We start from the raw sequence: 56,212 nt of genomic DNA on the forward strand, positions 1-56,212 counted from the left end.
GGGTCGCCGGGCTCGACGTCCGCAAGGGCATCGTCGTCGACGACGAGCTCCGTACGTCCGACCCGCACATCCGGGCCGTCGGGGACTGCGTCCAGCACGACGGCACGGTGTACGGACTCGCCACCCCGGCGCTCGAACAGGCCGACGTGCTCGCCGAGTTGCTGGCGAGCGAGGCGGGCGTCACCGGCAACCGCGAGGCCCGTTACACCGGCACCCGTTCGCTGACCCGGCTCACGCTGGCCGGGCAGAGCGCCTTCGACCTCGCCGCGTTCGGCGAGACGGAGCCGCTTCCGGGGGACGACGTAGTCCAGCTCACCGACGCCACCCGTGGCACCTACCGCAAGGTCGTCGTCCGCGACGACCGCCTGGTCGGCGGAGTCCTCGTCGGCGAACTCGGCACCGTCGGCGCGCTCGCCCGCGCCTGGGAGGGAGCAGAGCCGCTCCCGTCCGACGGCGGCCCCCTGCTCCACCTGCTCACCAATGATGGAGGCTCCTGATGTCCACGACCCCCACGATCGTGCTCGTCGGCCACGGCATGGTCGGCCAGCGCTTCCTCGAAGCGCTCGCCGAGCGCGGCCTGACCGCCACGCACCGCGTGGTCGTGCTGTGCGAGGAGCCGCGTCCCGCGTACGACCGCGTAGCACTCACCTCGTACTTCTCGGGCAAGACGCCCGAGGACCTCTCCATGACCGACATGGAGTTCATCAAGGACCACGGCATCGAGCTGTACGTCGGTGACCCGGCGGAGACGATCGACCGCGAGGCGCGCCGGGTGACCTCCCGCTCGGGCCTGGTCGTCGACTACGACGTCCTGGTGCTCGCCACCGGCTCCTACCCCTTCGTCCCGCCCGTCCCCCACAAGGACGCCGAGGGCTGCTTCGTCTACCGCACGATCGACGACCTGCTCGCCATCGAGGAGTACGCCAAGACCCGCTCCACCGGCGCGGTGGTCGGCGGCGGGCTGCTCGGACTCGAGGCGGCCGGCGCCCTGAAGGGTCTCGGACTCACCTCCCACATCGTGGAGTTCGCGCCCCGACTGATGCCCGTCCAGGTCGACGAGGGCGGCGGCGCGGCCCTCCTGCGCACCATCGAGGAGATGGGCCTGTCCGTCCACACGGGCGTGGGCACGCAGGAGATCGTGGTCGACGAGTCCGGCGCGGTCACCGGCATGAAGCTGTCCGACGGTTCCGAACTCGCCACCGACCTGGTGGTGTTCTCCGCCGGTGTCCGCCCCCGCGACCAGCTGGCCCGCGACTGCGGTCTGACGGTCGGAGAGCGCGGCGGCATCACCGTCGACGCACAGTGCCGCACCGTCTCCGACCCGCACGTCTTCGCGATCGGCGAGTGCGCGCTGGCCTCCGACGGCCGGGTGTACGGCCTGGTCGCCCCCGGTTACGAGCAGGCGGAGACGGCGGCCGCGACGATCGCCGAGGACGAGGCGGAGTTCACCGGCGCCGACCTCTCCACCAAGCTGAAGCTGCTCGGCGTGGACGTGGCGTCCTTCGGCGACGCGCACGGCACGACCGACGACTGCCTGGACGTCGTCTACTCCGACTCCCGCGCGGGCCTGTACAAGAAGCTGGTCATCGGCCGCGACGGCACGCTGCTCGGCGGCATCCTGGTCGGCGACGCGGACGCGTACGGCACGCTGAAGGCCTTCACCGGCTCGATCCCGCCGGTGTCGCCCGAGTCGCTGGTCCTGCCGGCCGGCGCCGGGGAGTCCGTCCAGCTCGGCCCGTCCGCGCTGCCGGACGAGGCGATCATCTGCTCCTGCCACAACGTGTCCAAGGGCGCGATCCGCGGCGCGGTCACCGACCACCAGTGCACGACCGTGCCCGAGGTGAAGAAGTGCACCAAGGCCGGTACCGGCTGCGGCAGTTGCGTCAAGGTCCTCGGCCAGCTGGTCACCGCCGAGCTGGAGGCGAGCGGCGTCGAGGTCGACAAGGGCCTGTGCGCCTGCTTCGGGCAGACCCGCGAGGAGCTGTACGAGATCGTCCTCGCCCTGCGCATCAACACCTACCAAGACCTCCTCGACCGCTACGGCCGCGACGGTGCCCGGGGCGGCGACGGCTGCGACATCTGCAAGCCGGCGGTCGGCTCGATCATCGCCTCCCTCGCCCCGACCATCGGCGCGAGCGGCTACGTCCTGGACGGTGAGCAGGCGGCGCTGCAGGAGACCAACGACCACTTCCTGGCCAACCTCCAGAAGAACGGCTCGTACTCGGTCGTCCCCCGCATCCCCGGCGGTGAGATCACCCCCGAGGGCCTCATCGTGATCGGTGAGATCGCCCGCGACTTCGGTCTCTACACGAAGATCACCGGCGGCCAGCGGATCGACATGTTCGGCGCCCGCGTCGAGCAGCTCCCGCTCATCTGGACCCGGTTGGTGGACGCCGGCTTCGAGTCCGGCCACGCCTACGGCAAGTCCCTGCGCACGGTGAAGTCCTGTGTCGGCCAGACCTGGTGCCGCTACGGCGTCCAGGACTCGGTCCGCATGGCGATCGACCTGGAGCTGCGCTACCGGGGCCTCAGGTCCCCGCACAAGCTGAAGTCGGCGGTGTCGGGCTGCGCCCGCGAGTGCGCCGAGGCCCAGTCGAAGGACTTCGGCGTCATCGCCACCTCCAACGGCTGGAACCTGTACGTCGGCGGCAACGGCGGCGCCACCCCGCGCCACGCGGACCTGCTCGCCCAGGACCTGACGGACGCCGAACTGATCAAACTGATCGACCGGTTCCTGATGTTCTACATCCGCACCGCCGACCGTCTGGAGCGCACCTCCACCTGGCTGGAGCGGATCCCCGGCGGCCTGGACCACGTCCGGGACGTCGTGGTGGAGGACTCCCTCGGCATCTGCGAGGAGCTGGAGTCCCTGATGACGGCCCACGTCGCGCACTACGCCGACGAGTGGGCGACCACCATCAACGACCCCGAGAAGCTCTCCCGGTTCGTGTCCTTCGTGAACGCACCCGACACCCCCGACCCGGTCGTCGGCTTCGTCCCCGAGCGCGACCAGATCAAGCCCGACCTGCCGTTGCTGTCCATCGGCATGCGGCCCACCGGAAACGCGGCAGACGTCCTGGAAGGAAGCGCCCAGCGATGACACTGGCACCCGAGACGACCGACCTGAAGGTCCAGCTCCTGCTCGCCGAGGAGTGGTTCACGGTCTGCGACCTGAGCCTGCTGCTGCCGGGCCGCGGCGTGGCGGCACTGCTGCCCGACGGCCGCCAGGTGGCCGTGTTCCGCGACCGCGCCGGCTCCCTGTACGCCGTCGACAACCGCGACCCGTTCAGCGGCGCGGCAGTCCTCTCCCGCGGCCTGCTCGGCGCCCAGCAGGGCCGGCCGTTCGTCGCCTCTCCGCTGCTGAAGCAGCGCTTCGACCTGGAGTCGGGGCAGTGCCTGGACGACGAGTCGGTGCGGATCGCCACCTACGAGGTCCGCGCCTCGTAAGAAGTGTTCTCGATCGACCGTTCCAACCGAATCCAGGCTCGGTCCGTGCCCAGGACCAAGGAGTTCGATCCCGAGGCCGCGCTCCAGACAGCTCTTGAGCTGTTCTGGCGGCGCGGCTTCGTGGCGACGTCGACGGCGGACCTGGTCGAGCACCTGGGCATCGGACGCGCCAGCATATACGCGACCTTCGGCAACAAGCACGAGCTGTACCTGAAGGCACTCCAGCGCTACCAGGAGCAGCTGCCGGACCTGCTGCGGGAACTGTCCCAGCCGGGCCCCGTGCTGCCCGCGGTGACGGGCCGCAGCCGTCCTCCACCTGGCCTCGGACGCCGCCGCCTCGACGGCGGGCACCGACCTGGTGGTGGACGGCGGCGCGACGGCCTGATCGCGCGCCCTCACCCCCGCAGCCGGTCGTAGGTGACGCCGGTCAGCTTCTCCGACGCGGCCCAAAGCCGTTGCCCGGCCGTGTCGTCGCGCGTCCAGGGCGCCCGCCAGGAGGATCCCGGCGTCCCGCGCCACATCACGAAGGCCGGGCCGGTGAAGGAGTCGGGGCGTACGCCGGGCGCGGTCGCGGCGTGCAGGGTGGGCAGGGCGCCCGCCTCGGCGGACTGGGCGAAGAAGCGGTTGCCGATCCTCATGAACCGCTCGGTGGCCCGGCGACCGGACATGCGGGGTCCCGCGGTCTGGAGGTTGGTGGCGGCGTACCCGGGGTGGGCCGCCGCCGCGACGACGTCGGAGCCGTGGGCGGCCAGTCTGCGCGCCAGTTCGTGCGTGAAGAGCAGGTTGGCGGACTTGGAGCGCGCATAGGCGGTCCAACGCCGGTACCCGCGCTCGCTGTTGAGGTCGGTGATGTCGATGTTGGCCAGCGCGTGCGCCGTGCTGGAGACGGTCACGACGCGCGCACCGGGCGTGGCGAGCAGCGTGGGCAGCAGCAGCCCGGTGAGCGCGAAGTGCCCGAGGTGGTTGACGCCGAACTGCGTCTCGAACCCGTCCACGGTCGTGCCGTACGGCAGCGCCATCACGCCCGCGTTGTTCACGAGCAGGTCGAGCCGGTCGTAGGGAAGGTCGGCCGCGAACTGCCGTACGGAGGCGAGGTCCCCGAGGTCGAGGCGTCTGAACTCCACATGGGCGCCGGGCACTTCGGTGGCCATCCGGTCGCCGGCCTCGACAGCGCGGGCCTCGCTCCGGCAGGCCAGCACGACCCGGGCGCCCCGCCGCGCCAGTTCTCGCGCGGTGACGTAACCGATGCCGCTGTTGGCCCCGGTGACGACGGCGGTTCGGCCGTCCTGATCGGGGATGTCCTTCTCTCTCCAGCCGACCATGGCCGACCTCCCTCAGCCGACGGGTGGGGGTTCAGCCTACGAGCGGAGGGCGCTCGGCGTAATCGTCCGGGAGGGGCCGTGTGTCGAGGTAGAACCACTCGGCGCCGGGGCCGGGGACGGAGGGCGGCGTCGAGGGGGCGGTGGCCGGTCCGGTCCCCGGCGTGACGGGCGCCGTCCGGGACGTGGACTCCTCGACCGGAGGTGTCACCGGCTTCGCCGGCCCCGGCATCAGCAGCTCCACCCGCAGGCCGTTCCCCCGCTGCTGGGCGGTGAACTCCTCCACCTGGTTGCGGCAGGCGTGGTCCAGGTGGGTCACGCCGGTCAGGTCGAGGCGGATACGGGGCCTGCCCGACGCCGCCGCGGCCTCCAGCGCCTCGATGACCTGCGGCAGCCGCAGGAAGGTCGCGTTGCCGGCCATGACGACCTTGGCGGTGTCGTCGTCGACATGCTGCCGGATCACGGTCTTGGACATCCGGAGCGCGGCCAGCACGATGCCGGCGGCGAGGCCCACGATCACGCCTTCGAGCAGCGCCGTCGCGAAGATGACCAGCGTGGTCAGGGTCATCACCGCGAACTCGCCCCGGTCCTGGCGCCACATCTTCGGGAACTCCTCCGGCGCGAACAGCTTCCACCCGCTGTACACCAGCACCCCGGCCAGCACCGAGATCGGGATGAGCGCGAGGACCTGCGGCAGCAGCAGCGCGAACGCCAGCAGCCACAGGCCGTGCAGGGTGCGGGAGAGGCGGGTCTTCGCGCCCGCCTGGACGTTCGCCGAACTGCGCGCCACCACGGCCGTGACGGGCAGGGCCCCGAGGATGCCCGCCACCGTGTTCCCGGCGCCCTGGGCGATGAGTTCGGTGTTGTAGCGGGTGCGCGGGCCGCTGTGCATACGGTCCACCGCGGCCGCCGTGAACAGGCTCTCGGCGGAGGCGATCACCGTGAAGGTGAGGATGGACGTGATGATCGCCACGTCCGCGAGCCCGGCGAATTGTTCTCCGCCGGGCACCTGCACGGCGGCGAGCAGATTGCCGACCTGCAGGGTCTTCACCTCCACCCCGGGCAGCGCGGCGACCCCGATACCGATGCCCACGGCGACCAGCGCGGCCGGCACCTTCCTGACCGGGCCCGGGACCTTCTTCCACACGAAGCTCAGGACCACGGTGAGGGCGCCGAGCAGCGTGGCGATCATCGCCTGCCGGTCGGTGAGGATGTCGGCGAACAGCCCCGGGATCCCGGCCAGGTTCTCGATCGGGGTACCGGGCGCGTTGTGGTCGGCCATCGGATAGGCCTGGCTGAACATCAGCGGCAGTCCGATGCCCGCCAGCATGCCCTGGACGACGGCCAGGGAGATCGCCTGGAACATCCGGCCGAGCCGCACGACGCCGAGGACGATCTGCAGGATCCCGGAGCCCAGCACGATCACGCCGAGCATCGCCACGCCGTGTTCGGCGACGGTCTCCGCGACCAGCGCGGCCAGGCCTGCGGCGGGTCCGCTGACCTGCAGCGTGCTCCCCCGCACCGCACCGACCACCAGCCCGCCGATCACCCCGGAGATGATCCCGAGCTCGGCCGGCACCCCGGAGGCCACGGCGACGCCGATGCAGAGGGGAAGGGCGACGAGGAAGACGACGAGGGAGGCGGTGATCTCGGTGCCCAGGTCGGACTTGTCCCGGCTCCGGGAGGCCTGGGTGCCGCCCCCTGAGTCGTCGTACCCGGAGCCGTCACCCCCGGCCCCGTCGCGGGAGCCGGACGCCGGGCGGGTCCGGAAGACCGCGCCCCGTCCCTTCGCATGTGCCCCGCTCATCCGGTGTGCACCCGGAAGCGGCCGTCGTCGTCGAGCTCGGACACGCGCCCAGTGTCGATCTCGTAGTACCAGCCGTGCAGCCGCAGCCGGCCCGCGTCCAGCCGCTGCCGCACCACGGGGTGGCTGCGCAGCGCGGCCAGCTGGTTGACGACGTTGCGCTGGGCCACGTCGGACAGCGACGGGTCGTCGGGGCCGTCGAGCATCGGCGCCAGTTCGGGGCGGGCCACCTGCAGCCACGCGTCCACACCCGGCAGCGCGGTCAGGTCGTCGCCGGACTTCAGCGCGCCCATCGCGCCGCAGTGTGAGTGACCGCACACGACGACATGCTGAACCCCGAGGACCTCCAGCGCGTACTCGATGGTGGCCGCCTCGCCGCCGGCCCCGGGCCGCCCGTAGGACGGCACGATATTGCCCGCGTTCCGCAGTTCGAATATCTCTCCGGGCCGGGCACCCGTAATGAGCGCGGGTATGACCCGGGAATCCGAGCAGGTAATGAAGAGTGCCTCGGGATATTGCCCCTCGGCCAGTTTCCGGTATTCGCCACGATCGAATTCGACCCGCTGTGTGAACGTGCGGGCGCGATCCAGTAGAGCCTTCAACGACGCCTCCTCGATGGGAAGTTCGGGCAGGTCACCTCACCGTAGAAGGGCACGACCCAGAGGAAGGTTAAGTAAGGGCCAGAGCCCGGACAGGAATGGAACATTTCTTGTCGGCGTTCGCGCCGGAGCTGTCATCTTGTAGCGTGTCGGCTCCAGGGAGAGAATTTCCGATCAGGGCTGCCTGGATTCATGCCGGATCACGGAGAGACAGGACGCATGGGCATACGAGTACTGCTCATCGAGGACGACGAGACGATCGCCGAACCGCTCACCGAGGGTCTCGGACACTTCGGGCTGACGGTCGACCACGTCGCCACCGGCACGGACGGTCTGAGAGGACCGTACGGCGATGTGGTCCTGCTCGACCTCGGGCTGCCGGACATGGACGGCATCGACGTCTGCCGGGGCATCCGCCAGGTCTCCGACGTCCCGATCGTCATCCTCAGCGCCCGCGGGGAGGAGGCGGACCGCGTCCTGGGGCTTGAGCTGGGCGCCGACGACTACCTGGCGAAACCGTTCAGCATCCGTGAACTGGTGGCCCGGGTGCGGGCGGTGACCCGCCGGACCCAGCGGAGCCGGCTGACGCCTGCGGGGGTGGAGCAGGTGCCCGCGGCGGTGCCGTCGTACGAGCGGGCACCGGCGTACGACCACACGCCCACACCCGCGCCGACGCCCGCGCCCTCGGCGTCGCCCTCGCAGCCGCCCTCGCCCTCGTTCGAACCCGCGCCGCCGCCGTCGTACGACCAACCGCTAGTCGTCGACCGCCGGACCCGGCAGGTCTGGGTCGGCGAGGCCCGGGTCGCCCTCACCCCCAAGGAGTTCGAACTTCTCGCGCTGCTCACCGAGGATCCCGGGGCGGTGTACTCCCGGCAGCAGATCCTGGACCGGGTCTGGGACCCGCACTACGAGGGCCCGACCAAGACGCTGGATGTCCATGTCGCGTCGCTGCGGCGGAAGTTGGGACATCCGGCGTGGATCCGGACGCTGCGCGGGGTCGGCTTCCGGCTGGCGGTGCAGGGCGAGCCGAACGAGCAGCAGGTGGGCTCGCCATGACCCGCCGTCTCCTGCTCAGCTATCTCACGCTGGCCGCGCTGGTCCTGCTCGCCCTGGAGATCCCGCTCGGCTTCGTCTACTCGCGGGGCGAGCGGGAGCGGGTGGTCAACGCGGCGAAGGACGAGGCCGAGTCGGTGTCCGCGTACGCCGCGCTGTCCCTCGCCGCCGGCCGCGCCGAGCTCGACCTGCCCGGCCGGGTGGCGCACTGCGCCGAGCGCATCGGCGGGCAGGTGGTGGTCGTGGACGACACGGGCGCCCCGCTCGCCACCTCGCATCCGCTGACCGCGGCCACGTCCCGCACGCTGGCGTCCCGCCCGGGCGTGGAGGCCGCCCTGCGGGGCACCTCCACGGTGGACGTCCGCACCTCCACCATCGGCGGGGTGGAGTACCTGTCGGTGGCCGCGCCGGTGGGTCAGGGCGTACGGCCGGAGGGTGCCGTATGGCTGACGCTGCCGACCCGGACGGTCCACGAACGCGTGCACCACGTCTGGCTGTTGCTCGCCGTGGGCGGCCTCGGTGTACTCACCGCCGTCACCTTCGTCGGCTTCGGCATCGCCCGCTGGACCGGCCGGCCCATCCGCGAACTGGAGCGTGCTACCTACGAGTTGGCGGAGGGCGGCCGCGCCGAGCCCGTGACGGTCACCAAGGGCCCGCCCGAAGTCCGCAGCCTGGCAGCCGCGTTCAACCGCACGGCGGCCCGGCTCGCCCACCTCCTCGACTCGCAGCACGCGTTCGCGGGCGAGGCCTCACACCAGCTCAAGACTCCGCTGGCCGCTCTGCGTCTGCGCCTGGAGAACCTGGAACCGAACGTCACCGCCCGTGGCCGGGGCAGCCTCACCGCCGCCGTGACGGAGACGGACCGGCTGTCCCGCATGGTCGAGGGGCTGCTCGCGATGGCGCGGCTGGAGGAGCACGCGGCCACGCCCCAGCGGGTCGACGTGGGCGCGGTCTGCGCCGAACGCCACCGCACCTGGGCGCCGCTGTTCGACCGGCAGAACGTCTCCCTGGTCCTGTTCGCCGGCAGCGTGGGCCCGGTACTCGCCGTGCCCGGAGCCATCGAGCAGATCCTGGACAACCTCCTCTCCAACGCCCTGCGGGCCTCCCCGGCCGCGACCACCGTCACCATCGAACTGCGTCTGCACGTCCCCGCCCGCCGGGCCCTGCGCGACGCCCGCCCCCACTGGGTCGACCTCCACATCACCGACGAGGGCCCCGGCATGACGGCGGAGCAGCGAGCCCGCGCCTTCGACCGGTTCTGGCGCGCGCCGGGCGCCCCCAAGGGCGGCACCGGCCTCGGCCTCTCCCTCGTCCAACGGCTCGCGCACGCGAGCGGCGGCGAGGCGAGCGTGCGCGCGGCGGCGACCGGCGGGCTGGACGCGGTGGTCCGGCTGCCGTCGGCGGAACCCCCGGGGGGCCACGCGCCGGGAGGTGCGGCCCACCGGGGGCGGGAGGTGCTGGCGCTGCATGTCGCCGGTCACCTGCACGGTCATCTGCACCGCGCGCCCGCTTCACAGGCTGTCCATAGCGATTCCACCCCGCGCGCCTAGGGTCCGTCACCGCGCGACCCCGCCGCCGGCCGGTGGCGGGCCGGTCACGACACACCTTGGAGCAAGCGTGGAACGTCGTACCTTCCTGCGTGCGGCCGCGATCGGCGGCTCCTGCGCCGCCTTCGGCGGAACCCTGTGGCGCGGCGCCGCCTACGCGGCCCCCGCCCAGCCCGGAACGGGCCCCTACGGCGCCCTCGGCTCCGCCGACGCCAACGGCGTCAGACTGCCGAGCGGCTTCACCAGCCGGGTGATCGCCCGTTCCGGCCAGACGGTCGGCGGGACCTCGTACACCTGGCACAACGCCCCCGACGGCGGGGCCTGTTACGCCGACGGCACGGGCTGGATCTACGTCTCCAACTCGGAGATCAACCCGTCGGGCGGCGCGAGCGCGGTGCGGTTCTCGTCGACGGGCGCGATCACCTCGGCGTACCGCGTCCTGTCCGGCACCCGGCAGAACTGCGCGGGCGGCAAAACCCCGTGGAACACCTGGCTGTCCTGTGAGGAGGTCTCCCTGGGCTACGTGTACGAGACGGATCCGTGGGGCGTCCAGGCGGCCGTCCGCCGCGACGCGATGGGCCGCTTCAAGCACGAGGCCGCGGCCGCGGACCCGGTACGCGGGGTGATCTACCTGACCGAGGACGAGAGCGACGGCCGCCTGTACCGCTTCGTACCGACGACCTGGGGCGACCTGTCCTCGGGCACCCTCCAGGTCCTGGTCGCCGGCACGGCCACGTCAGGCTCCTTCACCTGGGCGAACGTCCCCGACCCGGACGGCTCCCCCACCACCACCCGCACCCAGGTCGCCGGTGCGAAGTCCTTCAACGGCGGCGAGGGCTGCCACTACGCCGACGACAGGGTCTGGTTCACCACGAAGGGCGACAACCGCGTCTGGCAGCTCGACCTCACCACCAACACCTACGAACTGGCCTACGACGACTCCCTCGTCACCTCCGGCACCGCCCCTCTCACCGGAGTCGACAACATCACCGGCACCCCCTCCGGAGACCTCTTCGTCGCGGAGGACGGCGGCAATATGGAGATCTGCGTCATCACCCCGGACGACGTGATCGCCCCGTTCCTGCGCATCAACAACCAGTCGTCCTCGGAGATCACGGGCCCGGCCTTCTCCCCCGACGGCACCCGCCTGTACTTCTCGAGCCAGCGGGGGACGAGCGGGAGCTCATCGGGCGGGATCACGTATGAGGTGCGGGGGCCGTTCCGGTCGTGACATCGCACATTGGTCACGGAATGAACACTTCACCTCCACAACCGTAGGCGCGGCAATACGGTCATCCCCTCGCGTAACACCCCAGGGGGACGACATGACCAACCCGTACACCAACGCCACGCCGCCCGTGCCGCCGACCGCTTCCGGTCCCGCCCCGAAGTGGGCCCGGAAGCGGTACGTGCTGCCCGCCCTCGCCCTGGCCCTCCTCATCGGCGTGGGCATAGGCACCGACAGCGACACGACCGCCGCCGCGAAGCCGACCGCCGCCGAGCCGCAGCCGACGGTCACCGTGACGGCAACCGCCACCGCCACCGCCACGGAGACGGCCGAGCCCGAGCCGGCCGGCACCGTCACCGCCACGAAGACCGTCAAGGTCAAGGTCACCAGAACCGTCACGGCACAACCGGCTGCCGCCGCCGAAGAGGACTCCTCCGACGCGGACGTCTACTACGAGAACTGCACCGCGGTCCGAGCCGCCGGCGCGGCCCCGATCCACCGCGGCGAGCCCGGCTACGCCTCCCACCTGGACCGCGACAACGACGGCGTCGCCTGCGACACCTGAGTCCCCGGACCAGCCCTGCCGGGCGCCACAGACGCCCGCCCACAGCCGTCGTCCCGCACCGACCACGGGAGCGCCAGACCCGCTCAGGGCCTGAGCCGGTCCTGCTGCACATCGAAACAGACCAGCCCCATCGAATCCGCCAAGCCCGCCGCGTAGGCCGACGCCTCCTCGGCCATACCCCAGCTCATCCCGAAGTAGACGAGCGGACCGCTGGCACCGTTGATCAACGGCCCGGCCGACCAGGGCGCGGTCCCCTCCTCGTCCTCGGTGACATCGCACCACCGCTCGAGTAGCGCGGCGACGTAGGCCTCGACACGCTCAGACGCAGGCTCCTCGGGCCCGCCGTCGAGATAACGGTCGTAGAGGTCGGTGAAGACTCTGCCGGCGGTCCTGTCGTCGGCTGGTCGCGCGCCTTCCCAGACAGCGAGGTCGTAGCTCATGCCCGGAGGCTCTCATCCTTCAGAGGAGGAGAGCTGTGTGCGCACCCAATCAGGATCGGGGTTGACGTGTGGCCGACCCGCCACGACGACGGTCGGCACCGTCTCACAGCCGTCGTTGGCCGCCCTCACCGCTGCCGCTCCGGCCGGGTCGCTCCAGATGTCGACCCAATGCAGCCGACGGGCGCTACGGCCCAACCGGATGCGCAGTCGCAGACAGTACTTGCAGCCCGGCCGCCAAAAGACGACCGGCCGGCCGTCGACCGCGCTGCGGCGTCGCGCCTCCGACGCGCCAATCGATCTCGGGAAGATCAGAGGCGAGTTCACGCCTGCGAGCACCACGAACACCAGCAGGAGTGTCGCGGCTGCGCCCGGGCTCCCGCTGAGGATCAGCCCAGTCGAGACGACCGAGCCGCAGAGCACAAGCAGCATCGGCAAGATCCAGGCGCGCATCATGATGACGCAGGCTATCGACGCCGGCAGGGCCGATCTGACGGGGGTTGAGTCGCGAGGGCTTTATTGCACACGCCGAAGAGGGCGGCACCCCCGCACAGGGTGCCGCCCTCTCTTCGTGATCCGGAACCGCCGCCCATCGGTGAGGGTCGGTCGGGGACAAGCGGCGGTTCCGGGGTTCGGGGTGGGGCCTCGGCGGACGAGGCCCCTTCCGCGGGGCCAGGGCCTAGCGGTGGTCGCTGCCGGCCGACTGGGACGCCGCCCGGCCCGCTTCCAGTCGGGCGACCGGGATGCGGAACGGGGAGCAGGAGACGTAGTCCAGGCCGACCTCGTGGAAGAAGTGGACGGACTCGGGGTCGCCGCCGTGCTCGCCGCAGACGCCGAGCTTGAGGTCGGGGCGGGTCGCGCGGCCGGCCTCCGCTGCCAGCTTCACCAGGGAGCCGACGCCGTCCTTGTCGATCGTCTCGAACGGGCTGACGCCGAAGATGCCCTTCTCCAGGTACGCGGTGAAGAAGCTCGCCTCCACGTCGTCGCGGCTGAAGCCCCACACCGTCTGGGTCAGGTCGTTCGTGCCGAAGGAGAAGAACTCCGCGGCCTCGGCGATCTGACCGGCGGTCAGCGCGGCGCGCGGCAGCTCGATCATCGTGCCGATGGCCAGCTTCAGTTCCGTCCCCGTCGCCGCCTCGACCTCGGCCACCACCTGGTCGGCCTCCTCGCGGACGATCTCCAGCTCCTGGACCGTGCCCACCAGCGGGATCATGATCTCCGCGCGCGGGTCGCCCTTCGCCGCCTTGCGCTCGGCCGCGGCCTCGGCGATCGCCCGTACCTGCATCGTGAACAGGCCGGGGATGACCAGGCCCAGGCGGACGCCGCGCAGGCCCAGCATCGGGTTCTGCTCGTGCAGGCGGTGGACGGCCTGGAGCAGGCGCAGTTCGTTCTCGTGCGGCTCCTGGCGGGACTCCGCGAGGGCGACACGGACGGACAGCTCGGTGATGTCCGGCAGGAACTCGTGCAGCGGCGGGTCCAGGAGACGGACCGTCACCGGAAGGCCGTCCATCGCGGAGAACAGCTCCACGAAGTCCTTCTTCTGGAGCGGGAGAAGGGCCTTGAGCGACTCCTCGCGCTCCGCCTCCGTGTCGGCCAGGATCAGGCGCTCGACCAGCTCGCGGCGGTCACCGAGGAACATGTGCTCCGTACGGCACAGGCCGATGCCCTGGGCGCCGAAGCGACGGGCGCGCAGCGCGTCCTCGGCGTTGTCGGCGTTGGCCCGGACACGCAGCCGGCGCTTCCTGTCCGCGAAGGCCATGATCCGGTGGACCGCCTCGACCAGTTCGTCGGCGTCGTTGGCGCCCGCGTGCATCCGGCCCTCGAAGTACTCGACGACGGGAGACGGGACGACCGGGACCTCGCCCAGGTAGACCTTGCCGGAGGACCCGTCGATCGAGATCAGGTCGCCTTCCTCCACCACGTGCCCGCCCGGGACCGTCATCCTGCGGCGCTTGGTGTCGACCTCCAGCTCCTCCGCGCCACAGACACAGGTCTTGCCCATGCCGCGCGCGACCACGGCCGCGTGGGAGGTCTTGCCGCCGCGGGAGGTCAGGATGCCCTCCGCCGCGATCATGCCGTCGAGGTCGTCGGGGTTGGTCTCGCGGCGGACCAGGATGACCTTCTCGCCCGAACGCGACCACTTCACCGCGGTGTACGAGTCGAAGACCGCCTTGCCGACCGCCGCGCCCGGCGAGGCCGCGATGCCCCGGCCGACCTTCTCCACCTTCGCGTCCTCGTCGAAGCGCGGGAACATCAGCTGGGCGAGCTGGGCGCCGGTCACGCGCTGGAGCGCCTCGGCCTCGTCGATCAGGCCCTGGTCGACGAGCTGGGTGGCGATGCGGAAGGCCGCGCCCGCGGTGCGCTTGCCGACCCGGGTCTGGAGCATCCACAGCTGACCGCGTTCGATGGTGAACTCGATGTCGCAGAGATCCTTGTAGTGGTTCTCCAGCGTCTCCATGATCTGCATCAGCTGGTCGTACGACTTCTTGTCGATCGCCTCCAGCTCGGCGAGCGGGACGGTGTTGCGGATGCCCGCCACCACGTCCTCGCCCTGCGCGTTCTGCAGGTAGTCGCCGTACACGCCCTGGTGGCCGGAGGCGGGGTCACGGGTGAACGCGACGCCCGTGCCGGAGTCGGGGCCCAGGTTGCCGAAGACCATCGAGCAGACGTTGACGGCCGTGCCGAGGTCGCCCGGGATGCGCTCCTGGCGGCGGTAGAGCTTGGCCCGGTCGGTGTTCCAGGAGTCGAAGACGGCGTGGATGGCGAGGTCCATCTGCTCGCGCGGGTCCTGCGGGAAGTCGCGGCCGGCCTCGGTCTTGACGATCTTCTTGAACTTGGTGACGAGCTTCTTGAGGTCGGCGGCCTCCAGCTCGGTGTCGACCGCGACCTTCTTGGCCGTCTTGGCCGCCTCGAGCGCCTCCTCGAAGAGGTCGCCGTCGACGCCGAGGACCGTCTTGCCGAACATCTGGATGAGGCGGCGGTAGGAGTCCCACGCGAAGCGGTCGTCGCCGGCCTGCTTGGCCAGGCCCTGGACGGACTTGTCGGAGAGGCCGATGTTGAGGACCGTGTCCATCATGCCGGGCATGGAGAACTTGGCGCCCGAGCGGACCGAGACCAGCAGCGGGTCGTCGGCCTGGCCGAGCTTCTTGCCCATGCGCTGCTCCAGCGCGTCGAGGTGCGCACTCACCTCGTCACGCAGTGCCGGGGGCTCGTCACCGCTGTCGAGGTAGACCTTGCAGGCCTCGGTGGTGATCGTGAAGCCCGGAGGCACCGGAAGGCCCAGGTTGGTCATCTCGGCGAGGTTGGCGCCCTTGCCACCGAGGAGGTCCTTGAGGTCCTTGTTGCCCTCGGTGAAGTCGTAGACGAACTTCACGCCCTCAACGCTCGCTGCCTGATCGGCTACGTGGGGATCTTTGTTTTCCGACACGGGTCTCGACTCCTCGAGGACGCGGTGGCTGCCCTGACGGGCAGGAACATACCCAGATCGAAGGCGTCTGGGTACGTCCACTTGCGCGTCATACGCCTGTAACCACTCGTCCGCCAGCGGATCGAAAGTCAAAGCTTGGCAAGCGAAGACAGGCACATGCTTTCACCTCTTGAACGCATCCGCGCTCACACTCCGGGAAATCCGCTCATCTGAGCACTCCTCGGCGCGTCTGTTTTCGATCGATGAACGATCAAGGCGTGGCACTGAGTGCCACTCCTTGGAGAAGTGCAGTCGATCAAGAACCGCTCATCTGAGCGCAACCCTTATCAAGGGTGGCGATAATCACGCTGTCACAGGCGCCGGAATTTCACCATGCGGACGCGTGGCGGTCCTGCGTCCGGACCCGCAAAACAACGGAAACCCGGTGGTCACACGCCCAGCACCAGCAACCGCTCCTCCACCCGCTCCGGCGCGTACAGGTGCTCCACGACCATCGCCCCGGCCCCGACCAGCCCCGCCCGCTCACCGAGCCGCGAGGTGACCACGTGCAGATGAGCGGTGGAACGCGGCAGTGCCCGTTGGTAAAGCAGTTCCCGTACACCCGTGAGGAAGGCGGTTCCGGCCAGATCCCCCGCGATCATCAGGACACCGGGGTTCAGAAGGGTGACGACGGTCGCCAGGACGTCCCCGACCTGCCGTCCGGCGTCCCGGGCCAGCGCCGCCGCCTCCGGGTGCCCGGACGCCAGCAGGTCCCGCACGTCCGAGCCGGACGCCGCCGGCACCCCGGCCTCCGCCAGCCGCCGGGCCACGGCGCCACCGCTGGCGACGGCGGCGAGACAGCCGTAGGAACCGCACCGGCACAGCGCGTCGGCGCCGGCCGGGACCCGGATGTGGCCGAGGTCGCCGGCTCCCCCGTCGACGCCCCGGTAGACCGAGCCGTCGACCACGACTCCGGCGCCGATGCCCGTCGACACCTTCACCAGCACGAAGGCCGAGCAGTCCGCGTGGCCGGTGCGCTGTTCGCCGTACGCCATGAGGTTCGCGTCGTTGTCGACCAGGACCGGCACCGCGGGGGCGCCGGTGTGCTCGGTGAACGCTCTCGCCAGGCGGCCTCTTATGTCGTAGCCGTCCCAGCCGGGCATGATCGGCGGCTGGACGACCCGGCCGGTGTCGGTGTCGACCGGGCCGGGGACCGCGAGTCCGATGCCGCAGACCTCGTCCGCCCGGTGGCCCGCCTTCTCCAGGAGCTCGGCGAACCAGCGGCCGAGTTCGCCGAGTACGGCGTCGGGTCCGTCCTCGACGACCAGCACGCCGGAGTGCTCGGCGAGGATCTCGCCGGTCAGCGAGAGGACGGCGGCCCGCGCGTGCCGGGTGTCCAGGTCGGCGGCGAGGACGACGGCGTGGGCGTCGTCGAACTCGAGCGTGATGGAGGGGCGGCCGCCCAGGGGTGAGTCGACTGGGCCGCCGGCGCCCTCGCGCAGCCAGCCCGCGCGGAAGAGGCGCTCCAGGCGGTGGCCGACGGTGGCGCGGGACAGTCCGGTGACCTGTTGCAGGGCGCCGCGGGTGGTGGCGCGGCCACTGCGTACGAGTTCGAGCAGGTCTCCGGCGCTCGCCTGGGCTCGTCCGGTCATGCGCACCCCCTTGTGTTTCCCAACCCTGCATTACATATTGGGTTTTGCGTGTTAAATAGACGTAACTCTACGGTAGCCACGACCGAACAGGTCGGCCGCACGTCCTTCGGGGAGCCCCGCGTGGATCGCACCGCCCAACTCGTCGGCCCTGCCACGCAGCACCCCGTCGCATACGATCCCGCCCTCGTGCCGGGTTCCTTGCGCCGCAGAGCCGTCCGCGTGCTGGAGGACAACTGGACGGGCGCCTCCACCGTGCCCTCGCGCAGCCTGTATCCCCACCAGTGGTCCTGGGACTCGGCGTTCATCGCGATCGGCCTGCGCCACCTGTCGCCGTTACGGGCGCAGACGGAGCTGGAGACGCTGTTGAACGCGCAGTGGGGCGACGGACGGATCCCGCACATCGTCTTCAACCCCTCCGTGCCGCTCGACGCCTACTTCCCCAGCCCCGACTTCTGGCGCTCCTCGACCGCCGGGCGGACCGCGGGCGCCCCGCGCACCGTACAGACCTCGGGGATCGTGCAGCCACCGGTGCACGCGCTGGCCGCGTGGCTGGTGCACCGCTCCGACCCGGGTCTGTCGCGGGCGCGTGGCTTCCTCGCCCGGGTGTATCCGCGGCTGGCGGCCTGGCACCGGTATCTGCTGCACCGGCGGGACCTGGGCGGGGGTTCGCTGGCGTCCGTGGTGCACCCCTGGGAACAGGGTATGGACAACAGCCCCTGCTGGGACGTCCCGCTGAGCCGCGTCACGCCCGCTCCGGCCCGTTCCTTCCGGCGCGCCGACCTCGACCACGGGGCGGCGGAGGACCGGCCGACGGATCTGGACTACGGGCGGTACGTGCGGCTGGCGGCCGACTACCGGGACGGCGGGTACGCCGACGGGCCGGTCCCGGGGGCGGCCCGCCCGGCGTCGGACGGGGGCGGCGGGGGGAGCCGGGTCGGCGGGTTCGCCGTCGAGGACCCGGCGTTCAACGCCCTGCTCATCGCCTCCGAACACGCCCTCGCGGACATCGCGCGGGAGTTGGGCGCCCCGGGCACGGCCCGGCACGCGCGGGCCGAGCGGCTGACGGCGGCGCTGGTGGAGCGGCTGTGGGACCCGGCGGAGGGGATGTTCTTCTGCCGGGACGTGCGGGGCGGCGGACTGATCCGTGAACGCTCCGTCTCCGGGCTCGTTCCGCTGCTGCTGCCCGGCCTGCCGCGGGACATCACCGGCGCGCTCGTCCGCACGCTCGGCGGGGCGCACTTCGGGCTCGGCGCCACCACCCGCCTGGTCCCGAGCTACGACCTGCTCGGCGAGGCCTTCGACCCGCACCGCTACTGGCGCGGCCCGGCCTGGTTCAACACCAGCTGGCTTCTGGAGCGCGGGCTGCGCGCCCACGGCGAGCGACGGCGGGCCGACGCGCTGCGCCGGGCCGTCCTCGACATCGCCGGCACGTCCGACTTCGCGGAGTACGTCGACCCGTACACCGGCGAGGCCTGCGGGGCCACCGGCTTCGGCTGGACCGCCGCGCTCACGCTCGACCTGCTGCACCGCGACACCCCAGGCACCGGCACCACCGGCACCACGAACACGACAGCCACCACAGACACGACAGCCACCACAGTCACGGGACTCATGGGAGGGGACCGGGGATGACGGACCGGCATCATCTGCTCGTGCACGGCGGGACGTTCGCCGCCGTGGGCGACAGCGGGGACATCAGCGGCGTACGGGGCGGCACCTCACCGGACGGGCTGTTCGTGCGGGACGCCCGGCACCTGAGCCGGTGGCAGCTCACCGTCGACGGGGCGGTGCCCGAGCTCCTGTCGCCGGTCGCCGACGGGGACACCGCGCGCTGCGTGCTGGTGCCGCGCGGCGGGCGCCAGGAACCGCCCGCCTACACACTCTTCCGGGAACAGGCCGTCGGGGACGGCTCGTTCGTCGAGTCCCTGCGGGTGACCAGCAACCGTCCGGTGCCGACGACGATCCGGCTCGCGATCACCGCGGACGCCGACTTCACGGACCAGTTCGAGCTGCGCGCCGACCACCGCACCTACGCCAAGACCGGTGCCACCCGCACCCGGCAGGTCCTCGACCACGGTGTGGAGTTCACCTACCGGCGCCGGGACTGGCGGTCCTGTACGACGGTGACGGCCGAGCCGGCCCCCGACGGCGTCGAGGAGACCGGCACCGGCGCCCGGCGCCTGGTGTGGACCCTGGATCTCGAACCGCACGGCACCGCGGAGCTGGTGCTGCGCGTGATGGCACGGCCGCACGGGGACCGGCGGACCCTGCGCGTACCGCGCTCCCCGGCCGCGCTGAACGAGCGGATCCTCGCCCTGGAGGGCGAGTTCGTGCAGGGCGTGGCCTTCCCGACGGGTTGGCCGGAACTGGCCGCGGCCTGTGCGCGCGGCCTCGCCGACCTCGCCTCGCTCCAGGTGGCGGCGACCGGTCCGGACGGCGAGGAGCTGCGGGTACCGGCGGCCGGCGCCCCCTGGTTCCTGACCCTGCTGGGCCGGGACGCCCTGCTGACCTCGCTGTTCACGCTGCCCTACCGGACCGACCCGGCCGCCGCCACGCTGCTCGCGCTGGCCGCCGCCCAGGCGACCGGCACCGTCCCGGAGTCCGTCGCCCAGCCCGGCAAGATCGTGCACGAGGTGCGGCACGGCGAGCTGGCGCACTTCGGGCAGGTGCCGTACGGCCGGTACTACGGCTCGGTGGACGCCACCCCGCTGTTCCTCGTCCTGCTCGGCGCGTACGTCGAGCACACCGGGGACGCGGAGCTGGGCCGCCGCCTGGAGCCCCACGCCCGGGCGGCGATCGGCTGGATGCTGGACCACGGCGGGTTGACCTCGCGCGGCTACCTGGTCTACCGCGCCGACCAGGGCGGTCTCGCCAACCAGAACTGGAAGGACTCCCCCGGCGCGATCTGCGCGGCCGACGGCAGCCGGGCGAGCGGTCCGGTGACGGCGGCGGGCGCCCAGGGATACGCGTACGACGCGCTGCGGCGCACCGCGTGGCTGGCGCGCACGGCGTGGGACGACCAGGTGTACGCGGCCCTGCTGGAACAGGCCGCCGCCGATCTGCGGGACCGCTTCCAGCGCGACTTCTGGATGGGGGAGCACTCCTTCCCCGCCCTGGCGCTGGACGGCGAGGGTCGCCAGGTGGACGCGCTGGCCTCGGACGCCGGGCATCTGCTGTGGTCGGGACTGCTCGACAAGGAGTACGGCGAGGTCGTCGGCCGGCGTCTGCTCGAACCCGACTTCTTCTCCGGGTGGGGCGTGCGCACCCTGGCCGCCGGGCAGCCGGCGTTCCATCCGCTGTCGTACCACCGTGGTTCGGTGTGGCCGCACGACAACGCGCTGATCACGCTGGGCCTGGCCCGCTACGGCCTGCACGACGAGGCCCGTACGGTCGCGCACGGTCTGGTCGAGGCGGCGACGGCGACCGGGCACCGGCTGCCGGAGGTGCTGGCGGGCTACGGCCGGGACACGCACGCGGCGCCGGTGCCGTTCCCGCACGCGTGTGTGCGGGAGGCGCGGTCGGCGGCGGCGCCGCTCGCGCTGCTGACGGCGGTCGGCGGGGCCTGACCAAGCCCGCGGCGGGCCGGTTGGCGAGGCGTTTGCCCGGTGTTTGCCGAGCACTGGGCAAACCGGCTGAACAGCGGACGGACGCGCACCGTACGGGAACACGGCGGATTCGACACCCCCTGGATCCGCCGTAACACCGGGCTTCGTACGGAAGGACCTTCGGGTGCCTGTCTTCACGCGCTTCCGCCGACCGCCGGACACGGACGCCCCGGCCGGTGACCCGTCGGTGAGCGAGCAGACCGCGGACGTGGTGACCGAGGCCGCCCCGAAGGCCGAGTCGGAACCGGCGCCCGCCGACCGTCCCTCCCTCAGGTCCCGGCTGGACCACTGGCGTTCGTGGCGCGCCCGGTACCCCTCCGCCGCCCGGGCGGTCTACTGGACGACCACCGCCGTCGCCGCCCTCCTCGTCTTCGTCGCCCTGCTGCTGCCGCCGGCCGTGGGTGCCCTCCAGTACAACCGGTTCACCCGGTTGCCGGGAGAGGCGATCGTGCTGGCGGCCGTCCTGCTCGCGCTGCCGCGCCGCCCGCGGATCGCGGTGGCCGTGCTGACCGGGGTGGTCCTCGGGGCGCTGACCGTGCTGAACGTGCTGGACATGGGGTTCGGCGAGTATCTCGGGCGGGGCTTCAACGTGGTGCTCGACTGGGGGCTGCTGGACGACGCCCAGGCGTACGTCGAGGACTCGATGGGCAGGGCGACGGCCGTCGGCGCGGCGGTCGGCGCGGTCGTCCTGGTCGTGCTGGTGTTCGTCGTCATGGCGCTGTCGACGGTCCGGCTGAGCAACCTGCTGGTCCGTGACACCCGGGCCTCCACCCGGGCCACGCTGATCGCGGGCACCGTCTGGATCACCTGCGCCGGCCTGGGCCTTCAGGTCGAGGGCATGCCGATCGCCTCCGACCGGGCGGGTGGGGCACTGAAGACCCAGGCGAAGCGGGTGCGGGACACCCTGCGGGACGAGGCGGCGTTCGCGAAGGAGGCCAAGGCCGACACCTTCGGTGCCACGCCCGGCAGCCAGTTGCTGCCCGACCTGCGCGGCAAGGACGTCATCTTCACCTTCATCGAGAGCTACGGCCGCAGCGCGATCGAGGACCCGGCGATCTCACCGGGCGTGAACCGCACCCTGGACACGAGCAACGCGGCCCTGGAGAAGGCCGGTTTCCACGCCAGGAGCGGCTGGCTGACCTCGGCGACGTACGGCGGCAGCAGCTGGCTCGGCCACTCCACCACCATGTCGGGTCTGTGGATCGACAACCAGCAGCGCTACCGCACGGTCATGAACGGCGACCACCTCAGCCTCACCAAGGCCTTCCAGAAGACCGGCGCCTGGGACACCGTCGGCATCATGCCCGGGGTGCAGAAGGCCTGGCCGGAGGGCCGCTTCTACGGCCTCGACAGGATCTACAACGCCTTCCAACTGGGCTACCGGGGACCTAAGTTCAGCTGGTCGACGATGCCGGACCAGTACGCGCTGGAGGCCTTCCAGCGGCAGGTGCACGGCAAGAAGCGCGACCGGCCGCTGATGTCGGAGATCATCCTGACCTCCAGCCACCAGCCCTGGGCACCGATCCCGAAGATGGTCGGCTGGGACGAGATCGGCGACGGCTCGGTCTACGGGCCGATCGCCAAGGCCGGCGTCGACCCCTCGGAGGTCCTCACCGACTCCGGCCGCTCCAAGCAGGAGTACGGCAAGTCCGTGCAGTACTCCGTCACCAGCCTCACCCAGTGGCTGGAGCGCTACGGCACCGACGACACCGTCCTCGTCTTCCTCGGCGACCACCAGCCCATCGCCCGGGTCAGCGGCACCGGCGCCAGCCGGGACGTGCCGGTGTCGATCGTCGCCAGGGACCCCGAGGTCCTCGACAAGATCGCCTCCTGGCACTGGTCGGACGGCATCAGGCCCGCCTCCGACGCGCCGGTGTGGAAGATGAGTTCCTTCCGGGACCGCTTCCTGACGGCGTACGGCTCGACACCGCACCCGTCCAAGGACTGAGCTCCGCTGCCGGGTTCAGCCCCCGGACGTGTCCAGTTCCGCGTCCTCGCTGATCCCGGCGCAGTCGTAGGGGTCCTTCAGCCAGCCGTCCGGCAGCACCACCCGGTTGTTGCCGGACGTACGGCCGCGGGGCCCGTCGGCGCCGGCCGGCCAGGGCTGGTCGAGGTCCAACTCGTCCAGGCCGGCACGGAGTTCGGCCAGCGAGGAGGTGATCGCGAGCCGCTTGCGCATCTCCGAGCCGACCGCGAAGCCCTTCAGGTACCAGGCGACGTGCTTGCGGAAGTCGATGACCCCGCGCGCCTCGTCGCCGATCCACTCGCCGAGCAGTGTGGCGTGGCGGACCATGACGTCGGCGACCTCGCCGAGCGAGGGACGCGCGATGGCTTCCGTACGGCCCTCGAAGGCGGCCACCAGGTCCGCGAACAGCCACGGCCGACCCAGGCAGCCACGGCCCACGACGACCCCGTCGCAGCCCGTCTCCCGCACCATCCGCAGCGCGTCCTCGGCGGACCAGATGTCGCCGTTGCCGAGCACCGGGATCTCCGGGACGTGCTCCTTCAGCCGGGCGATGGCGTCCCAGTCGGCGGTGCCGCCGTAGTGCTGGGAGGCGGTGCGGCCGTGCAGGGCGATCGCGGTGACGCCCTCCTCGACGGCGATACGGCCCGCGTCGAGGTAGGTGATGTGGTCGTCGTCGATGCCCTTGCGCATCTTCATGGTGACGGGCAGGTCACCGGCGCCGCTGACGGCCTCCCGCAGGATGGCCCGCAGCAGGTTGCGCTTGTACGGGAGCGCGGACCCGCCGCCCTTCCTGGTCACCTTGGGGACCGGGCAGCCGAAGTTCAGGTCGATGTGGTCGGCGAGGCCCTCCTCCGCGATCATCCGGACGGCCTTGCCGACGGTCGCGGGGTCGACGCCGTACAGCTGGATCGAGCGCGGCTTCTCGGTCGCGTCGAAGTGGATCAGCTGCATGGTCTTCTCGTTGCGCTCGACCAGCGCCCGGGTCGTGATCATCTCGCTCACGAACAGGCCCTTGCCGCCGCTGAACTCTCGGCACAGGGTGCGGAAGGGCGCGTTGGTGATCCCGGCCATGGGGGCCAGGACGACGGGCGGCTGGACGGTGTGCGGGCCGATCTGCAGGGGCGCGGCGGGCGTGGACATTCCCCCATTGTCACGCACACCGCGGGGTACTCGGCACAGGAATCGTGTAGTGGTCATTAGTTAGACGCACTATCGACATCGGCGTTACGATGAACCTCATGCCCGAGCTCAGCCATCGCCGACGCATGCTCGTCCTCGCGATCTGCTGTATGAGCCTGCTGATCGTGAGCCTCGACAACACCGCCCTGAACGTCGCCCTGCCCTCGATGCAGCGGGAGCTGCACGCGAGCACGTCGGGCCTGCAGTGGACGATCGACGCCTACACCCTGGTGCTCGCCTCGCTGCTGATGCTCGCCGGCTCCACGGCCGACCGGATCGGCCGCAAGCGGGTGTTCATGGCGGGCCTGGTCGTCTTCACCGTCGGCTCCGCCCTGTGTTCCATGGCCCCCGACCTGGACATGCTGGTCGCCTTCCGCATGGTCCAGGCGGTGGGCGGCTCGATGCTCAACCCGGTCGCCATGTCGATCATCACCAACACGTTCACGGATCCGCGCGAGCGGGCGCGGGCCATCGGCGCGTGGGGTGCCGTGGTCGGCATCTCCATGGCCGCCGGACCGCTGGTCGGCGGTCTGCTCGTGGAGTCGGTCGGCTGGCGGTCGATCTTCTGGGTCAACCTGCCGGTGGGACTGACCGCGCTCGTGCTCACCCTGCGGTACGTCCCCGAGTCCCGTGCCCCCAAGCCCCGGCGGCCCGATCCGGTCGGCCAGGTGCTGGTGATCACGCTGTTCGGGTCCCTGACGTACGCGATCATCGAGGCTCCGGGCGCCGGGTTCGCCGCGGTCGCGCCGTTCGCCGTGCTGGCCCTCGCGGCGCTGGCGGGACTGCTCCGGTACGAGCCCCGGCGCGCGGAACCCCTCATCGACCTGCGGTTCTTCCGGTCGGCTCCGTTCAGCGGGGCGACGGTCATCGCGATCAGCTCGTTCGCCGCGCTGGGCGGGTTCCTGTTCCTGTCGACGCTGTACCTGCAGAACGTGCGTGGCCTCGACGCCCTGCACGCGGGACTGTGGATGCTGCCGATGGCCGTGCCGACGTTTCTGTGCGCGCCGCTGTCGGGGCGGCTGGTCGGCACGCTCGGGCCACGGATCCCGTTGCTGATCGCTGGTGCGGCGATGACCGCGAGCGGAGTGCTGTTCGCCGCGTTCGAGGCCGAGACGTCGAACGTCACGCTGTTCGCCGGGTACGTGCTGTTCGGGGTCGGGTTCGGCTTCGTCAACGCGCCGATCACCAACACCGCGGTCTCGGGGATGCCGCGGGCCCAGGCGGGAGTCGCCTCCGCCGTCGCCTCCACGAGCCGGCAGCTCGGGCAGACACTGGGTGTCGCCGTGCTCGGCGCGGTGCTCGCCGCGGGGGTCGGGTCGTCGTCGTACCAGGACGCCTTCGTCTCGGCCGCCGCGCCGGGCTGGTGGATCCTCGCCGGGTGCGGTTTCGCCGTGCTGGTGGTGGGCGCGGTGAGCAGCGGCGCCTGGGCCCGACGCACCGCCGCGCGAACGGCCGAGCGCCTGGAGTCCCCGGAGGTCCGCGAGGCGGCGGGAGCCGACACGTAGCTCCCGCCGGGCGCGGGCTCGCGGCGGCCGGTCGGCACTCCCCCGCGCGACAGGCCGCCGGCTCAGAACACGGCTTGGCCAACTCGCTGTGAAGGATCCCCGTTGATGTTGGTCTTGCTGCACACTCCTTGCTGCGTCAACAGTCCTCTCGTCAACAGACCCACGGGGCCCTGCCTTTGGAGGCAGCATGCTGGAGATCAACACGAGCAAGGTGAGCCGCTGGGACCAGCACGGACGTGAGCACGTCGTCCGGGTACGGCGTGCGGGAGTGCAGCGCACGATCCGGTGCGACACGTGCGGCTGGCGCCAGAGCGCGCAGTTCCTGCCGTGGCTGAAGGCGGAGGAGCACCTGGCGGAGGCCCACCAGGCGACGGTGGACCCGGCGGGGGCGTGACGGACACGGCCGCGGCCCTGGGCCCCCGCCCTGCTTCTCCTCCTCGCCCTTCTCCTCCGCGCCCCTCCCCTCTTCGCCCCCCCTACTCGTCCAGCTCGGTGAAGAGCGTCAGCTGGAGTGACCCCGGGGCCTCCAACCGGGAGTTCAGCGAGTTCCAGGGGGTCCGGGTCGGCTCGGCGAGGACCTCCGCTCCGGCGGCGGCCAGCTTCACGGTGGTGGCGGCGGAGTCGTCGACCTGGAACGCGACCCGGATGTGACCGGCCACGCGCTGCCCGACCTCGACCTCGTCGATGAAGTCGGCGTGAGGGGGGTCCGTCAGTTCCAGGGTGGCCCGGCCGGCCTCCAGGATGGTGACCCGGCCGCCCGCGGAGGCGAACGCGGCGCGTTCGGGCAGCCCGAGGACGTCTCGGTAGAAGTGCAGCGCCTCGTCGTAGTCGGCGGCCGTGACCACCAGGCGGAGTTCACGGACGGCTGGTTCGTCTGACATGTCGGCTCCTACGGGTTCCGAGCCCTCGCGGCGAGAGCTTCCACCGCGTTGAACTCTCCCTCAACACCGCACGGCAAAACGCCGGACGAGCTGATCACCTCAGCCCGTCCGGCGTCCGTCAGACCCGGTCGGCAGACCTCAGCAGCCGATCAGGCGGCTCGCCAGGTACCCCTCGATCTGGTCCAGCGACACCCGCTCCTGCTTCATCGAGTCGCGCTCGCGGACGGTCACCGCGTTGTCGTCCAGGGTGTCGAAGTCGACGGTCACGCAGAACGGCGTGCCGATCTCGTCCTGGCGACGGTAGCGGCGGCCGATGGCGCCGGCGTCGTCGAAGTCGATGTTCCAGTTCTGCCGCAGCGCCTGGGCGAGGCCCTTGGCCTTCGGGGACAGCTCCGGGTTGCGGGAGAGGGGGAGCACCGCGACCTTCACCGGGGACAGGCGCGGGTCGAGACGCAGCACCGTGCGCTTCTCCAGCTTGCCCTTGGCGTTGGGGGCCTCGTCCTCGATGTAGGCGTCGAGCAGGAACGCCAGCATCGCGCGGCCGACACCGGCCGCGGGCTCGATGACGTACGGCGTCCAGCGCTCGCCGGCCTCCTGGTCGAAGTAGGAGAGGTCCTGGCCGGAGGCCTTGGAGTGGGCGCCGAGGTCGTAGTCGGTGCGGTTGGCGACGCCCTCGAGCTCGCCCCACTCGTTGCCGCCGAACTGGAAGCGGTACTCGATGTCAGCCGTGCGCTTGGAGTAGTGGGAGAGCTTCTCCTTCGGGTGCTCGAACCACCGCATGTTCTCCTCGCGCATGCCCAGGCCGGTGTACCAGTTCCAGCGCTGCTCCATCCAGTACTCCTGCCACGTCTCGTCCTCGCCCGGCTTGACGAAGAACTCCATCTCCATCTGCTCGAACTCGCGGGTGCGGAAGATGAAGTTGCCGGGCGTGATCTCGTTGCGGAAGGACTTGCCCATCTGCGCGATGCCGAACGGCGGCTTGCGACGCGAAGTGGTCTGCACCTGGGCGAAGTTGGTGAAGATGCCCTGCGCGGTCTCGGGGCGGAGGTACGCGATGGAACCGGAGTCCTGCGTCGGGCCGAGATGCGTCGACAGCAGGCCCGAGAACTGCTTGGGCTCGGTGAACTGGCCCTTGTTGCCGCAGTTGGGGCAGTTCACGTCCGCCAGGCCGTTCTCCGGAAGGCGGTTGTGCTTGGCCTCGTAGGCCTCTTCCAGGTGGTCCGCGCGGAACCGCTTGTGACAGGAGGTGCACTCGGTGAGCGGGTCCGTGAAGGTGGCGACGTGGCCGGAGGCCTGCCAGACCTCGGGGGCCAGGATCACGGACGAGTCGATACCGACGACGTCCTCGCGCGACGTCACCATGTAGCGCCACCACTGGCGCTTGAGGTTCTCCTTGAGCTCGACACCCAGCGGCCCGTAGTCCCAGGCGGCGCGCTGACCGCCGTAGATCTCACTGCAGGGGAATACGAAGCCACGGCGCTTGCTCAGGCTGACGATGGTGTCGATCTTGTCGGCGGCCACGGTGCTCTCTTCATTACGACGACGGGCGACGAAGCGAGATGCTTCAGAGCATTGCTTCAGAGCGAATGCTTCAGGTTACCGGCGAGGACTCCCCTCCGATCAAATCGGTCCGGCTCCCGGGCTCTCACCGCCCTCTTACGCTGGTTTGTTGACAATCATTTCCAGATTTGTTGAAAATGACTGTCATGAACGTACGACGTCGCCTCATACCCACGGTCGCCACGGCCGCGGCCACCGCCCTCGGGCTGGCCACCCTCTCCGCCTGCTCGGGCGAGAGCGCCGCAGCCGGCAACACGGACAAGTTCGACGTCGTCGCGTCGTTCTACCCGATGCAGTACCTCGCGCAGCAGATCGGCGGGGACCACGTCAACATCACCAACCTGACCAAGCCCGGCCAGGAGCCACACGACCTGGAGATCAGCGCCAAGCAGACCGCGCAGCTCCAGGAGTCCGACGCGGTGCTCTACCTGAAGAACCTCCAGCCCGCCGTCGACGACGCGGTGGCCCAGTCCGACGTCAAGACGAAGATCGACGCCGCCTCCCTCACCACGATGGAGAAGCACGGCAACGAGGTCGGCGGCCACGCGGCCGAGCACGACGACCACGAGAACGAGGAGCTGGCCGGTCTCGACCCCCACATCTGGCTGGACCCGGTGCGTTACGCCCAGGTCGCCGAGGGTGTCGGCAAGGCCTTCGAGAAGGCCGACCCGGACAACGCGGCCGACTACAAGAAGAACACCGCCGCCCTGGTCAAGAAGCTCGGCGCCCTCGACACCCAGTACAAGGAAGGCCTGGCGAACACCAAGACCAAGGTCTTCATCACCACGCACGCCGCCTTCGGCTACCTCGCCGAGCGCTACGGCCTGACCGAGGAGGCCATCAACGGCCTCGACCCCGAGTCCGAGCCCAGCGCCTCGCGGGTGAAGGACCTTGAGAAGATGGCGAAGGCCGACGGCGTCACCACGGTGTTCTACGAGACGCTCGTCAGCGACAAGACCGCGAAGACCATCGCCGCCGACTCCCACCTCAAGACGGACGTCCTCGACCCCATCGAGGGCATCACCGCCAAGTCCAAGGGCGACGACTACTTCCAGGTCATGGAGTCCAACCTGAAGGCGCTCCAGACCGCCCTCGGCACCAAGTGATCCTTACGGAGGACCTCGTGAGCGAGCCCGTCATCTCCCTGCGCGGCGTCCGCGCCGAGCTGGGCTCGCGCCCCGTCCTGCGCGGTATCGACCTCACCGTGAACAGCGGTGAGGTCGTCGCGCTGCTCGGGGCCAACGGTTCGGGCAAGTCGACCGCGATCCGCACCATCATCGGCCAGGTCCCGGTCAGCGACGGCGAGATCGAGCTGTTCGGCGCCCCGCGCCGCCGCTTCCGCGACTGGGCGCGGGTGGGGTACGTCCCGCAGCGCACCACGGCCGCGGGCGGCGTCCCGGCGACGGTCACCGAGATCGTCTCCTCCGGCCGTCTGTCCCGCGCCCGCTTCGGCGTGCTGCGCAAGGCCGACCACGAGGCCGTCCGCCGTGCCCTGGAGCTGGTGGGCATGGCCGACCGCGCGAAGGACTCCGTCAACGCCCTCTCCGGCGGTCAGCACCAGCGGGTGCTGATCGCCCGCGCGCTCGCCGCCGAACCCGAACTCCTGATCATGGACGAGCCGATGGCGGGCGTCGACCTGGCCAGCCAGGAGGTGCTGGCGCACACGCTCAGGCAACAGGTCGCCGCCGGTACGACGGTGCTGCTGGTGCTGCACGAACTGGGCCCCCTGGAGCCCCTGATCGACCGGGCGGTCGTCCTGCGCGACGGCTGCGTCCAGCACGACGGCCCGCCGCCGAAGGCCGTCGGCCAGCACGCGCTGCCCGGCCACGACCACGTACACCCGCACGCGGCTCATGACGCCGAACCGATCCGGACGGGACTGCTGAGCTGATGGACCTCCTGAACTACGCCTTCATGCAGCGGGCGCTGCTCGCCGCCGTCCTGGTCGGCATCACCGCCCCCGCCGTCGGCATCTACCTCGTCCAGCGCCGCCAGGCCCTGATGGGCGACGGCATCGGCCATGTCGCGATGACCGGCGTCGGCCTGGGCTTCCTGCTGTCCTGGTCTCCGGTGTGGATGGCGACGCTGGTCTCCGTGATCGGCGCGGTCGCGATGGAGCTGATCCGCTGGTACGGCAAGACCCGCGGCGACATCGCCCTGGCGATGCTCTTCTACGGCGGCATGGCCGGCGGTGTGATGTTCATCAACCTCGCGCCGACGGGCTCGAACGCGAACCTGATGTCGTACCTCTTCGGTTCGCTCTCCACCGTCAGCGAGTCCGACGTCACGGCGATCTGTGCGCTGGCCGCGTTCGTGGTGCTCGTCACCCTCGGTCTGCGCCGCCAGTTGTTCGCGGTCAGCCAGGACGAGGAGTTCGCGCGGGTCACGGGCCTGCCGGTGCGCGCGCTGAACCTGCTGACCGCGGTCACCGCGGCGGTCACGGTGACGGTCGCGATGCGGGTGGTCGGCCTGCTGCTGGTGTCGGCGCTGATGGTGGTGCCGGTGGCGGCGGCGCAGCAGCTCAGCCGCAGTTTCGCGGCCACGTTCGCGATCGCCGTGGCCATCGGCGTCACGGTGACCATCGGCGGCACCGTGACCTCGTACTACCAGGACGTCCCGCCCGGCGCGACGATCGTGCTGCTGACCATCGCGGCCTTCGTCGCCCTGACCGTGCTGGCGGCCCCGCTGGCCCGGCGGCGCGCGCGGGCCACGGCGGCCGCGCACCCTGCCGGGGACCCGGCGGAGTGTGTGATTCCGGCCAGCCGGGAAGCGGACGGGAAGGTCGGCGTCTGACCGCTGACAGGCCGGGCTGGCACAATGGCCCGGCAGGTGCAGACGTGAGGAGGCAACCGGTGACGACCGCAGGACCGCCCGTGAAGGGCCGTGCCACCCGGCAGCGGGCCGCCGTGGCGGCGGCCCTCGACGAGGTCGACGAGTTCCGCAGCGCGCAGGATCTCCACGACATGCTCAAACACAAGGGCGACTCGGTCGGGCTGACCACGGTCTACCGCACTCTCCAGTCCCTCGCCGACGCCGGTGAGGTCGACGTCCTGCGCACGTCGGACGGTGAGTCCGTCTACCGCCGTTGTTCCACCGGCGATCACCACCACCATCTCGTCTGCCGCGTCTGCGGCAAGGCCGTCGAGGTCGAGGGCCCGGCGGTGGAGAAGTGGGCGGAGGCGATCGCGTCGGAGCACGGCTTCGTGAACGTGGCGCACACGGTGGAGATCTTCGGCACGTGCGAGGAGTGCGCGGCGAAGATGTGACACGGGACACGCGCAGGGGCGCCCCGGTCTCGTACCGGGGCGCCCCTGCGCGTGTGTCCGGGCTCTGTCTCTAGTCCTCCTGCCTGCCCTCCATGGCCAGCAGCTCCTCGTTCGGGATCGCTCCGCCGAAGCGGCGGTCGCGCGAGGCGAACTCCACGCAGGCCCGCCACAGGTCTCGGCGGTCGAAGTCGGGCCACAGGACGTTCTGGAAGACCATCTCGGCGTAGGCGCTCTGCCAGAGCAGGTAGTTGGAGGTGCGCTGCTCGCCGCTGGGGCGCAGGAACAGGTCGACGTCCGGCATGTCCGGGTAGTACAGGTACTTCTGGATCGTCTTCTCGGTGACCTTCGACGGGTCGAGCCGGCCCGCCTTCACGTCCTCCGCCATGGCCTGCATCGCGTCCGCGAGCTCGGCCCGGCCGCCGTAGTTCATGCAGAAGTACAGCGTCAGCCTGTCGTTGTCCTTGGTCTGCTCCTGGGCGACCTGGAGCTCCTTGGCGACGGACTTCCACAGCCGGGGCATCCGGCCCACCCAGCGCACCCGGATCCCGAGCTCGTCGAGCTGGTCGCGGGTCTTGCGGATGAAGTCGCGGTTGAAGTTCATCAGGAAGCGCACCTCGTCGGGCGACCGCTTCCAGTTCTCGGTGGAGAAGGCGTACAGGGAGATGTTCTTCACGCCCATCTCGATCGAGCCCTGCAGCACGTCCAGCACCCGCTCGGCGCCGACCTTGTGGCCCTCGGTGCGCGGCAGGCCCCGGTCCTTGGCCCAGCGGCCGTTGCCGTCCATGACGATCGCCACATGGGTGGGCACCAGCTCGCCGGGGAGTTTCGGCGGGCGGGCTCCGGACGGGTGGGGCTCCGGCGTCTTGTACTCGCGGCGCTGACGCCCCAGGATCCCGCGTACGGCCATGGCGCTTCTCGTCTCCTCGTGCTGGTTGCTAGGACTTCTCGACGTATCGAAGGGAGCGCAGCCCGCGCTCCATATGCCAGTGCAGGTAGGCGGACACCAGCCCGCTCCCCTCCCGGACATGCCGCGGCTCGCTCGCGTCCGCGGTCTCCCAGTCTCCCGTAAGCAGCGCGCCCAGGAGTTCCAGGGTCTGCGGCGACGGTACGACACTCCCCGGCACCCGGCAGTCGACGCAGACCGAGCCGCCGGCCGCCACCGAGAAGAACCGGTTCGGCCCGGGCATGCCGCACCTCGCGCAGTCGGTGAAGGTGGGCGCGTAGCCGTTGACGGCGAGGGAGCGCAGCAGGAACGCGTCGAGGATCAGATGCGGCGCGTGCTCGCCCCGGGCCAGCGTGCGCAGCGCACCGACGAGCAGCAGGTACTGCTGCACCGCCGGCTCGCCCTCGTGGTCGGTGAACCGCTCGGCGGTCTCCAGCATCGCCGTCCCGGCGGTGTAGCGGGCGTAGTCCGAGACGATCCCGCCCCCGTACGGCGCGATGGTCTCGCTCTGCGTGCACAGCGGCAGCCCGCGCCCGATCAGCTCGCTGCCGCGTGCGAAGAACTGCACGTCGACGTGGGAGAAGGGCTCCAGCCGGGCCCCGAACTTCGACTTCGTCCGCCGTACACCGCGCGCTACGGCCCGTACCCGGCCGTGACCGCGGGTGAGCAGCGTGATGATCCGGTCCGCCTCACCCAGCTTCTGGGTGCGCAGCACGACGCCGTCGTCACGGAACAGACTCATGGAGCCCATTCTCGCCTACGTTCAAGGCACCTCACCGCGACTGCGGGCATTGGCGTACGCGGTCATCGCGCTCAGCCGCTCGGCCGGGGTGGCGTGCCTCACGACACCCGGGTCGGCGTCCCACTCGCGGCCCCCGCCGTACGGTCTCAGTTGCACGTACGGCCCCTCGTGCCCCATGACGATCCCCACCCTCCCACTGCGGGTGTCCACGACGTACGCCCCCACCGGCGGGGTCATCGCAGCGCCGCCGCGAGTCGCCGCGCGGTCTCCACGGAACACCGCCCCAATTCCACGAGCGGACAGGGCGTCTCTCGCGAAAGACTCAGCGGATCGAGCCCTAGTGACGGCAGTGTAATTCCCGCGATAAGGAGCGCCTCGCGCAATTCCTTCACCGATTCCTCCGCCTCTTCGACGCAGCGCGCCGAGTGCCGTGACTCCACCGTGCTCCCCTCCCTTTTCGGGTTTCACTCTTCTCGCTTCCACCATGCCTGGTTGCGCCTACACTCGGCAGGAGTCTCTGCACTACAAGTGCGGGTCAGCGCTAGGGGGTTGGCTGTGGCCAACGGTTCGCGGCAGGCTGTCTGGGAGTTCTTCGGAGCAGAGCTGAAGCGGAGAAGGGAGGATGCCGGGATCACCCAAGTAGAGCTTGGGTTACGTGTCTTCGTGTCCGGAGCTTATATCGGCCAGTTCGAGCAGGCCATTCGAAAGCCCCAACTCGATATCGCACAGCGGATTGACGAGGCGCTACAAACCGACGGTATTTTCGATCGGCTGTGCCGGAAGCTCATCGACGACCCCCGGTACGCGGATTACTTCGCGAAGGCGGCGGAGCTGGAGGCTCTGGCGACGAGGATCTGCGAGTTCGCGCCGGCACTGGTGCCGGGCCTGTTGCAGACGGCGGGGTACGCGCGGGCGATCACGCTCGCGATGAACCCGTTCGCGCCGGACGACTACATCGAGGAGAAGGTCTCCGGCCACATGGAGCGGGGGCGGATCCTCAAGGACGCCACACGGCCCGAGTATTGGGTGATCCTGCACGAGAACGTGCTGCGCATCCCGGTGGGTGGGGCGGCCGTCATGGCCGAGCAGCTGGAACACGTGGCCGCGCTGGCGCATGAGCGGACGGTGCTGGTGCAGGTGCTGCCCAACGCGGCTGGGGCGTATGCCGTCATGACCGGCTCTCTCAAGCTCATGGAGTTTGAGGACGCACCGCCAACGGCCTATACGGAGGCGGTGTATTCGGGGAACCTACTTGACGATCCGGCCGTGGTGATGCGGGCACAGTCGGCATACGATCAGCTCAGGGCCGCCGCGCTGTCGCCGGAGGCGTCCCTGGCCCTGGTCGGATCGGCGGCGGAGGACTTCAGACGATGCGCGACTACGACCTGAGCAACGCACGCTGGCGCAAGAGCAGCCACAGTGACGGCAACGGAGGCGACTGCGTCGAGGTCGCGTACGACTTCCCGGGCGCCGCCAACTGGCGTAAGAGCAGCTACAGCGACGGCAACGGCGGCAACTGCCTAGAGGTCGCCGACGGAGTCCCCGGCGTCGTGCCCGTCCGCGACAGCAAGGTCACGGACGGGCCGGTACTGCTCCTCGGGACCTCCGCCTGGGCGGAGTTCGTCCGTACCGTCGGGGCCGCCGCCTGACGACGGCTGTCGGGGCTCCGGGGAAACCCCGAGAGCCGTTGTGGGGGTAACCCCCTCCACGAACACGGGAGTTACCCGGATGTGGCGAACCGTCAGGTTCGGCGAGGCTCTTCCGCATGACGCAGATCAAGCGAACCGCCGCCCTCGTCGCCACCTCCGCCGCACTCCTGGGTCTCACCGCACCTCTCACCACGTCCGCGTCCGCCGCCACCCCCTCCCTCCGGTGGGTGAAGTGCGCGGGCACCGGCCTCGACCCCCGTCAGCAGTGCGCGACCGTCCAGGTGCCGATGGACTACGCCGACCCGGGCGGCCGCACCATCGACGTCGTCGTCTCCCGGATCCCCGCCGAGGACCCGGCCGCCCGCCGCGGGGTGCTGGTGCTGATCCCGGGCGGGCCCGGCGGGTCCAGCCTCGCCAACCCCTCGGGCAAGGGGCAGAAGCTGCCGCGGGAAGTACGGGACGCCTACGACCTGATCGGCTTCGCCCCGCGCGGGCTCGCCCCTTCCACCTCCGTCGACTGCGGCCTCGACCATGCCGACCTCGCCCTCTCGAAGCTGCGGCCCTGGCCCGCCCCGGACGGGTCCGTCGCCGAGAACATGGTCACCGCACGGCGCCTGGCGGATGCCTGTGCCCGCAACGGCGGCGAGTTGATGCGGCACATCGACACGGTCGCCGAGGCCCGCGACCTCGACCGTGTGCGGACCGCGCTCGGAGAGCGGAGGATCTCGGCGTGGGGAGTGTCGTACGGAACGTATGTCGGCTCCGTCTACAGCCAGTTGTTCCCGCACCGCACCGACCGGATCGTCCTCGACAGCAACGACGACCCCGACCCCACCCGCGTTGCCCGCGCCTGGCTGGCCGGACACGAACAGGGCGTCGAGGACACCTTCCCCGAGTTCGCGAAGTGGGCGTCGACGCCGGACAACCCGGACCGGCTGGCCGGGACGGCGGCCGAGGTGCGGCCCTTGATCCTGAAGCTGGCCGCGCGGCTGGACCGTAAGCCCATCCCGTGGCCCGGCGCCAACCCGGAGGAGCTGAACGGCAACGTGCTGCGCCAGACCATGCTGGACACGTTCTACTCGCCCAGCCGCTTCCCCACTCTGGCCAAGCTGATCCTGGCCGCGCAGGCAGGAACCGTACCGCCCGCACCCGCGGCCCCGCCCGAGCAGGTCCTGCAGAACGTCACCGCGGTCGGCGCCGCGACGCTGTGCAACGACGTCACCTGGCCTGAATCGGCCGCCGTCTACCAGAAGGGCGTCGACAAGAGCCGTGCCGAGTACCCGCTGACCGCGGGCATGCCGCGCAATGCCATGGTGTGCGCCGCCTGGCCGTACCGGCCGAAGCAGGCACCGGTGCGGATCACCGACCGCGGGCCGTCCAACATCCTGCTCGTACAGAACGAACGGGATGTCGCCACCCCGCTCGCCGGTGCCCTCAAGCTCCGCCAGGCCCTCGGCGACCGTGCCGTCATGGTCACCGTGAACGCCACCGGCCACGACGCCTACCTCGCCAACGGCAACGCGTGCGGCGACGAGACGGTGTCCCGCTTCCTGGCCACGGGTGAGCGACCCGACAGGGACGTCTACTGCGCGTAGGCGGAACTCACGCGAGGGCTGCTTCGGGCCGGGTCAGGCACGCCTTCTGACGACCCTGGCGGTGCGACCTCGGCGAGGCCTCCCGACGATCCCGTCAGCGCCCCCGGCACCGGCCGTATGCGCGGGCGAGCGCGTGGAACGCCTCCTTGGGTTCCCAGTGCCACTCCGACGCCGGGTCGTCCGGGTGGTCCTTGATGGCCTTGGTGATGCCGTAGCTCGCCATGTCGAGGTCGTGGCGGGGGTCGTCGGGGCGGTGCGGGGCGTCCGCCGTGAGGAACTCGAAGGCCATCGCGCCGTACAGGCCCATCGACTCGAACACGTCGAGCAGGTCGGTCAGGTAGGCGGCCTGCACGCGCTCGCTGCGGACCGGGGCGCCCTTGATCTCCGGCGGGTCCTTCTCGTAGTCGACGATGTCCCAGCCCATGCCGCCCGCCTCGGGAGCGCCGACGAACGTGCAGGTGCCGAACTCGGTGATGGCGACGGGCTTGCCCCAGCGCAGGTACGTGCGCAGCTCACGGACGTAGTCGGCGCGGCGCGGGTGGTACGAGTAGTAGTCGACGCCCACGATGTCGAACAGCTTCCAGTCCACCCGGTCGTCCTGGGCGGCGGCGTAGCTCAGCCGGCCGCGGAAGACCGAGCGGGCCGTGCGCGCCGCCCTCGCGGTGAAGCGGTCCAGGCGGCGCTGCATGAGCTCCCGGTCGACCGTGCCCTTCCGCAGGTTCTCGATGCGTTCCAGGACGTTCTCCCCCGGCACGATGCCGGGCACGAACAGCCAGAACTCGCAGCCCACGCTGAGGTCCACGCTCGCGCCCTGCCGCCGCAGCCGCTCCGCGAACCGCCCGCACTCCGCGAGGTGTTCGAGGATGTCCCGCTCCGGGACGTCCCCGAGGGTCGGCTGGAGCCAGACGTGCAGTCCTCGTTCGGCGGCCTCGGCCGCGGTGGCGGTGAGGCGTTCGACGCCGTCCCCGGTGACGTCGAGGGTGTCGGCGTGCAGGTCGTCGCGGATCACCCGGACGTCCTCGCGCATCCGGGCGGTGCTGAAGGCGGTGCCGGGGGTCTCGCCGGCCCCGACGGTGTAGACGACGCCGCGACGCCTCAGCCCGCGCCCGGTGGTCGCCCGGGCGGCGCCGGCGGGTGAGACGGCGGCCGCCATTCCGACGGCCGCCGCGCCGGTCAGAAACCGTGCCCGACTGATCCCTTGGGTCTTCTCCATGCCGTCACTGTGGCGGCGCCGACCGTTTCCCGCCGTCGTCCGATGGTCTACGGCACCGCGACCAAGGGATGACGCTCGGCGCCGATCGCCTACCCGCCGGAGCCGAACCCCCGTACGTACCGCCGCTGCCACGGTGTCTCGACCGCGTGCCGGTCGTAGTGGCGGCGGACGTACGCGACGGCCTCGCCCGGCGGTACGCCGTCCAGGACCGCGAGACAGGCCAGCGCGGTGCCCGTGCGGCCGCGGCCGCCGCCGCAGGCCAGTTCCACGCGTTCACCGGGCGCCCGCTCCCAGACCTCGGTGAGGACCACGCGGGCGTCCTCGCGGTCGGCGGGCAGCCGGAAGTCGGGCCAGCGCAGCCAGCGGGACGGCCAGGGGACGTCCGGGGGCGGCTTGCCGAGGAGATAGACGCCGTACGACGGAAGCGGCGCCCCGGGCGCCGGCGGGTTCCTCAGGCCGCGCCCCCGCACCAGCCGCCCCGACGGCAGGCGCAGGACGCCCGCCCCCTGCTCCTCCCACAGCTCCACACTCTCCATGGGCCCCATTCGAACCCGGTGCCGGAGGCCGGGCAACCGAATCCGTGAGAACGGTGGTCTGGAGGGCGAGGGAGGGTGCTTGATGCAGGCCGAACAAGAGGCCCAGTTCCACGAATTCGTCAGCGCGCGGTGGTCCCGGCTCGTCCGGACCGCGTTTCTGCTCACCGGCGACGCGCACCACGCCGAGGACCTGACACAGACGGCGCTGGCGAAGGCGTACCGCTCCTGGCGGCGTGTGTCGCGCAGCGACAACCCGGAGGCGTACGTCCGTCGGATGCTGGTCAGCTGCAACAGCGACCGGTTCCGCAAGCGGCGGGTCGCGGAGTCGCTGACGGCGGCGCCGCCGGAGGTCGCGCGGCGTGACGAGGCCGTGTCGTGGGCCGACGAGCGCAGCGCGCTGCTCGGTGCGCTGGCGGGGCTGCCGCCGAAGCAGCGGGCGGTGATCGTCATGCGGTACTGGGAGGACCTGTCGGAGGCGGAGGTGGCCGAGACCCTCGGCTGCTCCCCCGGCACGGTCAAGAGCCAGGCGTCCAAAGGGCTGGCGAAGCTGCGCACGTATCCGGGGCTCGCACAGGTCCTGGACGGGCCCGAGCGCAGCCGCACGTCATCCGCGGGGCAGGGAGGAACCAGGTGAACGGGGAACAGCCACAGGGGCAAGGGCCGGGAGACGGGCCCGACTTCGAGGAGCGGCTGCGTGGGCTGCTCGCCGAGGACGCCTACACGATCCGGCCCTCGCCCGCCCCCTACCCGGCGATCCGGCACCGGGGCGCGGCCGAGCGGCGGCGCCGGGTGGCGGCGGCGGGGGCGGCCCTGGTGACGCTGGCGGCGGTGCCGGTGGGGGCGTACGCGCTGGGGGTTCCCGGCGGGGCGTCCGGCACGGCGTCACCGCAGACGGCGGTCAGCGCCTCGCGGTCGGCGGCGCCGACACCGACCGCGTCGCCCACGCCGACCGGGCCCGCGCGGCCGGCCACGGACAGGCAGCTTTTCGACGGCGTCAGCTTCGAGCAGGCCGCGGAGGGCCTCGACAAGTGCCTCGCCTACGACCGGCAGCACACCACCGGACCGGACGACGCGGACCTGGGCGCGGCCGACGAGTACCGGATCATCCTCGCGATGAACAGCACGGGTGACTCCAACACCCCGGGCGACGGCATGTTCGTCGTCGCGGTGCAGGAGAAGCCGGCGCAGACCCGACTGATCTGCAACATCAAGGACGGTGAGGCCTCGGGTCTGAACATCGGCGGCGGGGGCGCCGAGGGGTTGCCGCCGGACGCCGGCGCCGTGTTCCCCGACATGAACGGCGGCAAGCTCTACCAGCAGTCGTTCCTCGACAAGGGCAGCTGGAAGCTCCCGTTCCGCTGGGGTGTCATCGGCACGGTGAAGTCGTCGGTGGCCAAGGTGACGGTCTCCTACGGCGACGCCACCAGTGAGGCCGCCCTGGACCACGGCTGGTTCGTCGCCTCCGGCGTCCTCGATCGGCAGGTCACCGCGGCTCCGCACGTCAAGGGCTACGACGCCGGCGGCAAGCTGGTCTACGACTCCGACCAGGACAAGTACTACGAGAAGAACCTCCCGTAGGGGCCGTAGGTCCGGCCCGGTCCGTGGGCGCCGTACAGGGGTCGGCGCCCACGGACGCCGGGCAGGCTCGGGGGTCACCGCTCGGCCCACCGAGTCGGGTGGTGGGTGGGCATAGGCCGTGAGTGCGGGGGCGGAGCCCCCAGGGGCGCGCACCCCACGCACGGAGGCCGACCCCCGGTCACCTTCCCGGCGTCACCATCCCCGACTCGTACGCCACGATGACCAGTTGCGCACGGTCTCGCGCCCGCAGCTTGCCCATGATCCGGCTGACGTGGGTCTTCGCGGTGAGCGGACTCAGTCCCAACGCCTCGGCGATCTCCGTGTTGTTGAGGCCCCGCGCGACCAACGCCAGTACCTCACGCTCACGTTCGGACAGACACTCCGGCCCGCCCCCGGCCACCGGCCCCGACGGACTGCGCAGGAACCGCTCGATCAGCCGAGCCGTGGGACCGGGTGACAGTAGCGCCTCCCCCGCCGCCACCGTACGGATCGCGTCGAGGAGTTCGGCCGGACGCGTGTCCTTCACCAGGAACCCGGACGCCCCCGCCCGCAGCGCATCGACGATGTTCTCGTCGGTGTCGTAGGTGGTGAGTACCAGCACCTTCACACCGGCCAGCTCCTCGTCCGCGGCGATCAGCCGGGTCGCCTCGATGCCGTCCAGGTCGGGCATGCGCACGTCCATCACGACGAGGTCCGCGCGTGCGCCCCGCGCCAGTTCGACGGCCTCCCGCCCGGTGCCCGCCTGCCCGACCACCTCCATGTCCCGGGCCGACTCGACGAGCATCGCGAACGCCTCCCGTACGAGGGTCTGGTCGTCGGCAAGCAGTACGCGGATGGTCATCCGGTTCCCCCTCCGGGCAGGACGGCGGCGGCCAGCGGCAGGACGGCGGTCACCTCGAAGCCGCCCGGCCCCCGCGGCCCGGCGTCGAGTGTGCCACCCACACTGCGGGCCCGCTCCCGCATTCCGACCAGCCCGTACCCCGGCGTGCCGCCGGGCGTGGGCCCGGTGCCGTCGTCGCTGACCGACAGGTGCAGCGCGCCGTCCGCCTCGTACATCTCGACCCGGACGGCGGGCTGGGGCCCGGCGTGCCGTACCGCGTTGGTCAGGGCCTCCTGCACGATCCGGTACGCGGCGGCCCCCACGGCGGGCGGTGCCTGCCCGACCCGGACGTCCGGCCGGACCCGCGCGCCCGCCAGCCGCGCCGCCTCCACCAGGTCGGGCACGCCGTCCAGACCCGGCAACGGGCCGCGCGCGTCCCCGTGTTCGGAGGCCCGCAGCACCTCCAGCGTCGTACGGAGTTCGCCGCGCGCGCTGCGGCAGGTCTCGGCGATGTCGTCGAGGGCCTTGGCGACCGTCGCCCGGTCGAGGCGCTCGGGGTCGGCGGCCAGGACGTGCGCGGCGACGGAGGTCTGGACGCCGATGAGGGTGATGCTGTGCGCGAGCAGGTCGTGCAGGTCGCGGGCGATCCGCAGGCGCTCCTCGGCGACCCGGCGGCGGGCCTCCTCCTCGCGGGTGCGTTCGGCGCGTTCGGCGCGTTCGACGATCGCGGCGACGTACTGCCGGTAGAAGCGGACGTCGACGCCGAGGAAGAGCACGGCGATGATCCAGCCGGAGATCCGCAGCAGCTCGACGGCCTGCTTGGTGTCGACGGTGAGCATCACGCTCAGGGAGATCCCGAGGACGGCGGCGCCGGTCAGGAGGGTCCGCATGGGCCGGCCGGTGACGGCGACGGTGTACAGCGCCACGTAGGCGACCGGGGTGGGAGCGGAGTGGTTGTTGTCGAGGGCGTGGTAAGGCACGATCAGCGCCACCAGCGCGGCCAGCACGAGCAGCGGATGCCGGCGCCGCCACACGATCGGGACGTGCGCGGCGATCAGCAGCGTCCAGCCGAGGGCGTCCGGGCGGCGCCCGTCGTCGACCGACAGCCCGATGCACACGGCCGACGTGACGAGGGCGAGCGCCAGCAGCACGTCGTTGCGGGTGCCGTGCGGGACGGCCCGGGGGTCGCGGCCGATCGCGGCGAGGATCCGCTCGCCCACCCGGGGCCGTGTCCCCGGCGTGGGCGCCCGCGTGGGAATCGGCGTCTTGGGTACGGCCGTTGAGGTTGCCTGCACGGCTTCATCCTCCGCCAGGGGGCGCCCCTCCGGGAGGGGAGGGGCGCCGGTCTGTCAGGTCGGTCGGGTCGGTCGGGCCTGGTCGGTCGGGCCGGGTCAGTGGGCGGACGCGGCCGCCGGCTCGGGTTCCTTCGGCGGGACCGCGGGCCGCGGCTCCTTCGACAGCCGGCCGGGCCACCACACCCTGCGGCGCAGCGCGACGCTCGCGCTGGTCACCAGGTAGGTGCGGACGAGGAACGTGTCCAGCAGCACCCCGACCGCGATGACGAAGCCCAGCTCGACGAGCGGGACCAGCGGCATGTTGGTGAGCACCGCGAAGGTGGCCGCGAGGACCAGTCCGGCCGAGGCGATGACCCCGCCCGTGGTGCGCAGGGCGGTGAGCGCCGCGGTGACCGGGTCGACGCCCTTGAGGGACTCCTCGCGCATCCGGTGCATCAGGAAGATGCCGTAGTCGACGCCCAGCGCCACCAGGAACACGAAGGACAGCAGCCCCAGTCCGGGATCCGTGCCCTCGAAGCCGAAGACCGGCCCGAAGACGAGTCCGCCGATGCCGAGGGCAGCGCCCCACACGGCGACCACGGCGGCCACCAGGATCAGCGGGGCGACGATCGACCGCAGCAGCGCGATCAGGATCAGCAGGACCGAGAGGAGGACGAGCGGCACGACGATCATCCGGTCGCGGGCGTTGGTGTCCTTCAGGTCGAGCTGCTCGGCGCTGGGTCCGCCGACGTAGGAGCCGTCGAGTCCCTCGCGCAGGGCCTCGATGGTGGCGGTCTCCCCCGCGGACTGGGGCGCCGAGGCGGCGATGACCGAGATCTCCGTCCAGCCGTCGCCGCTGCGGCCGCGCTCCGCGTTGTCGACACCCTGGGTGTCCCGGGCGGCGGCCAGGGTGGTGTCGGCGCGGTCGGTGGGTGTGATGACGGTGATCGGCTGGGTGCCGCGCTCGGGGTAGGCCCTGGCGAGGGTCTCCATGGCGGCGACCGCGTCGGGCTTGCTGGTGAAGGTGTCCTCCTGTTTGAGGCTGCCGGGCAGGTTCAGGGTGCCCAGGGCGAGCGCGCCGAGCAGGACGGCGCCGCCCGCGAGGACGGTCAGCGGGCGCCGTCCGGCCGAGCTGCCCATCGCGGCGAACAGCGACCGGCGGACCTTGGGCGTGCTGCCGTAGCGGGGCACCAGCGGCCAGAAGACGCGCCGGCCCAGCAGGACGAGGACGGCAGGCAGCAGGGTCATCATGGCGACCAGCGCGCACAGCACGCCGACCGTGCCGAGCGGCCCCATCCCCCGGCTGGAGTTGAGGTCGGCGGCCAGCAGGCACAGCAGTCCGGCGGCGACGGTGCCGGAGGAGGCGAGCACCGCGGGCCCGCAGCCGCGCAGCGCGGCGGCCATGGCGTCGTACGGCCGCTCGACGCGCCGCAGCTCCTCGCGGTACCGGGAGACCAGCAGCAGCGCGTAGTCGGTGCCCGCCCCGAACACCAGGATCGTCATGATGCCGGAGCTCTGGCCGGACACGGAGGTCCCGAACCCCTGGTTGAGGCCGTAGGCGACCCCCATCGACAGGTAGTCGGCGATGCCCGCGACAGCGAGCGGCACCAGCCACAGGAACGGGCTGCGGTAGATGAGGATCAGCAGCAGCGCGACGACCGCGGCGGTGGTGTAGAGCAGCGGCCCGTCGAGGGAGTTGTAGACCTCGCTCGCGTCGGTGGCGAGCGCCCCCTCGCCGCCGACGTCGACCGTGAGCCCGTCGGCGCTCGTGGCGATGTCCCGGACGTCGTTGACGAGCGCGTCCCTGGCCTTCTCGTCCGTGCCCGGTTCGGTGCTGGCGACCGGGTACATCAGGGTGGTGCCGTCCCGGGACGGGACGCCCCGCGGTTCGCCGGTGAGCTGGTGGGCGCCCGCGATCCGCTTGACCTGGTCGGCGGCCGTCGCCCGGTCGGCGGCGGTCAGGCCGCCGTCGCGGTGGTAGACGACCACCATCTCGGTGGCCTCCCCGCCGGGCAGCCGCTCCTGGATCTTCGCGACCTGGGTGGAGTCGGCACTCGCCGGCAGGTAGTCGACGGCCCGGTCACGCTGGACGTCCGAGAGTTTCGACGCGAACGGCGAGGCGAGCGCCAGCACGGCGATCCACAGCCCGAGCACCAGCCAGGGCACGGCACGCCGCCGCCGTACAGATGTCCTTGCGGCCCCCATGTGACGGGCCTCCCTCCGGTCGGGTGTCTGGGTCGTTCTCCAGACTCCCGGCGTGCGGGGACCGATTCGTCGGGCGCGAGGGCGAGTTGGGGGCTACTGCGCGGGGTGGCCCGCGGGCGCCGGTACTCCCTGGGGAGTACCGCGTCCTACGACGGTGTCCGCGCCGACACCAGCAGCCGGGTCACCTCGTCCGCGCAGATGGTCAGCGCGGCGCCCACGGTGGCCAGGACGTCGCGTTCGGCGGGGGTGTAGGGGCCGTCGGCGAGGGCGATCCGGGCGCCCTGCAGCAGGATCGACTCGCGGCCGGGGGCGGCGAGGTGGGGGGCCAGCGGGTCCAGGGCCTCATGGAGCTCTATGGCCAGACCGGCTCCGCACGAGCGGCCGTAGACCCGCCCGGTGTCCGCGGCCAGCGCCTCGACCAGGGCCTCCAGCTGGTCCTCCGTGCAGTCGTCGAAGCCGGCGGCGCGCACGGTGGCCGCGGCGGTCTCCAGGGACGTACGCGAACAGGTGCCGCCCGCGGACAGCACGGCGAGGGCGACCGTGTGGACGGCGTCGCGGAGCATCGCGGAGAAGCGGGTGGTGGTCGGGTGGTCGAGGACGTCGGTGCCGAAGTGGCGGCGGCAGGCCGCGCACTCCACGACGGGACCGGTCTCGCCGCGCGGCAGCACGGGCACCCCGACGAGGGTGAAGCGGCGACGCCCGGTCAGCCGCTGGAAGTTGCGGTCGCCTCCGCAGCCGGGGCAGAAGAATTCCCCGTCGCCGACGGGTGTCCACGCGGTACGCGTGCCGAGGAGGCGTGACAGCCTGACGGCTCGGCCGTTTCGTCCCCGTCCTGGCAGCACGTCGCACCTCCGTAACCCCCGCGGCAACATCGCCGCGCTTGCGTGATGTTAGCCACATCCGAGAGGTGGAGTCAGTACCTCCGACGAGACCTACCCGTGACCTGCACACCAAATGGCCGGTAAACGACGGGACCCCGCCCGCCGAACAAACGGCGCACGGGGTCTCAAACCGCCGGTGAGACTGGTCAGCGAGTCGCGCGGTTGACGGCCGAAACGACCGCCTTCAGCGAGGCGCGCGTCGTGTTCGCATCGATGCCGATGCCCCACAGGACCTTGTCGTCGATCGCGCACTCGATGTAGGAGGCGGCCTGCGCGGACGCGCCCTCGCTCATCGTGTGCTCCTGGTAGTCCAGGAGACGGGCGTCGATGCCGACGGACTGCAGGGCGTCGAAGAAGGCCGAGATCGGACCGTTGCCGGTACCGGTCAGGACCGTGTCGGCGCCGTCGACCGTGGCCTCGACGCGCAGGGTGTCCACGCCGTCGGTGTCGGTCGTCGACTGCCCGTTCTTGACCTGAATCCGGCCCCACGGGTTCTCGGGGTTGGGCAGGTACTCGTCCTGGAAGGTCGCCCAGATGTCGTTGCCGGTGACCTCGCCGCCCTCGGCGTCCGTCTTCGCCTGGATGATCTTCGAGAACTCGATCTGCATCCGGCGCGGCAGGTCCAGCTTGTGGTCGTTCTTCAGGACGTACGCGATTCCGCCCTTGCCGGACTGCGAGTTGACGCGGATGACCGCCTCGTAGGAGCGGCCCACGTCCTTCGGGTCGATCGGCAGGTACGGGACCGCCCACTCGATGTCGTCGACGGTGACGCCCTTCGCGGCCGCGTCGGCCTCCATGGCGTCGAAGCCCTTCTTGATGGCGTCCTGGTGGGAGCCGGAGAAGGACGTGTAGACCAGGTCGCCCACGTACGGGTGGCGCGGGTGGACCTCCATCTGGTTGCAGTACTCCCACGTGCGACGGATCTCGTCGATGTCGGAGAAGTCGATCTGCGGGTCGACGCCCTGGGAGAACAGGTTCATGCCCAGGGTGACCAGGTCGACGTTGCCGGTGCGCTCGCCCTGCCCGAACAGACAGCCCTCGACACGGTCGGCGCCGGCCATCAGCGCCAGCTCGGCGGCGGCGACGGCCGTGCCGCGGTCGTTGTGCGGGTGGACGGAGACGCAGACGTACTCGCGGCGCGACAGGTTGCGGCTCATCCACTCGAAGCGGTCCGCGTGCGTGGACGGCGTCGAACGCTCCACCGTGGCGGGCAGGTTGAGGATGATCTCGCGGCCCGGACCGGGCTGCCAGACGTCCATGACCGCCTCGCAGACCTCCAGCGCGAAGTCCAGCTCGGTGTCGGTGAAGATCTCCGGGCTGTACTGGTAGCCGAACTCGGTCTCCGGGCCCAGCAGCTTCTCCGCGTACTCGACGACCAGGCGCGTGCCGTCGACGGCGATCTGCTTGATCTCGTCCCTGGAGCCGCGGAAGACGACACGGCGGAAGACCGGCGCGGTCGCGTTGTACAGGTGCACGGTGGCGCGCTTGGCGCCCTTCAGCGACTCCACGGTCCGCTCGATCAGGTCCTCGCGGGCCTGGGTCAGTACGGAGATGGTGACGTCGTCGGGGATCGCGCCCGGCTCCTCGACGATGGAGCGCACGAAGTCGAAGTCGGTCTGGCCGGAGGCCGGGAAGCCGACCTCGATCTCCTTGTAGCCCATCTTGACCAGCTGGTCGAACATCCGGCGCTTGCGCTCGGGTGACATGGGGTCGATCAGGGCCTGGTTGCCGTCGCGCAGGTCGGTGGAGAGCCAGCGGGGGGCGACGGTGATCCGGTTGTCCGGCCAGGTGCGGTCCGGGATGTCGACCTGCTCGTAGCGGCCGTACTTGTGGATCGGCATGGAACTGGGCTGCTGGCGGTTGGCCATGATGCGGGGGCTCCTCGAGGGCGGGTCCGGAAGGACGGCCGACGGCGCAGCGCCAAACTCCGCGGGGAGGGGGTCGGCCTCGGTTACAGGCCCTCGCCGCGGCAGCTAAGGAGAAGCAGCCCGAAACGCATGATGCTCCGCAGCCTAGCTGAGCCGCGCCGGATGCGCGGGCCTGTATCAGTATGCGGGACCGCAGGGATTAATGGGACAAAAAGTGCGCCATACCACTTCGCTACGGACCGTGAGGGTTCGTGTCGGCACATTTCACCAATCATGGTGGCGGGTAGTGACAGCTTCATCACCCAGTGCAAGGGTGCCGGGCATGACGACCAACGGGGGCTTCGAGCCCGTCTTCTGCACCGTCGTTCCGCCACACGTCCTCGACCGACTGGCCCGCAACGACGACCCCGCACTCTCCGGCCCCGCCCGGCGGACGCTGCTGCGCGACAGCGAGCTGCGCAGCAGGCGCCGGGTGACGACCGAGTTCCGCCTCGCGGCCGCCCCGACCGCGAAGGCACCGTCCGACCAGCCGCTGCGCACCGTCTACGACGCCGGGCACCGTACCGTCCTGCCCGGCACCGAGGTCCGCGCCGAGGGCTCGGAACCCGGCCAGGACGCCACGGTCAACCGCGCCTACTCCGGGCTCGGCGCCACCTTCGACCTCTTCCTCAAGGCCTACGGCCGCCACTCCATCGACGGCGACGGCCTGCCCCTGGACGCCACCGTCCACTACGACGAGGACTACGGCAACGCCTTCTGGAACGGCGAGCAGATGGTGTTCGGCGACGGCGACGGCGAGATCTTCCTCGACTTCACCATCCCGATCGACGTCATCGGCCACGAACTGGCCCACGGCGTCACGCAGTACACCGCGAACCTCACCTACTACGGCCAGCCGGGCGCCCTCAACGAGTCGATGTCCGACGTCTTCGGCTCGCTCATCAAGCAGTACACCCTCGGCCAGACCGCCGCCGAGGCCGACTGGCTGATCGGCGCCGGCCTGCTCGCCCCGGGCGTCACCGGCAAGGCCCTGCGCTCCATGAAGGAACCGGGCAGCGCCTACGACGACGACGTCCTCGGCAAGGACCCGCAGCCCGGGACCATGGACGACTACGTCCGCACCGGCCGCGACAACGGCGGCGTCCACATCAACTCCGGCATCCCCAACCACGCCTTCTACCTGGCCGCAACCGCGCTGGGCGGCTACGCCTGGGAGAAGGCGGGACAGATCTGGTACGACGCCCTGGCCGGCGGCGAGCTGGGCGAGCGGGCCTTCTTCGGCGACTTCGCCAAGCTGACCGTCAAGGCGGCGCGCGAGCGCTTCGGTGCCGGCGGCGAGGAGCTCCAGGCCGTGGAGAAGGCCTGGGAGCAGGTCGGGGTGCGCATTCTCTGAGTCCGTACTAGACAGGGACCCATGCGTATTCAGGTCAGGCGCACGGGCGGGTTCGCGGGCATCGAGCGGCACGCCGAGGTGGACACCTCGGGGCGGTCCGATGCCCACGAATGGCAGGCCCTCGCCGAGAAGGCACTCGCCGCCGGCCGGGGCACACCGCCGATCGGCGTGCCGGACGGCTTCAGCTACCAGATCACCGTGGACGGGCGGACGGTCTACGCGGCCGACCCCCGGCTCACGGAGGAACAACGCAAGTTGATCAGCCGGGTGCTGAAGGAAGGCGCGTAACCGGTTGTTCCCGCCCAGCCGTTGACTTCCGTTACCGCTGGTACGGATGATCCGGCCCATGGCGACCGATGACCGCAGTGCGGCCCACCCGATACCCCGGTTCCCCGACGGCTTCCTCTGGGGCGTCTCGACCTCCGCCCACCAGATCGAGGGGGCGGCGGACCGGCGTGAGCCGTCCGTGTGGGACGCGTTCGCGGCCGAGCCCGGACGGGTGAAGGACGGCTCGACGGCGGACGTGGCCTGCGACCACTACCACCGCCACGGCGAGGACGTGGCCCTGCTGGCCGGCCTGGGCGTGGACGCGTACCGCTTCTCGGTCTCCTGGCCGAGGGTGCGTGCCGAGGGCGGCCTGGACTTCTACGACCGCCTGGTCGACGACCTGTGCGCGGCGGGCGTCCGCCCGATGCCGACGCTCTTCCACTGGGACCTGCCGCTGGCGCTGCAGGAGACGGGCGGCTGGCTGGAGCGCGACACGGCGGCGCGGTTCGCGGACCACGTGTCGGTCGTCGCCGATCGTCTCGGTGACCGCGTCAAGAAGTGGGTCACCATCAACGAGCCCGCCGAACACACGCTGTTCGGGCACGCGTTGGGCGCGCACGCGCCGGGCGGGCAGCTGATGTTCGACGCGCTTCCCGCCGCCCACCACCAGCTCCTGGCGCACGGGCTGGCCGTCCGGGCCCTGCGCGCCGCCGGCGCCACGGACGTCGGCATCGCCAACTCCCACGGGCCGACGTGGCCGGCGTCGCGGGAGACGGCGGACGTGGAGGCGGCGGCCTTCTACGACCTGCTGCTGAACCGGCTGTTCGCGGATCCGGTCCTGCTGGGCGAATACCCGGAGGGGCTCGGCGAGTTGATGCCGGGCGACGTCGCCGCGGACCTCAAGGTCATCGGGGAGCCGCTGGACTGGTACGGCGTGAACTACTACGCGCCGACCCGCGTGGGCGCCCCGCAGGGCGAGGACATCGAGTTCGGCGGCCTGACGATCCCGGCGGAACTCCCCTTCTCGGTACGGGAGATCGAGGGGGTCCCGGTCACCGACTTCGGCTGGCCGGTGGTCCCCCAGGCCCTCACGGAACTCCTCACCACCCTCCGCGACCGCTACGCCGACCGGCTCCCCCCGGTCGTCATCACCGAGAACGGCTGCAGCTACGAGGGCCTCGACGACCAGGCCCGCATCACCTACCTGGACGGCCACGTCCGTGCCCTGCACGAGGCGGTCGAGGCGGGCGTGGACGTGCGCGGCTACTTCGTGTGGTCGCTGCTGGACAACTTCGAGTGGGCGGAGGGGTTCGCGCAGCGGTTCGGCCTGGTCCACGTGGACTTCGAGACGCTGGTCAGGACGCCGAAGGCGTCGTACACGTGGTTCCGCGACATGCTGAGGGCACAGCGCTGAGGTCCCTGGGGGCTCCGGCCCCCGGGCCCAGGGGGCCGGGCCCCCTGGGCGGTGCGCTCAGAAGCCCAGCTTGCGCAGCTGGCGCGGGTCGCGCTGCCAGTCCTTCGCCACCTTGACGTGCAGGTCCAGGAAGACCGGCGTCCCCAGCAGCGCCTCGATCTGCTTGCGGGACTTGATGCCGACGTCCTTCAGGCGCTTGCCCTTGGGGCCGATGATGATGCCCTTCTGGCTGGGGCGCTCGATGTAGACGAAGGCGTGGATGTCGAGGAGGGGCTTGTCGGCTGGGCGGTCCTCGCGCGGCAGCATCTCCTCGACGACCACGGCGATGGAGTGCGGCAGCTCGTCGCGGACGCCTTCCAGCGCGGCCTCACGGATCAGCTCCGCGATCATGATCTGCTCGGGCTCGTCGGTGAGGTCACCCTCGGGGTAGAGGGCCGGGCCCTCGGGCAGCATCGGGATCAGCAGGTCCGCCAGCAGGTCGACCTGCTTGTTCGCGGTCGCCGACACCGGGACGATCTCCGCCCACTCGATGCCCAGCTCCCTGCCGAGCTGGTCGACGGCGATCAGCTGCTCGGCCAGGGTCTTGGAGTCGACGAGGTCGGTCTTCGTGATGATCGCGACCTTCGGGGACTTCTTGATCCCCGCCAGTTCCTTCGCGATGAAACGGTCGCCGGGACCGAGCTTCTCGTTCGCCGGCAGGCAGAAGCCGATCACGTCGACCTCGGCCCAGGTGGTGCGGACCACGTCGTTCAGCCGCTCACCGAGCAGCGTGCGCGGCTTGTGCAGCCCGGGGGTGTCCACCAGGATCAGCTGGGCCTCGGGCCGGTGCACGATCCCGCGTACCGTGTGACGCGTCGTCTGCGGCTGGTTGGCGGTGATCGCCACCTTCTGCCCGACCAGAGCGTTCGTGAGGGTGGACTTGCCCGCGTTGGGACGACCGACGAAGCAGGCGAAGCCGGCCCGGTGGACAGCTTCGGCCGGCTCTTCGGATGACTGGGTACGAGCGCTCATGCCGCCCATTCTCCCTGATCCACGGAGCCCCGCCGTACAACCGTCCGCACACCCCCCTTCCGGTGAGCGTTCGGAAACCCCCACGCAACGAAACGTCACGGAAACACACCCGTACGCGTCCGGAAACGCACGCCGGTGAACCTCTGACGAGCCCCCACACCGTTGGAGACAACCGTGACCCTCGCCGCCGCCCACGCCGCAGAAATAGACACCGGCGACACCGCCTGGCTGCTCGCCGCGACCGCCCTGGTGCTGCTGATGACCCCGGGCCTGGCCCTCTTCTACGGCGGCATGGTCCGCACGAAGAGCGTCCTCAACATGCTGATGATGAGTTTCGTGTCGATCGCCCTGGTCACGGTGGTGTGGCTGGCCGTCGGCTACTCCCTCGCCTTCGGCGACGACGTCGGCGGCGGGCTCATCGGCGGCCTCGACCACGTCGGGATGTCCGGCCTCGGCCCCGACAGCGTCCACGGCACCGTGCCCACCCTCCTCTTCGCCACCTTCCAGCTCACCTTCGCGATCATCACCGCCGCCCTGATCAGCGGCGCGATCGCCGACCGGACGAGGTTCGGGGCGTGGCTGGTGTTCGTGCCGGTGTGGGCGCTGCTCGTATACGTTCCCGTCACCCACTGGGTCTGGGGCCCGGGCGGCTGGATCGTCGAACGGCTGGGCGCCCTGGACTTCGCGGGCGGCCTGCCCGTCGAGATCACCTCCGGCGCGTCCGGACTGGCGTTGTGCCTGGTCCTGGGCCCGCGGCTGGGGTTCAAGAAGGACGCGATGCGCCCGCACAACCTCCCGATGGTGATGCTCGGCGCGGGTCTGCTCTGGTTCGGCTGGTTCGGCTTCAACGCGGGCTCCGCGCTCGGCGCCAACGGCCTGGCCGCCGCCGCGTTCCTCAACACCCTCGCGGCCGGCTGCACGGGCCTGCTCGGCTGGCTCTTCGTCGAGCAGAAGCGCGACGGCCACCCCACGACCCTGGGCGCGGCGTCCGGCGCGGTCGCGGGCCTGGTCGCGATCACGCCGTCCTGCGGTGCGGTGTCCCTGCTCGGCGCCCTGGTCGTCGGCCTGGCCGCCGGCACGCTCTGCTCGTACGCCGTGGGCTGGAAGTTCAGGCTGAACTACGACGACTCCCTGGACGTCGTCGGTGTCCACCTGGTCGGCGGAGTCGTCGGCACCCTGCTGATCGGTGTCTTCGCCGTCGAGTCGATGACCGGCGGGCCGGAGGGGCTCCTGTACGGCGGCGGCCTCGGCCAGCTCGGCCGGCAGCTGGTGGCCGTGGCCGCCGTGGGGGCGTACGCGTTCGTCGTGACGTACGGCATCGCCAAACTGATCGACAAGGCGATCGGCCTGCGGGCGGGCGAGGACCAGGAGCACACCGGTCTGGACCTTACGGTGCACGCCGAGACGGCATACGATCACGGCGTCCTGGGCCACGGTGCCCCGGTGTCCGCCTCCGTCCTCCCCTCCGCGCAGAAGGTCAAGCCCCAGGCATGAAGCTCATCACCGCGATCGTCAAGCCGTACCGCCTCGACGAGGTCAAGACCGCACTGCAGGAGCTCGGCGTGCACGGTCTGACCGTGACCGAGGCCAGCGGGTACGGCCGTCAGCGCGGCCACACCGAGGTGTACCGCGGCGCCGAGTACCAGGTCGACCTGGTCCCCAAGGTCCGCATCGAGGTCGTCGTCGACGACGCTGACTCGGACGCCGTCATCGACGCGATCGTCAAGGCCGCGCACACGGGGAAGATCGGGGACGGGAAGGTGTGGGCGCTGCCGGTGGAGACGGTGGTGCGGGTGCGGACCGGCGAGCGCGGCCCCGACGCGCTCTGACCAGCAGTACGGCTCCCACCACGAGCACGACGGCCAGGACGGCCGCCATCAGCCACGGCAGGGCGAGGAAGGACGCGCCCGCCGACTCGCGGGTGTCGCGCGCGCTCGCCGTCAGGGTGACCTCGCCCCAGTCCAGCTGCGGCGCGTCGCGCCAGGGCTCGGTGAGCCGTACCCGCTGGCCGGGCAGCAGCTCGGAGGGGATCCTCGACAGGTCGCGCGCCAGCAGCGTACGGCCGAACAGGCCCTCCGCGCGCAGCTCCACCTTCGGGTCGAGGGTGACGTTGCCCGTGTTGTGGAGGGTGTAGGAGACCGTCGCCGCGCTGTCACCGAGGCCGGGGACGAGGGGCTGGTGATGGGTGACGCGGACGTCCTCGACGGCGATCGCGGGGAGTGTGGGGCCGGCGACCCGGAGGTAGACCCGGGCGCCGACGGCCCGCTGTACGCCGAGGGCGAGCGAGCCGTCGCCCCGGTCGACCCTCTCGTCCAGTGCCACCAACGCGCCCGGGTGGTCGCCGGGTTCGGCGTCCGAGGGCACGCGGAGCGTGAAGGGCACGGTGACCTCGTCGTGCGCGGGGACGGTGACACGGGTGCGCGCGGGTTTCGCCCAGGCCCCCACCCCGCGGTGTCTCTCCTGCGGCGTCCGCACGGCGAAGCCGCCGTCCCGGGCGGTGTTGTAGGCGTCGGCCGCGTAGAGGCGGAAGGTCAGCGGGGCGCCGGTCTTGTTGGCGACGACCACCTTGTCCTTCAGGGTCGTGCCGGGGTCGGCGGAGAGGTAGAAGTACGGGCGCTCGGCCATCCGCGAGGAGACCGGGTAGACGGACCAGCTGCCGTTGTCCGCGGCCTGGGCGGGGGCGGCCACGGCGGACAGGAGCAGGGCCAGGAGGAGGGCCGGGAGCAGGGCGTGCGGCTTGCGCATGGGTGCGGACCCCCACGGTGAGTCGAGACGGACGGGCGGGTGCGGACCCGCGAAGACGGGCGCCCGTACGGTCAGGTGAGCGTGAGGGTGAGGACTCCGGCGTACGAGCCCGGAGGTGTGAAGGCCGGCACGTTCAGGGAGAGCCCGGCGTCGACGGTGAACTCGCCGCCGGTGGCCGTGCCGTCGGGGGTGGACGCCAGGGTGGCTCCCGAGACGCCCACGGAGCCGGACGAGCCGGCCCGGCAGGTGCTCGGGCTGCCGGCCTTGGTGGCGCAGGCCGGGTTCCAGCTCAGCCTGCCCGCCTCGATCTTGGCGCCCGGTCCGGTGAAGTCGGTGACCTTGCCGGTGAGGGACCAGCCGGCGGGGCCGCCGCGGAAGTCCTTGACGGTGACGGTCTGCAGGGCGCCCTCGGACGCCCCGCCCTCGCCGAAGTCGACGGCCGACAACCGCACGGCGTCCCCGGCCTGGGACATGGACAGCGTGCCCGCCTTCACCGTGGTGGTGAGTTTCTGGCTGCCGTCCGGGACGGGCGTGTCGTCGACGACGACGTAGGCGGCGGGGCCGGCGCCCTTGTCCGCGTCCCAGGCGCCGCCCTCGTACGCCACGACACCGGTGGTCGTCCGGTCGGTGACGACGAGCGAGCCGCTGAAGGCGCCGGAGGAGTCGGCGGTCACCGTGGCCGTGTCCGCGGTCTGGGTGCCGCCGGACCGTCCTGCCAGGGTGACGGTCGCGCCCGGGGTGAAGTCGCTGCCGTTGACGGTGACGCTGTCGCCGGGAGCTCCCGAGGCCGAACCGAGCGCTATGGCACGGGTGTTGGTCTGGCCGCCGTCCGTCGCGGTGACGGTCTCGGAGACCGGTGCGGGCGGGGTGATCACCGTGCAGGGGGTGTCCAGTTCCAGGATGTAGCTGGTGTGGATGTTGTAGTCGCCGGGCGAGAGCGTGATGGCGCCGGGCGCGGTGACGGTGAAGGTGCCGGTCATCGAGAAGGACGGGAAGGCGCCGTTGCCCGGCACCGGGTCGTTCTTCTTGGGGCCCGTCACGGTGACGTCGCCGGTCTGGGCGCCGCCGAGGGTGACCTTGCCGGTGGGCGTCATGATGTCGGCCGGCAGGGCGATGGCGGTGGGGTTGTTGGCGGCTGGCTTGACCATCGTGTAGGTCACGGTGACGGTGTCGCCGACCTGGGGTGTGGCGTTGTCCACCGTGATGTTCGCGGTGCTGGTGCCGTCGATCGGCGGGATGCCGGCGATCGGTGGCGGCACGCAGTGCGTGGCGAAGTCCACGTCGGCGGACTGGGCGGTCGCGGCGCCGGCCGGGACGGCCAGTGTGCCGCCTACGGTCACCGAGAGCGCGGTCGCCCCGAGCAGCGCCGCCCATCGGCGTCTTCGAACGGTGAGTCCCATGGGTGCCCCCTCCTGAGGGATGGGTGGGCGCAGCGGCTCTTCTGCGCCCACAGGGGGCATTGATGTGGGGATCGCGTGAGAAGTCAATGGAGACGTGGCATTTAAACTGATGGGCCGTCAGTTTCGATGTCGTCTCGTCAACACCGGGAACTGACGGCTCAGTTGGTGTGTGTGTGTGGGGGGTTGGGTGTGCGGTGCGGCTAGGTTCCGAGGCGGCTGGGGGCGGGGCTCGGCTCAGTCGAAGACGAACGGGCCCGGTGACTGCGGCGCGGCCGCCGTGCAGGTGATGGTGATGCCGAAGACCGTCATCTGCAGCGAGCCACCGTACGCCTCCAAGGTGTCGCCCGAGGCCACGGTGCCGTTGAGCGGGCCGACACGCACGGGGTCACCGGCGGCCATCGCCGGATTCTCCGTGCCGGTGAAGGCGGTGGTGGCGCCGCTCGCGCCCACCAGGGTGAGCGTGGACGTGATCGAGTCCTCGGCCAGCGCGATCGGCGCCGTGATCGCCGAGGAGTTGACGGTCAGCGTGGCGGAGGTGCCGTCCTGCGTGGCGGTGAGCGTGGCCTCGCCACCGCCGAAGGCACCGCAGTCGGCGGTGATGGTGGCGGTGTCCGGGGTGACGGCCACCGCCGCGGGTGCCAGCGCGAGGCCGGTGAGCGCGAGGGCTCCGACCGCGACCGCGACACCTGTGACTTTTCGCTTGACTCTCATGAGATAGGGCTCCCTTCCCGAGTGGGGAACTGCCATGTGGGGATGGACGGGAGCAATCTGACACATCGTCAGAACTGCTGGTTTCATTGATGCGCACGGGACACAGGACGGCAAGGGCGATATTCGGCCGGACAGATCCCGCTTGCTACAAAGAGGGCACGTTAAGCAGTTTCGGCGCGCCGACATATCGACGGCATACCGAACAGCAGCGGGCGGAACAATAAAGTCCGGATTTCGGTCCCGTGACAAGAACCGGCAGGTCCACGGGAAATACCCACACCCGCGCTGCTCACCTGCGGATCAACCCGATATCGACCTTCGTTGCCGTCCGATTGATCCACTCCATTCTGACCGAAACGAATCAACGAGTACGTGTAGCATCGACTGGCAGCGGCCCACTAATTCACCGGCGAAGGATGTCGGGCCGCCAACGGGGGCACCACAATCTGCACCCGCGCACTCTCTTCACGCATGCGAATGTTGACGCGAACGAAGGGATCGCATGTCATCGATACGAGTCCTGCTCGTGGACAGCGAGCGGCTAGTGGCCGAAGGATTTCAGAAGTTACTGGAGGGATTCTCCGAGTTCTCCGTCGTTTCCGTCGCCCCTGACGGGCTGTCGGCCCTGAAGGAGGTACGCCGGGAGCGACCGCACCTGGTCGTCATGGGCCTGTGTCCGGCGGGGTCCGACTCCGCGCAGGTCGCCCGGGCGATCCGCCGGGACTTCCAGCACGTACGGATCGTCGTCCTCGCCACCAACCAGCAACCGGTCTACATGCGCGAGGCGTTCGCGGCGGGCGCCAACGCCTATCTCTCCCGCAACATCGGCGCGGACGAGCTGCGCGACACCCTGCTCACCGTGCACCGCGAGGGGGCCGCCCTCTCCACCGTGGCGGCGGGGCAGATGCTGGAGATGCTGTCGGGGCGTCCGACCAACGGCGGCTCCCC

At 71.1% G+C, this 56,212-nt stretch carries 52 protein-coding genes and 1 pseudogene (2 of these 53 only partly in view); 28 read left to right on the forward strand and 25 right to left on the reverse strand.

The features are described 5' to 3' along the window. The 4 genes and pseudogenes from AQJ84_RS12110 to AQJ84_RS12125 form a co-directional block, all read left to right on the forward strand. Positions 1-497 carry the end of an NAD(P)/FAD-dependent oxidoreductase gene (locus AQJ84_RS12110; RefSeq protein ID WP_030043085.1) on the forward strand. The gene continues 736 nt to the left of window position 1, outside the view, so 497 of the gene's 1,233 nt are visible here — the last part of the coding sequence; the start codon falls outside the window, past its left edge; its stop codon occupies positions 495-497. Beyond that, entirely contained in the window at positions 497-3,100 is a 2,604-nt protein-coding gene (gene nirB, locus AQJ84_RS12115) for a nitrite reductase large subunit NirB (RefSeq protein WP_053190571.1), read from the forward strand. Before AQJ84_RS12110 ends, nirB begins: the two co-directional genes overlap by 1 nt. Beyond that, complete coding sequence (nirD, locus tag AQJ84_RS12120; RefSeq protein ID WP_030043082.1) at positions 3,097-3,447, forward strand: nitrite reductase small subunit NirD; 351 nt, start codon at positions 3,097-3,099, stop codon at positions 3,445-3,447. The genes nirB and nirD overlap by 4 nt, the downstream gene beginning before the upstream one ends. A 45-nt stretch (positions 3,448-3,492) precedes the next feature. Then, positions 3,493-3,741: pseudogene (locus AQJ84_RS12125) on the forward strand (TetR/AcrR family transcriptional regulator); the annotation flags it as partial. Positions 3,742-3,842: 101 nt separating this feature from the next. Here the strand turns inward: AQJ84_RS12125 and AQJ84_RS12130 are convergent. From AQJ84_RS12130 to AQJ84_RS12140, 3 genes are read right to left on the reverse strand one after another with little or no spacing between them, the layout of a single operon-like run. After that, positions 3,843-4,769: an oxidoreductase gene (locus AQJ84_RS12130; protein WP_030043080.1), complete on the reverse strand. Its 927-nt coding sequence runs from the start codon at positions 4,767-4,769 to the stop codon at positions 3,843-3,845. Between the two features lie 31 nt (positions 4,770-4,800). Next, on the reverse strand, positions 4,801-6,573 hold the full coding sequence (locus tag AQJ84_RS12135; RefSeq protein ID WP_030043079.1) for a SulP family inorganic anion transporter: 1,773 nt from the start codon (positions 6,571-6,573) through the stop codon (positions 4,801-4,803). Beyond that, a complete protein-coding gene (locus AQJ84_RS12140) occupies positions 6,570-7,172 on the reverse strand; it encodes a carbonic anhydrase (protein ID WP_030043077.1) in 603 nt (200 codons plus the stop codon). Before AQJ84_RS12140 ends, AQJ84_RS12135 begins: the two co-directional genes overlap by 4 nt. A gap of 216 nt (positions 7,173-7,388) precedes the next feature. On the opposite strand from AQJ84_RS12140, the gene AQJ84_RS12145 reads away from it, so the two are divergent. From AQJ84_RS12145 to AQJ84_RS12160, 4 genes are all read left to right on the forward strand, one after another. After that, positions 7,389-8,225 (forward strand): response regulator transcription factor, encoded by an 837-nt coding sequence (locus tag AQJ84_RS12145; RefSeq protein WP_030043076.1) that lies wholly within the window; start codon positions 7,389-7,391, stop codon positions 8,223-8,225. Continuing rightward, complete coding sequence (locus AQJ84_RS12150; protein WP_078632240.1) at positions 8,222-9,772, forward strand: sensor histidine kinase; 1,551 nt, start codon at positions 8,222-8,224, stop codon at positions 9,770-9,772. Before AQJ84_RS12145 ends, AQJ84_RS12150 begins: the two co-directional genes overlap by 4 nt. 67 nt (positions 9,773-9,839) lie before the next feature. Beyond that, positions 9,840-11,000, forward strand: coding sequence for an alkaline phosphatase PhoX (locus AQJ84_RS12155; protein ID WP_030043074.1), 1,161 nt, complete (start codon positions 9,840-9,842; stop codon positions 10,998-11,000). Between the two features lie 94 nt (positions 11,001-11,094). Beyond that, complete coding sequence (locus AQJ84_RS12160) at positions 11,095-11,562, forward strand: excalibur calcium-binding domain-containing protein (RefSeq protein WP_030043073.1); 468 nt, start codon at positions 11,095-11,097, stop codon at positions 11,560-11,562. A gap of 83 nt (positions 11,563-11,645) precedes the next feature. Here the strand turns inward: AQJ84_RS12160 and AQJ84_RS12165 are convergent, their stop codons facing one another. The 4 genes from AQJ84_RS12165 to AQJ84_RS12180 all read right to left on the reverse strand — a co-directional run bounded on the left by AQJ84_RS12165 (position 11,646) and on the right by AQJ84_RS12180 (position 17,057). Continuing rightward, positions 11,646-12,002: a hypothetical protein gene (locus tag AQJ84_RS12165; protein WP_030043072.1), complete on the reverse strand. Its 357-nt coding sequence runs from the start codon at positions 12,000-12,002 to the stop codon at positions 11,646-11,648. 12 nt (positions 12,003-12,014) lie between these two features. Continuing rightward, a complete protein-coding gene (locus AQJ84_RS12170) occupies positions 12,015-12,455 on the reverse strand; it encodes a glutaredoxin domain-containing protein (RefSeq protein WP_030043071.1) in 441 nt (146 codons plus the stop codon). Positions 12,456-12,678: 223 nt separating this feature from the next. After that, entirely contained in the window at positions 12,679-15,426 is a 2,748-nt protein-coding gene (gene ppdK, locus AQJ84_RS12175) for a pyruvate, phosphate dikinase (RefSeq protein ID WP_030043070.1), read from the reverse strand. 428 nt (positions 15,427-15,854) lie between these two features. Further along, positions 15,855-17,057 (reverse strand): ROK family protein, encoded by a 1,203-nt coding sequence (locus tag AQJ84_RS12180; RefSeq protein ID WP_053190569.1) that lies wholly within the window; start codon positions 17,055-17,057, stop codon positions 15,855-15,857. Between the two features lie 120 nt (positions 17,058-17,177). Here AQJ84_RS12180 and AQJ84_RS12185 point away from each other — a divergent pair, with 120 nt between their 5' ends. The 3 genes from AQJ84_RS12185 (at position 17,178) to AQJ84_RS12195 (ending at position 22,610) form a co-directional block, all read left to right on the forward strand. Beyond that, positions 17,178-18,689 carry an MGH1-like glycoside hydrolase domain-containing protein gene (locus AQJ84_RS12185; protein WP_030043067.1) on the forward strand — a complete coding sequence of 504 codons (1,512 nt, stop codon included), beginning with the start codon at positions 17,178-17,180 and terminating at the stop codon, positions 18,687-18,689. Further along, positions 18,686-20,623 carry an amylo-alpha-1,6-glucosidase gene (locus tag AQJ84_RS12190; RefSeq protein WP_030043066.1) on the forward strand — a complete coding sequence of 646 codons (1,938 nt, stop codon included), beginning with the start codon at positions 18,686-18,688 and terminating at the stop codon, positions 20,621-20,623. The genes AQJ84_RS12185 and AQJ84_RS12190 overlap by 4 nt, the downstream gene beginning before the upstream one ends. A 163-nt stretch (positions 20,624-20,786) precedes the next feature. Beyond that, positions 20,787-22,610, forward strand: a complete 1,824-nt coding sequence (locus AQJ84_RS12195; RefSeq protein WP_053190567.1) for an alkaline phosphatase family protein — start codon at positions 20,787-20,789, stop codon at positions 22,608-22,610. 15 nt (positions 22,611-22,625) lie between these two features. Here AQJ84_RS12195 and dusB read toward each other — a convergent pair whose 3' ends face one another. After that, complete coding sequence (gene dusB / locus AQJ84_RS12200; RefSeq protein ID WP_030043065.1) at positions 22,626-23,768, reverse strand: tRNA dihydrouridine synthase DusB; 1,143 nt, start codon at positions 23,766-23,768, stop codon at positions 22,626-22,628. Between the two features lie 98 nt (positions 23,769-23,866). Between dusB and AQJ84_RS12205 the strand changes: the two genes are divergently transcribed. Further along, positions 23,867-25,312 carry an MFS transporter gene (locus tag AQJ84_RS12205; protein WP_053190599.1) on the forward strand — a complete coding sequence of 482 codons (1,446 nt, stop codon included), beginning with the start codon at positions 23,867-23,869 and terminating at the stop codon, positions 25,310-25,312. 187 nt (positions 25,313-25,499) lie between these two features. Continuing rightward, entirely contained in the window at positions 25,500-25,706 is a 207-nt protein-coding gene (locus AQJ84_RS12210; RefSeq protein ID WP_030043061.1) for a hypothetical protein, read from the forward strand. Between the two features lie 82 nt (positions 25,707-25,788). Here the strand turns inward: AQJ84_RS12210 and AQJ84_RS12215 are convergent, their stop codons facing one another. Together AQJ84_RS12215 and AQJ84_RS12220 are read right to left on the reverse strand one after the other, a co-directional pair. Continuing rightward, on the reverse strand, positions 25,789-26,193 hold the full coding sequence (locus tag AQJ84_RS12215) for a VOC family protein (RefSeq protein WP_030043060.1): 405 nt from the start codon (positions 26,191-26,193) through the stop codon (positions 25,789-25,791). Between the two features lie 138 nt (positions 26,194-26,331). After that, the gene (locus AQJ84_RS12220; protein WP_053190565.1) at positions 26,332-27,714 is read right to left on the reverse strand and encodes a glycine--tRNA ligase; all 1,383 of its coding nucleotides are present in this window, start codon (positions 27,712-27,714) and stop codon (positions 26,332-26,334) included. 185 nt (positions 27,715-27,899) lie between these two features. Here AQJ84_RS12220 and AQJ84_RS12225 point away from each other — a divergent pair, with 185 nt between their 5' ends. Genes AQJ84_RS12225 through AQJ84_RS12240 form a run of 4 tightly spaced genes read left to right on the forward strand, consistent with a single transcriptional unit; the run spans position 27,900 to position 31,019 of the window. Continuing rightward, positions 27,900-28,859, forward strand: coding sequence for a metal ABC transporter substrate-binding protein (locus AQJ84_RS12225; RefSeq protein WP_030043058.1), 960 nt, complete (start codon positions 27,900-27,902; stop codon positions 28,857-28,859). A 17-nt stretch (positions 28,860-28,876) separates the two neighbouring features. Then, the gene (locus AQJ84_RS12230) at positions 28,877-29,644 is read left to right on the forward strand and encodes a metal ABC transporter ATP-binding protein (protein ID WP_053190597.1); all 768 of its coding nucleotides are present in this window, start codon (positions 28,877-28,879) and stop codon (positions 29,642-29,644) included. Further along, positions 29,644-30,546, forward strand: a complete 903-nt coding sequence (locus tag AQJ84_RS12235; protein WP_030043057.1) for a metal ABC transporter permease — start codon at positions 29,644-29,646, stop codon at positions 30,544-30,546. Before AQJ84_RS12230 ends, AQJ84_RS12235 begins: the two co-directional genes overlap by 1 nt. A gap of 59 nt (positions 30,547-30,605) precedes the next feature. Then, a complete protein-coding gene (locus tag AQJ84_RS12240) occupies positions 30,606-31,019 on the forward strand; it encodes a Fur family transcriptional regulator (protein ID WP_030043056.1) in 414 nt (137 codons plus the stop codon). 70 nt (positions 31,020-31,089) lie between these two features. On the opposite strand, the gene AQJ84_RS12245 is transcribed toward AQJ84_RS12240, so the two are convergent. The 4 genes from AQJ84_RS12245 to AQJ84_RS44085 are packed head-to-tail and all read right to left on the reverse strand — an operon-like array spanning position 31,090 to position 33,144. Beyond that, complete coding sequence (locus AQJ84_RS12245) at positions 31,090-31,926, reverse strand: isoprenyl transferase (RefSeq protein ID WP_030043054.1); 837 nt, start codon at positions 31,924-31,926, stop codon at positions 31,090-31,092. A 28-nt stretch (positions 31,927-31,954) separates the two neighbouring features. After that, entirely contained in the window at positions 31,955-32,704 is a 750-nt protein-coding gene (gene recO, locus AQJ84_RS12250) for a DNA repair protein RecO (RefSeq protein ID WP_030043053.1), read from the reverse strand. A gap of 21 nt (positions 32,705-32,725) precedes the next feature. Continuing rightward, complete coding sequence (locus tag AQJ84_RS12255; RefSeq protein WP_030043052.1) at positions 32,726-32,941, reverse strand: hypothetical protein; 216 nt, start codon at positions 32,939-32,941, stop codon at positions 32,726-32,728. Continuing rightward, positions 32,938-33,144, reverse strand: coding sequence for a hypothetical protein (locus tag AQJ84_RS44085; protein ID WP_078632238.1), 207 nt, complete (start codon positions 33,142-33,144; stop codon positions 32,938-32,940). Before AQJ84_RS44085 ends, AQJ84_RS12255 begins: the two co-directional genes overlap by 4 nt. 115 nt (positions 33,145-33,259) lie before the next feature. Here AQJ84_RS44085 and AQJ84_RS12260 point away from each other — a divergent pair, with 115 nt between their 5' ends. The 3 genes from AQJ84_RS12260 to AQJ84_RS12270 all read left to right on the forward strand — a co-directional run bounded on the left by AQJ84_RS12260 (position 33,260) and on the right by AQJ84_RS12270 (position 35,948). Next, entirely contained in the window at positions 33,260-34,093 is an 834-nt protein-coding gene (locus AQJ84_RS12260; protein WP_030043051.1) for a helix-turn-helix domain-containing protein, read from the forward strand. Further along, positions 34,075-34,353, forward strand: a complete 279-nt coding sequence (locus AQJ84_RS12265) for a DUF397 domain-containing protein (RefSeq protein WP_030043050.1) — start codon at positions 34,075-34,077, stop codon at positions 34,351-34,353. The genes AQJ84_RS12260 and AQJ84_RS12265 overlap by 19 nt, the downstream gene beginning before the upstream one ends. Positions 34,354-34,469: 116 nt before the next feature. Then, entirely contained in the window at positions 34,470-35,948 is a 1,479-nt protein-coding gene (locus AQJ84_RS12270) for an alpha/beta hydrolase (RefSeq protein WP_030043049.1), read from the forward strand. A gap of 94 nt (positions 35,949-36,042) precedes the next feature. Here AQJ84_RS12270 and AQJ84_RS12275 read toward each other — a convergent pair whose 3' ends face one another. Both AQJ84_RS12275 and AQJ84_RS12280 read right to left on the reverse strand, forming a co-directional pair. Continuing rightward, positions 36,043-37,161 (reverse strand): abortive phage infection protein, encoded by a 1,119-nt coding sequence (locus AQJ84_RS12275; protein ID WP_053190563.1) that lies wholly within the window; start codon positions 37,159-37,161, stop codon positions 36,043-36,045. Between the two features lie 89 nt (positions 37,162-37,250). Continuing rightward, the gene (locus AQJ84_RS12280) at positions 37,251-37,697 is read right to left on the reverse strand and encodes a protein-tyrosine phosphatase family protein (RefSeq protein WP_030043047.1); all 447 of its coding nucleotides are present in this window, start codon (positions 37,695-37,697) and stop codon (positions 37,251-37,253) included. 82 nt (positions 37,698-37,779) lie between these two features. Here AQJ84_RS12280 and AQJ84_RS12285 point away from each other — a divergent pair, with 82 nt between their 5' ends. Beyond that, the gene (locus AQJ84_RS12285) at positions 37,780-38,331 is read left to right on the forward strand and encodes a SigE family RNA polymerase sigma factor (protein ID WP_030043046.1); all 552 of its coding nucleotides are present in this window, start codon (positions 37,780-37,782) and stop codon (positions 38,329-38,331) included. Further along, positions 38,328-39,275 (forward strand): hypothetical protein, encoded by a 948-nt coding sequence (locus tag AQJ84_RS12290; RefSeq protein ID WP_030043045.1) that lies wholly within the window; start codon positions 38,328-38,330, stop codon positions 39,273-39,275. The genes AQJ84_RS12285 and AQJ84_RS12290 overlap by 4 nt, the downstream gene beginning before the upstream one ends. A 178-nt stretch (positions 39,276-39,453) precedes the next feature. On the opposite strand, the gene AQJ84_RS12295 is transcribed toward AQJ84_RS12290, so the two are convergent. The 5 genes from AQJ84_RS12295 to leuA form a co-directional block, all read right to left on the reverse strand. Next, the gene (locus AQJ84_RS12295; protein ID WP_030043044.1) at positions 39,454-40,116 is read right to left on the reverse strand and encodes a response regulator transcription factor; all 663 of its coding nucleotides are present in this window, start codon (positions 40,114-40,116) and stop codon (positions 39,454-39,456) included. Continuing rightward, positions 40,113-41,354 (reverse strand): sensor histidine kinase, encoded by a 1,242-nt coding sequence (locus AQJ84_RS12300; RefSeq protein WP_053190594.1) that lies wholly within the window; start codon positions 41,352-41,354, stop codon positions 40,113-40,115. Before AQJ84_RS12300 ends, AQJ84_RS12295 begins: the two co-directional genes overlap by 4 nt. A gap of 132 nt (positions 41,355-41,486) precedes the next feature. Further along, positions 41,487-43,574, reverse strand: coding sequence for an MMPL family transporter (locus AQJ84_RS12305; protein WP_107082650.1), 2,088 nt, complete (start codon positions 43,572-43,574; stop codon positions 41,487-41,489). Between the two features lie 146 nt (positions 43,575-43,720). Continuing rightward, positions 43,721-44,416: a tellurite resistance TerB family protein gene (locus AQJ84_RS12310; protein ID WP_030043041.1), complete on the reverse strand. Its 696-nt coding sequence runs from the start codon at positions 44,414-44,416 to the stop codon at positions 43,721-43,723. 185 nt (positions 44,417-44,601) lie between these two features. Next, positions 44,602-46,323 carry a 2-isopropylmalate synthase gene (leuA, locus tag AQJ84_RS12315; protein ID WP_030043040.1) on the reverse strand — a complete coding sequence of 574 codons (1,722 nt, stop codon included), beginning with the start codon at positions 46,321-46,323 and terminating at the stop codon, positions 44,602-44,604. A 322-nt stretch (positions 46,324-46,645) separates the two neighbouring features. Here leuA and AQJ84_RS12320 point away from each other — a divergent pair, with 322 nt between their 5' ends. Genes AQJ84_RS12320 through AQJ84_RS12330 form a run of 3 tightly spaced genes read left to right on the forward strand, consistent with a single transcriptional unit; the run spans position 46,646 to position 49,397 of the window. Next, entirely contained in the window at positions 46,646-47,716 is a 1,071-nt protein-coding gene (locus tag AQJ84_RS12320; protein ID WP_053190559.1) for a M4 family metallopeptidase, read from the forward strand. Between the two features lie 21 nt (positions 47,717-47,737). After that, positions 47,738-48,004 (forward strand): protealysin inhibitor emfourin, encoded by a 267-nt coding sequence (locus AQJ84_RS12325; protein ID WP_030043037.1) that lies wholly within the window; start codon positions 47,738-47,740, stop codon positions 48,002-48,004. Between the two features lie 58 nt (positions 48,005-48,062). After that, positions 48,063-49,397 carry a GH1 family beta-glucosidase gene (locus AQJ84_RS12330; RefSeq protein ID WP_030043036.1) on the forward strand — a complete coding sequence of 445 codons (1,335 nt, stop codon included), beginning with the start codon at positions 48,063-48,065 and terminating at the stop codon, positions 49,395-49,397. 57 nt (positions 49,398-49,454) lie between these two features. On the opposite strand, the gene era is transcribed toward AQJ84_RS12330, so the two are convergent. After that, positions 49,455-50,408, reverse strand: a complete 954-nt coding sequence (gene era, locus AQJ84_RS12335) for a GTPase Era (protein WP_030043035.1) — start codon at positions 50,406-50,408, stop codon at positions 49,455-49,457. A 174-nt stretch (positions 50,409-50,582) separates the two neighbouring features. Between era and AQJ84_RS12340 the strand changes: the two genes are divergently transcribed. Next, the gene (locus tag AQJ84_RS12340; protein WP_030043034.1) at positions 50,583-51,902 is read left to right on the forward strand and encodes an ammonium transporter; all 1,320 of its coding nucleotides are present in this window, start codon (positions 50,583-50,585) and stop codon (positions 51,900-51,902) included. Further along, positions 51,899-52,237: a P-II family nitrogen regulator gene (locus tag AQJ84_RS12345; RefSeq protein ID WP_030043033.1), complete on the forward strand. Its 339-nt coding sequence runs from the start codon at positions 51,899-51,901 to the stop codon at positions 52,235-52,237. The genes AQJ84_RS12340 and AQJ84_RS12345 overlap by 4 nt, the downstream gene beginning before the upstream one ends. Here AQJ84_RS12345 and AQJ84_RS12350 read toward each other — a convergent pair. From AQJ84_RS12350 to AQJ84_RS12360, 3 genes are all read right to left on the reverse strand, one after another. Continuing rightward, complete coding sequence (locus tag AQJ84_RS12350; protein WP_037803801.1) at positions 52,131-53,153, reverse strand: WxL protein peptidoglycan domain-containing protein; 1,023 nt, start codon at positions 53,151-53,153, stop codon at positions 52,131-52,133. The genes AQJ84_RS12345 and AQJ84_RS12350 overlap by 107 nt on opposite strands. A 71-nt stretch (positions 53,154-53,224) precedes the next feature. Continuing rightward, on the reverse strand, positions 53,225-54,553 hold the full coding sequence (locus AQJ84_RS12355; RefSeq protein ID WP_030043031.1) for a beta-xylosidase: 1,329 nt from the start codon (positions 54,551-54,553) through the stop codon (positions 53,225-53,227). 234 nt (positions 54,554-54,787) lie between these two features. Then, positions 54,788-55,264 carry a hypothetical protein gene (locus AQJ84_RS12360; protein ID WP_030043030.1) on the reverse strand — a complete coding sequence of 159 codons (477 nt, stop codon included), beginning with the start codon at positions 55,262-55,264 and terminating at the stop codon, positions 54,788-54,790. 502 nt (positions 55,265-55,766) lie between these two features. Here AQJ84_RS12360 and AQJ84_RS12365 point away from each other — a divergent pair. Then, positions 55,767-56,212 carry the 5' portion of a LuxR C-terminal-related transcriptional regulator gene (locus AQJ84_RS12365; RefSeq protein WP_030043029.1) on the forward strand. It continues 220 nt past the right edge of the window, so only the first 446 of its 666 coding nucleotides appear in the window; it begins with the start codon at positions 55,767-55,769; the stop codon falls past the right edge of the window.

Source organism: Streptomyces resistomycificus, assembly GCF_001514265.1.
GTDB classification, from domain to species: Bacteria; Actinomycetota; Actinomycetes; order Streptomycetales; family Streptomycetaceae; genus Streptomyces; species Streptomyces resistomycificus.

What these genes read in the sequence shown, in the direction of transcription:
- AQJ84_RS12225 (WP_030043058.1), top strand. Translation starts at nt 27,900, where the DNA reads ATGAACGTACGACGTCGCCTCATACCCACGGTCGCCACGGCCGCGGCC.
- AQJ84_RS12190 (WP_030043066.1), top strand. Translation starts at nt 18,686, where the DNA reads ATGACGGACCGGCATCATCTGCTCGTGCACGGCGGGACGTTCGCCGCC.
- nirB (WP_053190571.1), top strand. Translation starts at nt 497, where the DNA reads ATGTCCACGACCCCCACGATCGTGCTCGTCGGCCACGGCATGGTCGGC.
- AQJ84_RS12130 (WP_030043080.1), bottom strand. Translation starts at nt 4,769, where the DNA reads ATGGTCGGCTGGAGAGAGAAGGACATCCCCGATCAGGACGGCCGAACC.
- AQJ84_RS12205 (WP_053190599.1), top strand. Translation starts at nt 23,867, where the DNA reads ATGCCCGAGCTCAGCCATCGCCGACGCATGCTCGTCCTCGCGATCTGC.
- AQJ84_RS12330 (WP_030043036.1), top strand. Translation starts at nt 48,063, where the DNA reads ATGGCGACCGATGACCGCAGTGCGGCCCACCCGATACCCCGGTTCCCC.
- AQJ84_RS12320 (WP_053190559.1), top strand. Translation starts at nt 46,646, where the DNA reads ATGACGACCAACGGGGGCTTCGAGCCCGTCTTCTGCACCGTCGTTCCG.
- recO (WP_030043053.1), bottom strand. Translation starts at nt 32,704, where the DNA reads ATGAGTCTGTTCCGTGACGACGGCGTCGTGCTGCGCACCCAGAAGCTG.
- AQJ84_RS12135 (WP_030043079.1), bottom strand. Translation starts at nt 6,573, where the DNA reads ATGAGCGGGGCACATGCGAAGGGACGGGGCGCGGTCTTCCGGACCCGC.
- leuA (WP_030043040.1), bottom strand. Translation starts at nt 46,323, where the DNA reads ATGGCCAACCGCCAGCAGCCCAGTTCCATGCCGATCCACAAGTACGGC.
- AQJ84_RS12160 (WP_030043073.1), top strand. Translation starts at nt 11,095, where the DNA reads ATGACCAACCCGTACACCAACGCCACGCCGCCCGTGCCGCCGACCGCT.
- era (WP_030043035.1), bottom strand. Translation starts at nt 50,408, where the DNA reads ATGAGCGCTCGTACCCAGTCATCCGAAGAGCCGGCCGAAGCTGTCCAC.
- AQJ84_RS12305 (WP_107082650.1), bottom strand. Translation starts at nt 43,574, where the DNA reads ATGGGGGCCGCAAGGACATCTGTACGGCGGCGGCGTGCCGTGCCCTGG.
- AQJ84_RS12325 (WP_030043037.1), top strand. Translation starts at nt 47,738, where the DNA reads ATGCGTATTCAGGTCAGGCGCACGGGCGGGTTCGCGGGCATCGAGCGG.
- AQJ84_RS12165 (WP_030043072.1), bottom strand. Translation starts at nt 12,002, where the DNA reads ATGAGCTACGACCTCGCTGTCTGGGAAGGCGCGCGACCAGCCGACGAC.
- AQJ84_RS12355 (WP_030043031.1), bottom strand. Translation starts at nt 54,553, where the DNA reads ATGGGACTCACCGTTCGAAGACGCCGATGGGCGGCGCTGCTCGGGGCG.
- AQJ84_RS12150 (WP_078632240.1), top strand. Translation starts at nt 8,222, where the DNA reads ATGACCCGCCGTCTCCTGCTCAGCTATCTCACGCTGGCCGCGCTGGTC.
- AQJ84_RS12255 (WP_030043052.1), bottom strand. Translation starts at nt 32,941, where the DNA reads ATGACCCCGCCGGTGGGGGCGTACGTCGTGGACACCCGCAGTGGGAGG.
- dusB (WP_030043065.1), bottom strand. Translation starts at nt 23,768, where the DNA reads ATGTCCACGCCCGCCGCGCCCCTGCAGATCGGCCCGCACACCGTCCAG.
- AQJ84_RS12275 (WP_053190563.1), bottom strand. Translation starts at nt 37,161, where the DNA reads ATGGAGAAGACCCAAGGGATCAGTCGGGCACGGTTTCTGACCGGCGCG.
- AQJ84_RS12235 (WP_030043057.1), top strand. Translation starts at nt 29,644, where the DNA reads ATGGACCTCCTGAACTACGCCTTCATGCAGCGGGCGCTGCTCGCCGCC.
- AQJ84_RS12210 (WP_030043061.1), top strand. Translation starts at nt 25,500, where the DNA reads ATGCTGGAGATCAACACGAGCAAGGTGAGCCGCTGGGACCAGCACGGA.
- AQJ84_RS12265 (WP_030043050.1), top strand. Translation starts at nt 34,075, where the DNA reads ATGCGCGACTACGACCTGAGCAACGCACGCTGGCGCAAGAGCAGCCAC.
- AQJ84_RS12295 (WP_030043044.1), bottom strand. Translation starts at nt 40,116, where the DNA reads ATGACCATCCGCGTACTGCTTGCCGACGACCAGACCCTCGTACGGGAG.
- AQJ84_RS12350 (WP_037803801.1), bottom strand. Translation starts at nt 53,153, where the DNA reads ATGCGCAAGCCGCACGCCCTGCTCCCGGCCCTCCTCCTGGCCCTGCTC.
- AQJ84_RS12245 (WP_030043054.1), bottom strand. Translation starts at nt 31,926, where the DNA reads ATGGCCGTACGCGGGATCCTGGGGCGTCAGCGCCGCGAGTACAAGACG.
- AQJ84_RS12285 (WP_030043046.1), top strand. Translation starts at nt 37,780, where the DNA reads ATGCAGGCCGAACAAGAGGCCCAGTTCCACGAATTCGTCAGCGCGCGG.
- AQJ84_RS12270 (WP_030043049.1), top strand. Translation starts at nt 34,470, where the DNA reads ATGACGCAGATCAAGCGAACCGCCGCCCTCGTCGCCACCTCCGCCGCA.
- nirD (WP_030043082.1), top strand. Translation starts at nt 3,097, where the DNA reads ATGACACTGGCACCCGAGACGACCGACCTGAAGGTCCAGCTCCTGCTC.
- AQJ84_RS12345 (WP_030043033.1), top strand. Translation starts at nt 51,899, where the DNA reads ATGAAGCTCATCACCGCGATCGTCAAGCCGTACCGCCTCGACGAGGTC.
- AQJ84_RS12180 (WP_053190569.1), bottom strand. Translation starts at nt 17,057, where the DNA reads ATGACCGGACGAGCCCAGGCGAGCGCCGGAGACCTGCTCGAACTCGTA.
- AQJ84_RS12360 (WP_030043030.1), bottom strand. Translation starts at nt 55,264, where the DNA reads ATGAGAGTCAAGCGAAAAGTCACAGGTGTCGCGGTCGCGGTCGGAGCC.
- AQJ84_RS12280 (WP_030043047.1), bottom strand. Translation starts at nt 37,697, where the DNA reads ATGGAGAGTGTGGAGCTGTGGGAGGAGCAGGGGGCGGGCGTCCTGCGC.
- AQJ84_RS12215 (WP_030043060.1), bottom strand. Translation starts at nt 26,193, where the DNA reads ATGTCAGACGAACCAGCCGTCCGTGAACTCCGCCTGGTGGTCACGGCC.
- AQJ84_RS12170 (WP_030043071.1), bottom strand. Translation starts at nt 12,455, where the DNA reads ATGATGCGCGCCTGGATCTTGCCGATGCTGCTTGTGCTCTGCGGCTCG.
- AQJ84_RS12145 (WP_030043076.1), top strand. Translation starts at nt 7,389, where the DNA reads ATGGGCATACGAGTACTGCTCATCGAGGACGACGAGACGATCGCCGAA.